Source organism: Rhizobium sp. T1470, from assembly GCF_042140505.1.
In the GTDB taxonomy this organism is placed as follows: Bacteria; Pseudomonadota; Alphaproteobacteria; order Rhizobiales; family Rhizobiaceae; genus Rhizobium; species Rhizobium favelukesii.
In genome coordinates, this window is the sequence record NZ_CP148091.1 from 953,214 (window position 1) to 1,010,884 (window position 57,671).

General features: G+C 60.1%; 53 protein-coding genes and 5 pseudogenes (2 of these 58 cut by a window edge). 44 read left to right on the top strand and 14 right to left on the bottom strand.

From position 1 onward, the window contains the following. The 8 genes from cheR to visR form a co-directional block, all read left to right on the top strand. On the top strand, positions 1-748 hold the 3' portion of the coding sequence (cheR, locus tag WGT02_RS04805) for a protein-glutamate O-methyltransferase CheR (RefSeq protein ID WP_208248845.1). The gene continues 164 nt to the left of window position 1, outside the view; the window shows 748 of its 912 coding nt (coding positions 165-912); its start codon lies off the left edge, out of view; its stop codon occupies positions 746-748. After that, the gene (cheB, locus tag WGT02_RS04810; RefSeq protein ID WP_208248843.1) at positions 745-1,788 is read left to right on the top strand and encodes a chemotaxis response regulator protein-glutamate methylesterase; all 1,044 of its coding nucleotides are present in this window, start codon (positions 745-747) and stop codon (positions 1,786-1,788) included. The genes cheR and cheB overlap by 4 nt, the downstream gene beginning before the upstream one ends. Further along, the gene (locus WGT02_RS04815) at positions 1,788-2,177 is read left to right on the top strand and encodes a response regulator (RefSeq protein ID WP_007530058.1); all 390 of its coding nucleotides are present in this window, start codon (positions 1,788-1,790) and stop codon (positions 2,175-2,177) included. The genes cheB and WGT02_RS04815 overlap by 1 nt, the downstream gene beginning before the upstream one ends. Further along, positions 2,174-2,728: a chemoreceptor glutamine deamidase CheD gene (gene cheD / locus WGT02_RS04820; RefSeq protein WP_024313038.1), complete on the top strand. Its 555-nt coding sequence runs from the start codon at positions 2,174-2,176 to the stop codon at positions 2,726-2,728. Before WGT02_RS04815 ends, cheD begins: the two co-directional genes overlap by 4 nt. A 17-nt stretch (positions 2,729-2,745) precedes the next feature. Further along, positions 2,746-3,138 (top strand): hypothetical protein, encoded by a 393-nt coding sequence (locus WGT02_RS04825; RefSeq protein ID WP_208248841.1) that lies wholly within the window; start codon positions 2,746-2,748, stop codon positions 3,136-3,138. A gap of 108 nt (positions 3,139-3,246) precedes the next feature. Next, positions 3,247-4,938 carry a flagellar basal-body MS-ring/collar protein FliF gene (gene fliF / locus WGT02_RS04830; RefSeq protein WP_024313036.1) on the top strand — a complete coding sequence of 564 codons (1,692 nt, stop codon included), beginning with the start codon at positions 3,247-3,249 and terminating at the stop codon, positions 4,936-4,938. 373 nt (positions 4,939-5,311) lie between these two features. Beyond that, positions 5,312-6,058, top strand: coding sequence for a transcriptional regulator VisN (visN, locus tag WGT02_RS04835; RefSeq protein WP_024313035.1), 747 nt, complete (start codon positions 5,312-5,314; stop codon positions 6,056-6,058). A gap of 12 nt (positions 6,059-6,070) precedes the next feature. Then, entirely contained in the window at positions 6,071-6,817 is a 747-nt protein-coding gene (gene visR / locus WGT02_RS04840; RefSeq protein ID WP_208248839.1) for a transcriptional regulator VisR, read from the top strand. 20 nt (positions 6,818-6,837) lie between these two features. On the opposite strand, the gene WGT02_RS04845 is transcribed toward visR, so the two are convergent. The 6 genes from WGT02_RS04845 to motA all read right to left on the bottom strand — a co-directional run bounded on the left by WGT02_RS04845 (position 6,838) and on the right by motA (position 12,027). Next, positions 6,838-7,278, bottom strand: a complete 441-nt coding sequence (locus WGT02_RS04845; RefSeq protein ID WP_024313033.1) for a hypothetical protein — start codon at positions 7,276-7,278, stop codon at positions 6,838-6,840. A gap of 4 nt (positions 7,279-7,282) precedes the next feature. Next, a complete protein-coding gene (flhB, locus tag WGT02_RS04850) occupies positions 7,283-8,362 on the bottom strand; it encodes a flagellar biosynthesis protein FlhB (protein WP_208248836.1) in 1,080 nt (359 codons plus the stop codon). Between the two features lie 128 nt (positions 8,363-8,490). After that, the gene (fliG, locus tag WGT02_RS04855; RefSeq protein ID WP_208248833.1) at positions 8,491-9,531 is read right to left on the bottom strand and encodes a flagellar motor switch protein FliG; all 1,041 of its coding nucleotides are present in this window, start codon (positions 9,529-9,531) and stop codon (positions 8,491-8,493) included. A 29-nt stretch (positions 9,532-9,560) separates the two neighbouring features. Further along, positions 9,561-10,145, bottom strand: coding sequence for a flagellar motor switch protein FliN (fliN, locus tag WGT02_RS04860; RefSeq protein WP_024313030.1), 585 nt, complete (start codon positions 10,143-10,145; stop codon positions 9,561-9,563). A 64-nt stretch (positions 10,146-10,209) separates the two neighbouring features. Then, positions 10,210-11,148: a FliM/FliN family flagellar motor switch protein gene (locus WGT02_RS04865; RefSeq protein ID WP_208248830.1), complete on the bottom strand. Its 939-nt coding sequence runs from the start codon at positions 11,146-11,148 to the stop codon at positions 10,210-10,212. 6 nt (positions 11,149-11,154) lie between these two features. Beyond that, positions 11,155-12,027: a flagellar motor stator protein MotA gene (motA, locus tag WGT02_RS04870; RefSeq protein WP_024313028.1), complete on the bottom strand. Its 873-nt coding sequence runs from the start codon at positions 12,025-12,027 to the stop codon at positions 11,155-11,157. Positions 12,028-12,277: 250 nt separating this feature from the next. Between motA and flgF the strand changes: the two genes are divergently transcribed. From flgF to folD, 24 genes and pseudogenes are all read left to right on the top strand, one after another. Further along, entirely contained in the window at positions 12,278-13,012 is a 735-nt protein-coding gene (gene flgF, locus WGT02_RS04875; protein WP_072370996.1) for a flagellar basal-body rod protein FlgF, read from the top strand. A 14-nt stretch (positions 13,013-13,026) separates the two neighbouring features. Then, a pseudogene (locus tag WGT02_RS04880) lies at positions 13,027-14,059 on the top strand (hypothetical protein). Between the two features lie 11 nt (positions 14,060-14,070). Beyond that, positions 14,071-14,622: a hypothetical protein gene (locus WGT02_RS04885; RefSeq protein WP_024313025.1), complete on the top strand. Its 552-nt coding sequence runs from the start codon at positions 14,071-14,073 to the stop codon at positions 14,620-14,622. Between the two features lie 173 nt (positions 14,623-14,795). Further along, on the top strand, positions 14,796-15,188 hold the full coding sequence (gene flgB / locus WGT02_RS04890; protein WP_024313024.1) for a flagellar basal body rod protein FlgB: 393 nt from the start codon (positions 14,796-14,798) through the stop codon (positions 15,186-15,188). A gap of 4 nt (positions 15,189-15,192) precedes the next feature. Then, positions 15,193-15,609, top strand: coding sequence for a flagellar basal body rod protein FlgC (gene flgC / locus WGT02_RS04895; protein WP_037114251.1), 417 nt, complete (start codon positions 15,193-15,195; stop codon positions 15,607-15,609). A gap of 2 nt (positions 15,610-15,611) precedes the next feature. Beyond that, the gene (locus WGT02_RS04900; RefSeq protein ID WP_047516605.1) at positions 15,612-15,938 is read left to right on the top strand and encodes a flagellar hook-basal body complex protein FliE; all 327 of its coding nucleotides are present in this window, start codon (positions 15,612-15,614) and stop codon (positions 15,936-15,938) included. 19 nt (positions 15,939-15,957) lie between these two features. After that, positions 15,958-16,662, top strand: a pseudogene (gene flgG / locus WGT02_RS04905) (flagellar basal-body rod protein FlgG); the annotation flags it as partial. Positions 16,663-16,775: 113 nt separating this feature from the next. After that, positions 16,776-18,296 (top strand): IS21 family transposase, encoded by a 1,521-nt coding sequence (gene istA, locus WGT02_RS04910; protein ID WP_208180357.1) that lies wholly within the window; start codon positions 16,776-16,778, stop codon positions 18,294-18,296. Then, positions 18,286-19,080, top strand: coding sequence for an IS21-like element helper ATPase IstB (gene istB / locus WGT02_RS04915; RefSeq protein ID WP_208245060.1), 795 nt, complete (start codon positions 18,286-18,288; stop codon positions 19,078-19,080). Before istA ends, istB begins: the two co-directional genes overlap by 11 nt. Before the next feature lie 74 nt (positions 19,081-19,154). Further along, positions 19,155-20,375 (top strand): annotated as a pseudogene (gene flgK, locus WGT02_RS04920) (flagellar hook-associated protein FlgK); the annotation flags it as partial. Positions 20,376-20,420: 45 nt separating this feature from the next. Continuing rightward, complete coding sequence (locus WGT02_RS04925; RefSeq protein ID WP_037069076.1) at positions 20,421-21,500, top strand: flagellar hook-associated family protein; 1,080 nt, start codon at positions 20,421-20,423, stop codon at positions 21,498-21,500. 36 nt (positions 21,501-21,536) lie between these two features. Then, positions 21,537-21,884: a flagellar biosynthesis regulator FlaF gene (gene flaF, locus WGT02_RS04930; RefSeq protein WP_024312999.1), complete on the top strand. Its 348-nt coding sequence runs from the start codon at positions 21,537-21,539 to the stop codon at positions 21,882-21,884. Continuing rightward, complete coding sequence (gene flbT / locus WGT02_RS04935) at positions 21,881-22,330, top strand: flagellar biosynthesis repressor FlbT (RefSeq protein ID WP_024312998.1); 450 nt, start codon at positions 21,881-21,883, stop codon at positions 22,328-22,330. The genes flaF and flbT overlap by 4 nt, the downstream gene beginning before the upstream one ends. Continuing rightward, entirely contained in the window at positions 22,321-22,749 is a 429-nt protein-coding gene (gene flgD / locus WGT02_RS04940; protein WP_024312997.1) for a flagellar hook assembly protein FlgD, read from the top strand. The genes flbT and flgD overlap by 10 nt, the downstream gene beginning before the upstream one ends. Before the next feature lie 64 nt (positions 22,750-22,813). Beyond that, a complete protein-coding gene (fliQ, locus tag WGT02_RS04945; protein WP_016552783.1) occupies positions 22,814-23,080 on the top strand; it encodes a flagellar biosynthesis protein FliQ in 267 nt (88 codons plus the stop codon). An 88-nt stretch (positions 23,081-23,168) separates the two neighbouring features. Beyond that, positions 23,169-25,256: a flagellar biosynthesis protein FlhA gene (flhA, locus tag WGT02_RS04950; protein ID WP_024312996.1), complete on the top strand. Its 2,088-nt coding sequence runs from the start codon at positions 23,169-23,171 to the stop codon at positions 25,254-25,256. Next, positions 25,253-26,005, top strand: a complete 753-nt coding sequence (fliR, locus tag WGT02_RS04955) for a flagellar biosynthetic protein FliR (RefSeq protein ID WP_208248821.1) — start codon at positions 25,253-25,255, stop codon at positions 26,003-26,005. Before flhA ends, fliR begins: the two co-directional genes overlap by 4 nt. A 4-nt stretch (positions 26,006-26,009) precedes the next feature. Then, positions 26,010-26,423, top strand: a complete 414-nt coding sequence (locus WGT02_RS04960; RefSeq protein ID WP_007796668.1) for a hypothetical protein — start codon at positions 26,010-26,012, stop codon at positions 26,421-26,423. A gap of 31 nt (positions 26,424-26,454) precedes the next feature. Beyond that, positions 26,455-27,021: a rod-binding protein gene (locus tag WGT02_RS04965; RefSeq protein WP_024312994.1), complete on the top strand. Its 567-nt coding sequence runs from the start codon at positions 26,455-26,457 to the stop codon at positions 27,019-27,021. Positions 27,022-27,038: 17 nt separating this feature from the next. Then, entirely contained in the window at positions 27,039-27,404 is a 366-nt protein-coding gene (locus WGT02_RS04970; RefSeq protein WP_007796675.1) for a hypothetical protein, read from the top strand. Further along, positions 27,404-27,937 (top strand): hypothetical protein, encoded by a 534-nt coding sequence (locus WGT02_RS04975; RefSeq protein WP_024312993.1) that lies wholly within the window; start codon positions 27,404-27,406, stop codon positions 27,935-27,937. The genes WGT02_RS04970 and WGT02_RS04975 overlap by 1 nt, the downstream gene beginning before the upstream one ends. A gap of 298 nt (positions 27,938-28,235) precedes the next feature. Further along, positions 28,236-29,027: a WecB/TagA/CpsF family glycosyltransferase gene (locus tag WGT02_RS04980; protein ID WP_208250506.1), complete on the top strand. Its 792-nt coding sequence runs from the start codon at positions 28,236-28,238 to the stop codon at positions 29,025-29,027. A gap of 125 nt (positions 29,028-29,152) precedes the next feature. Then, a complete protein-coding gene (locus WGT02_RS04985; RefSeq protein WP_208248818.1) occupies positions 29,153-30,868 on the top strand; it encodes a succinoglycan biosynthesis protein in 1,716 nt (571 codons plus the stop codon). A gap of 118 nt (positions 30,869-30,986) precedes the next feature. Further along, the gene (gene folD / locus WGT02_RS04990; RefSeq protein WP_024312991.1) at positions 30,987-31,886 is read left to right on the top strand and encodes a bifunctional methylenetetrahydrofolate dehydrogenase/methenyltetrahydrofolate cyclohydrolase FolD; all 900 of its coding nucleotides are present in this window, start codon (positions 30,987-30,989) and stop codon (positions 31,884-31,886) included. Here folD and WGT02_RS04995 read toward each other — a convergent pair. Then, a complete protein-coding gene (locus WGT02_RS04995) occupies positions 31,865-32,911 on the bottom strand; it encodes a LacI family DNA-binding transcriptional regulator (protein ID WP_024312990.1) in 1,047 nt (348 codons plus the stop codon). The genes folD and WGT02_RS04995 overlap by 22 nt on opposite strands. Before the next feature lie 283 nt (positions 32,912-33,194). Between WGT02_RS04995 and WGT02_RS05000 the strand changes: the two genes are divergently transcribed. The 6 genes and pseudogenes from WGT02_RS05000 (at position 33,195) to WGT02_RS05025 (ending at position 40,310) form a co-directional block, all read left to right on the top strand. Next, a complete protein-coding gene (locus tag WGT02_RS05000; protein WP_208248815.1) occupies positions 33,195-34,556 on the top strand; it encodes an ABC transporter substrate-binding protein in 1,362 nt (453 codons plus the stop codon). A gap of 167 nt (positions 34,557-34,723) precedes the next feature. Then, positions 34,724-35,737, top strand: a complete 1,014-nt coding sequence (locus WGT02_RS05005) for a carbohydrate ABC transporter permease (protein ID WP_024312988.1) — start codon at positions 34,724-34,726, stop codon at positions 35,735-35,737. Position 35,738: 1 nt separating this feature from the next. Beyond that, positions 35,739-36,902, top strand: coding sequence for a carbohydrate ABC transporter permease (locus tag WGT02_RS05010; protein ID WP_024312987.1), 1,164 nt, complete (start codon positions 35,739-35,741; stop codon positions 36,900-36,902). A gap of 26 nt (positions 36,903-36,928) precedes the next feature. Next, positions 36,929-38,579: pseudogene (locus tag WGT02_RS05015) on the top strand (alpha-glucosidase family protein). 20 nt (positions 38,580-38,599) lie between these two features. Beyond that, positions 38,600-39,691 (top strand): ABC transporter ATP-binding protein, encoded by a 1,092-nt coding sequence (locus tag WGT02_RS05020; protein WP_024312985.1) that lies wholly within the window; start codon positions 38,600-38,602, stop codon positions 39,689-39,691. A gap of 265 nt (positions 39,692-39,956) precedes the next feature. Further along, complete coding sequence (locus WGT02_RS05025; protein WP_037070195.1) at positions 39,957-40,310, top strand: hypothetical protein; 354 nt, start codon at positions 39,957-39,959, stop codon at positions 40,308-40,310. Between the two features lie 80 nt (positions 40,311-40,390). Here WGT02_RS05025 and edd read toward each other — a convergent pair whose 3' ends face one another. The 5 genes from edd to WGT02_RS05050 form a co-directional block, all read right to left on the bottom strand. Next, positions 40,391-42,211, bottom strand: a complete 1,821-nt coding sequence (gene edd, locus WGT02_RS05030) for a phosphogluconate dehydratase (RefSeq protein ID WP_208248813.1) — start codon at positions 42,209-42,211, stop codon at positions 40,391-40,393. 59 nt (positions 42,212-42,270) lie between these two features. Beyond that, the gene (gene pgl, locus WGT02_RS05035; protein WP_024312982.1) at positions 42,271-42,969 is read right to left on the bottom strand and encodes a 6-phosphogluconolactonase; all 699 of its coding nucleotides are present in this window, start codon (positions 42,967-42,969) and stop codon (positions 42,271-42,273) included. 11 nt (positions 42,970-42,980) lie between these two features. After that, the gene (zwf, locus tag WGT02_RS05040) at positions 42,981-44,456 is read right to left on the bottom strand and encodes a glucose-6-phosphate dehydrogenase (protein ID WP_208248811.1); all 1,476 of its coding nucleotides are present in this window, start codon (positions 44,454-44,456) and stop codon (positions 42,981-42,983) included. Positions 44,457-44,589: 133 nt separating this feature from the next. Further along, positions 44,590-45,888, bottom strand: a complete 1,299-nt coding sequence (locus tag WGT02_RS05045) for an FAD-binding oxidoreductase (protein WP_208248808.1) — start codon at positions 45,886-45,888, stop codon at positions 44,590-44,592. A 13-nt stretch (positions 45,889-45,901) separates the two neighbouring features. Further along, complete coding sequence (locus WGT02_RS05050) at positions 45,902-47,326, bottom strand: glutamine synthetase family protein (RefSeq protein WP_375679153.1); 1,425 nt, start codon at positions 47,324-47,326, stop codon at positions 45,902-45,904. 125 nt (positions 47,327-47,451) lie between these two features. Here WGT02_RS05050 and WGT02_RS05055 point away from each other — a divergent pair, with 125 nt between their 5' ends. From WGT02_RS05055 to WGT02_RS05075, 5 genes and pseudogenes are all read left to right on the top strand, one after another. Then, positions 47,452-48,633: an NAD(P)/FAD-dependent oxidoreductase gene (locus WGT02_RS05055; RefSeq protein WP_210363318.1), complete on the top strand. Its 1,182-nt coding sequence runs from the start codon at positions 47,452-47,454 to the stop codon at positions 48,631-48,633. Between the two features lie 149 nt (positions 48,634-48,782). Next, positions 48,783-48,926: a hypothetical protein gene (locus WGT02_RS05060; protein WP_167371538.1), complete on the top strand. Its 144-nt coding sequence runs from the start codon at positions 48,783-48,785 to the stop codon at positions 48,924-48,926. A 298-nt stretch (positions 48,927-49,224) separates the two neighbouring features. Continuing rightward, complete coding sequence (locus tag WGT02_RS05065; RefSeq protein WP_024312977.1) at positions 49,225-51,753, top strand: HAMP domain-containing methyl-accepting chemotaxis protein; 2,529 nt, start codon at positions 49,225-49,227, stop codon at positions 51,751-51,753. Positions 51,754-51,940: 187 nt separating this feature from the next. Beyond that, positions 51,941-53,813: pseudogene (locus WGT02_RS05070) on the top strand (methyl-accepting chemotaxis protein). A 294-nt stretch (positions 53,814-54,107) separates the two neighbouring features. Then, on the top strand, positions 54,108-54,977 hold the full coding sequence (locus tag WGT02_RS05075; protein WP_208248802.1) for a LysR family transcriptional regulator: 870 nt from the start codon (positions 54,108-54,110) through the stop codon (positions 54,975-54,977). A 19-nt stretch (positions 54,978-54,996) separates the two neighbouring features. Here WGT02_RS05075 and WGT02_RS05080 read toward each other — a convergent pair whose 3' ends face one another. After that, complete coding sequence (locus WGT02_RS05080) at positions 54,997-55,233, bottom strand: hypothetical protein (protein WP_007530190.1); 237 nt, start codon at positions 55,231-55,233, stop codon at positions 54,997-54,999. Between the two features lie 22 nt (positions 55,234-55,255). Further along, positions 55,256-56,545, bottom strand: coding sequence for an isocitrate lyase (aceA, locus tag WGT02_RS05085; protein ID WP_208248799.1), 1,290 nt, complete (start codon positions 56,543-56,545; stop codon positions 55,256-55,258). A gap of 191 nt (positions 56,546-56,736) precedes the next feature. Between aceA and WGT02_RS05090 the strand changes: the two genes are divergently transcribed. Beyond that, on the top strand, positions 56,737-57,671 hold the 5' portion of the coding sequence (locus WGT02_RS05090; protein ID WP_208248797.1) for a short-chain fatty acyl-CoA regulator family protein. Its footprint extends 478 nt past the window's final position; 935 of the gene's 1,413 nt are visible here — the first part of the coding sequence; it begins with the start codon at positions 56,737-56,739; its stop codon lies beyond the right edge, outside the window.

The window sequence follows — 57,671 nt, forward strand, 5'->3', positions numbered from 1 at the left end:
GCGTCTTTCGAAGCACATCCGCAACCTCGGCCTCTCCGGATTTCGGGAATATTGCGCGCTCGTTTCTTCACCGGCAGGCGCCGCGCCGCGCCGCGAGATGCTGTCGCATCTGACGACGAACTTCACCCGCTTCTTTCGCGAGAACCATCACTTCGAGCATCTGCGTGAGCATGTGCTGCCGGAGCTGCTGGTTCGCGCCAAGATGGGCGGCCGGGTCCGTATCTGGTCTGCTGCCTCCTCGGACGGTCAGGAGCCATATTCGATCGCGCTGACCGTTCTGTCGATGATGCCCAACGTCGCCGACTACGACTTTAAGATCCTGGCGACCGACATCGACCCGAAGATCCTGGCGATCGCCCGAGCGGGCGCCTATGAGGAAGGCGCGCTGGAGACGGTATCGCCCGCCATGCGCAAGCAGTGGTTCAGCGAAGTCGAGGTTCAAGGACGGCGGAAGTTCCAGGTCGATGATCGCGTCAAGCGTCTGATCACTTACAATGAACTGAACCTGATGGCCCAGTGGCCGTTCAAGGGCAAGTTCGACGTCATCTTCTGCCGAAATGTGGTGATCTACTTTGATGAGCCGACGCAAATGAAGATCTGGGCGCGCTTTGCCGAACTGCTGCCGGAAGGCGGTCATCTCTATATCGGCCATTCCGAGCGCGTCTCCGGCGACGCCAAGCATGTCTTCGACAATATCGGCATCACGACCTACCGCTACACGACCAAGGGCGTGGGGAGGAAGGCATGAGCGCGGCAGCCCGAGTTCTCGTCGTCGATGACTCCGCCACCATGCGCGGCCTCATCACAGCTGTGCTGAGCGCCGATCCGGAGGTCAGCGTCATCGGTCAGGCAGGCGATGCGCTTGAGGCGCGCGAGGCCATCAAAAAGCTCAACCCCGATGTCGTGACGCTCGATATCGAGATGCCCAACATGAATGGCCTCGACTTCCTCGAGAAGATCATGCGGCTGCGTCCGATGCCTGTCATCATGGTTTCGACGCTGACCCATCGCGGCGCCGATGCCTCGCTGGCGGCGCTTGAAATCGGCGCATTCGACTGCGTCGGCAAGCCGCTTCCCGGTGATGCGCGCCCCTTCGGCGATCTTGCCGAGAAGGTAAAGGCCGCTGCCCGTTCGCAGCGGCGCCAGTACACCCAGCCTGCACCGGCTACCCCGCCACCTGCAGTTGCCGACTTCCGCGTCGGCCGCAAGATCGTCGCGATCGGTTCGTCGACCGGCGGCGTCGAGGCGTTGATTGCGGTGCTTCAGAAATTCCCGGCAAACTGCCCGCCGACTGTTATCACGCAGCATATGCCGCCGACGTTCACCAGGAGCTTTGCCGAACGCCTCAACCGGCTCTGTGCGCCGGTCGTGCAGGAAGCAACCGACGGCGCGCGTCTGGAGATCGGCAAGATCTACCTTGCGCCAGGTGGCGAACGCCATCTGCAGGTTGCCAACGCCCATGCGCCTTGCTGCCGTCTCATCGAACGTGATCCCGTGAACGGCCACAGGCCGTCCGTCGATGTGCTGTTCGATTCGGTGGCCGAACTGGCTGGCCGCAATGCGGTCGGCGTGATTTTGACCGGCATGGGCCGCGACGGCGCCGCCGGTCTATTGAAGATGCGCCATGCCGGCGCGCGCACCCTCGGTCAGAACGAAAAGACAAGCGTGGTCTATGGCATGCCGAGAGTTGCTTACGAACTCGGTGCCGTCGAGCAACAGTTGCCGCTGAATGGCATCGGCGAAGAAATCTTGAAAATGACAGCCGCCCGAAAGGAAGGAACCGACTAATGTCAATAGCAGAGAAAATCAAAGTTTTGATCGTCGACGATCAGGTCACCAGTCGACTGCTGCTCAGCGACGCGCTGACCCAGCTCGGCTTCAAGCAGATCACCGCTGCCGGCGACGGCGAGCAGGGCTTGAAGATCATGACCCAGCAGCCGCACCATCTTGTCATCTCCGACTTCAACATGCCGAAGATGGACGGCCTCGGCTTCCTTCAGGCCGTGCGTGCCAACCCGGCGACGAAGAAGGCGGCTTTCATCATCCTGACGGCCCAGGGAGACCGTGCGCTGGTCACGAAGGCGGCGCAGCTCGGGGCCAACAACGTTCTCGCCAAGCCCTTCACGATCGAGAAGATGAAGGCGGCTATCGAAGCCGTATTTGGAGCATTGAAATGAATCTCGACGTTGCAGCCCGCCGCGTCAATATCATCCAGGGCGAATGGAAGGTCCTGAATGATCCGAATGCGGTACTGACGACCATCCTTGGATCGTGTGTGGCTGCATGCCTGCGAGATCCCGTGGCAGGCGTTGGAGGAATGAATCATTTCCTCCTGCCGGGAACAGGAAACACGCCGATGACGGGCGGAGATGCCACGCGTTACGGCGTCCACTTGATGGAACTGCTGATCAACGGTCTCCTGAAGCAGGGCGCGCGCCGCGACCGTCTGGAGGCGAAGATCTTCGGTGGGGCGAAGACGATCTCGACATTCTCGAATGTCGGCGAACAGAACGCCGCCTTTGCTGTGCAGTTCCTGAAGGATGAAGGCATTCCCGTCGTCAGCTCAAGCACCGGTGGTGAGCACGGGCGCAAGCTCGAATACTGGCCAGTCTCAGGACGCGCTCGACAGTATCCGCTCACCGGTGCGGAAACGCAGAGAACGGTTGCGCTTGAGCAGCGTCCGGTCGCTCCGCAGAAACCTGTCGAAACCAGCATCGAATTCTTCTGAGGGCGAGGACGTTATTAATGACTGTGAATGCAATGACAGAGCAGCCGTCGCCCGCCGAGGCCCTGCCCGATGTCCTGATGCGCATCGTCTCGGAACTGCATGACGTCGCCTATCTGATCGAGCGGATCGAGCCACAGCTCCTCGAAGTCGGGGGCGGTGCCGAACTGCTGAACTCGCCGGAAAGCATGAAAGTCATGCAGGGAATTGATCTTGCCGTGCAGAAGACGCGCGGACTTGCCGAGTTCATCGACACCATCACCGGCGAAATCCCGCCGGACTGGGCAGTCGATGTCGCGACGGCATTGAGCCTTGTCAAGCTCAGCGAAATGCAGCGGGCGCTAGGCGGCGCCATGCATCATGGCAACGTTCAGCCTCTGGCGAAGGCGGCCGGAGACTTCGACTTCTTCTGATCCGGGTTTCACTCGCACGTCCCACGAAACGTTCGCACAAGTTTCGGCATCTATCGTCGAAATGAGGCAATAAGCCTGCTTTGTCTGTGACGGTCGTGCGAGAACAGAATGAATCTGTTAAATCAATTAGTTCAAATTTTTAAGAACTTCAGTTCGCTAGGACGGAATCGCCTGCTGGCGCTGACTGGCGTGGGTGTCGTTTCAGTCGTGCTGATCCTGGGGGCAGCCTTTTTGGTCAACAAGCCGGCTCAGGAAACACTTTACGTCGGGCTTGATACGCCGGATCTGAACCAGATCAGCATGGCGCTCGCCGAGGCGAATATCGGATTTCAGGTCGGAAGCGACGGCACCAGCATCACGGTTCCTGCCGGCATGACCGGCAAGGCGCGGCTCCTGCTCGCCGAGCGGGGCCTCCCGAACAGCGCCAACGCAGGCTATGAACTCTTCGACAACGTGGGTTCGCTCGGCCTCACCTCGTTCATGCAGGAAGTCACGCGGGTTCGCGCGCTTGAAGGCGAAATCGGGCGCACGATCCAATCGATTTCGGGCATCACCGCTGCACGCGTCCACATCGTCATGCCCGAGGTCGGCAACTTCCGCAAAGCCGAACAGAAGCCCACTGCCTCTGTCATGATCCGCGCCAGTGCCGCGGCCGGCCGCAATGCGGCGACATCGATCCGCCACCTTGTTGCATCGGCCGTTCCCGGCCTCGATGTCGGCGATGTCACAATCCTCGATTCCGCGGGTCAGTTGCTCGCTTCCGGCGACGAGGCCAGCAATAGTTCGTTGAACCGTTCGCTGAACATCGTTCAGAATGTCCAGGGCGAAGTTGAATCCAACATCGACAAGGCGCTCGCCCCCTTCCTCGGCATGGACAACTTCCGCTCCAGCGTCACGGCCGAATTAAACACCGACAGCCAGCAGATCCAGGAAACAACCTACGATCCGGAATCGAAGGTCGAGCGCTCGATCCGGACGACCAAGGAAGCCTCTCAGTCGCAGCAGAAACAGTCCGACAACGCCACGACCGTTGAGCAGAACATTCCGCAGGCAGCGCCCGACTCCGGCGGCGCCACCGGTCCGGAATCGCAAGACAAGTCTGACAAGAAAGAAGAGCAGACCAACTACGAAATCAACAGCAAGACGACTGCAACGACGCGCAACAGCTACAAGATCGACAAGCTCTCTATCGCCGTTGTCGTCAACAAGGGCCGCATTGCTCAGATGGTCGGCGAACCGGCCGATCAGGCGAAGGTCGATGCCTATCTCGCCGAGATGCAGAAGATCGTCGCATCGGCAGCCGGCATCAGCACCAACCGCGGCGACGTCGTGACCGTCACGGCCATGGACTTCCTGGAGAACCAGCTTCTGGAGGAGACGGGTAGCAGCGTCCGTGTGATGGATATGCTGAGCCGCAACCTTGCAGGCATCATCAACTCGCTCGCCTTCGTCGCAGTCGCCTTCCTGGTGATCTGGATGGGCGTCCGCCCGATGATCCGCAGTGTGACGGGCAATGGCGCGGCGGCTATCGGCGACACGTCGCCAGAAAGCGCCGGTCTCGAACTTCCCGACTTCGCCCCGGCGGCAGGCGCGGGCGCAGGTGGCGCGCTCATGGATGGCTTCGGCTCCGACTTCGGCTTCGACAGCACCGAGGACCTGCTCAGCCTTGGTGACGACGACGGCAACTTCAACCGCCGCGTCAAGGAAGGCCCGGAACGCAAACTGGCGCGCATGGTCGAGATCAACGAGGAGCGCGCCGCGAAAATCCTCAGAAAATGGGCGGTCGATAACGCAGCATAGTAAACGGCCGGGCAACCGGCCTTTACTTTGCCCATTTGCTGCATGGCGATCCGGTCGGATTTTGCTGTTGCTCGGGCGCGCGCATGAAGATTTCTGAGGATAGACGTGACACAGGGCCGATCTGGCCACGCGTTTTACGCGAATCGTATTGTCAGAGTTCCCCGAATCACTTTACTTTAAGAACTCCTTAACAAGCGGAATTTGCGTGCGAATCAGCGCACGAAATGCAGAGCATGTAAATCCCAAGAACTCGGAGATGGTGGATTTTGCCACCTATCGTAATCTTGGGTGATTCGCGGAGAGGTCGTAGTTTGTTCAGGAGCGTGCGGATCAAGCTTCTGTCTTAGTGGTTCACAGCCGCAGGGTTTTGCCAATGGACATGCATATATTGCAGGCTCTCAAGAGCGATGCGCACAAGGCAAACTTCGTTGGCATCGCAGCGATAAACCTTTCCTCGCGTGACGAGTTGATCGCGCAGCTCTGCGAGATTTCGAACACGGGACGGTTGCAGCCGGGGCTCCGCGCGTTGACGGATTATGTCGGCGCTTCGCATTATCTGTTGGCGCGAGCGGACCTGGTGCAGGAGGCGGGCCTCGATTTCGTGGTCTCCTCGGACTGGCCGTTCGATCTCGTCACCAATCTGGCGCATGCCTTCGTCGGCGGCTTCGCCCGTGCGACGGAACTCGAAAAGTGCATGCAGCTATTCAAGCCGCATTTCGCCCTCCTGCCGGATACGGCGGACGCCCCTGATGGCGCCAGCCGCCAATTCTGTTCGCTGATGTTCAATATCGGCCGCTCCCGTCTCGTGCTGATGTTCCTGTTTGATGATGGGTTCATCCTGTCGCAGGAGCGCTTGCGGGATGTGGGGCTTCTGGCCGCCTATTTCGCCAGCTTCCTGCAATGCGGTGCTACCAAGACTGACCGGGACTTCGAATTGACCGATCGGGAACTGGAGTGCCTTTTCTGGATCGCCGAGGGAAAGACGAGCGACGAGATTGCGATGATTCTCGGCATCTCCCGCAACACCATCAACAACTACATCACCAGTGTCATGCGAAAGACGGCTACGAAGACTCGTTCTGAAGCCATCGCATTCGCGGTGAGGAACAATCTCGTCTAAGGGGACGGCGTTATGGGGCAGCCATCCGGTAGGTCGATAGGCAATTCGGAAACGATGCGCGGCGTGCGAACCAACAAGGTGGCGAGCCGGTCTGACCTGTTCCCGCGCCTGATCGGCATGCAGAAGCTCGCCTATGCCCAGAATTTCGCGGTCTACCGTGTCAGCGCCGCCGGCGTCCCGGCAAAGCAGCGCCTGGTTTGCGAACTGGAGAATTGGGGTTCTGTCAACAGTGGCTTCAGCCGGGCATTCATCGACGCCCATGGCGAAGCGCTGCTTGATCATATCGAGAAGTCGCTTCTGCCCGTTGTGTGGGCTGGGGGCCTCGATCGCGCCCCTCCGCGGCCTGCAAGCATCGCTCCCTTCATGGCGCGCCTGACGGGCGGTGTGGTTCCGTTCTCCGGAATGGCGTTTCCGGTGCGCCTAGGCGCCATTGGCAACGGCTTCGTTGTCTTCACCGGCGACGATCTTGAACCGGCGAGCGACATGATCGTTGAGCTGCACGCGAGGTCCTGCCAGATCATGATCGACCTGCTCTCGCTCGACGAGCGCCGTGTGGCGGCCGCCGAAGCACTCAGCGAACGCGAGATTGCCTGCCTGCAGCTTGCCGGCGACGGACGCATCAGCGAAGAGATTGCAGAAAAGCTTGGCCTCTCCGTGCATACCGTCAACGCCTATCTCGGCTCGGCAACGGTCAAGCTGGATTCGGTCAACCGAATCCAGGCGATCGCGAAGGCCATTCGCCTCGGATACATAAGCTGACGAGAAGGCGCGCGGGCGCTTTAGCCCGCCAATGCCTGCAATGGCTCGACGTTATAGCGTGCGTCGCGCAGGCTCTGCTCGAGGACAGCGGTGTTTTCGTCCGGGTCCGTCGACGGACTTTGGAAGGCGATGTGGTTGATCTCGATACCGGCATGCTCCTCGGCAAGCGTGAGCTGCGCATAGATCGTGACGCCGCGCGGCTTGATTTCGAGATCGATCACCACTTCGGGCTTGCCGCCCCACTCGAGCGTATAGCTGCCGCCATGGCCGAAATTGACCGTGCCGGGATGGAAGAAAAGTTCGGCGGCTGACGATACCAGGTCGGAAAGATTGCCGTAGTACTCGAAGCGCAGAAGAGAGATGAGGTCCGAAGCGTCCAGAAGCCGCAATTCCGTGGCCACAGGGCTGATTGCTTCGGCCAGGATTTTTTCACGCTGGGTAGAGTAGGGGCATTTTTTCATTCGGCTATCTTACCCGTTTGTTCTTGGCTTGCGTCGCGTAAACCCGATGGATGAGTTCCGCGACTGCCTTGTAGAATACAGACGGTATGACACTATCGACCGAGACTTGCGCAAACATGGAGCGCGCGAGAGGCGGGTCTTCGAAAACCGGAATGCCGTTCTTTTCCGCGATCTCTCTGATTTTCAACGCAATTAGATCCTGACCCTTGGCGACGACGACAGGTGCGTCATTTTCCTCTCGCACATAGCGCAGGGCGACGGCAAAGTGCGTCGGGTTGGCGATCACAAGCGTGGCGCGATCGACGTTGGCGATCATGCGGCGGCGGGCACGGTCGCGCATCACCGAGCGCTGGCGGCTCTTGACGAATGGATCGCCCTGCGACTGCTTGTTTTCTTCCTTGATCTCGTGTCGCGTCATCTTCAGTTCGGTGAACCAGTGATAGCGCGTCCAGAAGACGTCGGCGATCGCCACGACCCCGGTGGCAATCAGGACGACGATAGTGATCTTCTGCATCGACGTCATCATGCGCGTGAAGATCGTCTGCGGATCGGAGAACATTGCGTCGATCGCGTTGAAGTATTCGCTTTTCAGCACAAAGAACATGACGACGCCGACGATCACGATCTTCGTTAGCGACTTGCCGAACTCAACGAGGCCGGGCAGGCTGAACAGCCGCGACCATCCCTTGGCGATCGAAATACGCGAGACCTGCGGCCGTATGCGCTCGAGCACCGGCGTCGGCAGGTTCTGCGAGATGGACGCGGCGACGCCAAACACCATGAACAGGATGAAGGCAGGTGCGAGCAATGCTGCCGAAACCCAGCCCAGGTGAACGAATAGCGAAAGCGCATCCGGCCCGGTTTCGAGCTTCCATTGGTCGGGCTGTTCGAAAATGTCCTTCAGCGCCTCGCCGACCTTGCTGAGCCCGTCCGGCAGGAAGAAGATGATGTAGACGTAGGTGGCAAGTACGGTGGCAAAAAGCGGCACCTCGCGCGAAAACGGCACGTTGCCTTTCTCGGCAGCGTCGCTTTTCTTTTTCGCTGTCGGGTCTTCTGTCTTGCTATCCTTGTCGTCGTCGGCCAAGGCCGAGGCCCTCCATCAAAAGAAACGGCCGCGCCAGGGCGCGGCCTTTCCGGAAGGGTATCTCCCTTTCGCCGCCGCGATCAACCACGGCGGTCGCGAGGGCGCGCTTCGTGCACAACAACAGCGGTTTAGGCCGCTGCGGAGCCTTCGCCCTCGGTCTCCTTGAGCTGGATTTGTCCGGAATTTGCCAGGCGAATCGCTTCCTGGGCAATAGCGCGCCGCGCGATGGCGATTTCGCGCGGATTGATGCCGGCCGTTCCGCTCTGCAGATCCGATTCGATCATGCGGCGCTGGCGCGGGCTGATCGAGGCGAGCACCGCCTCGCGCATTTCGGCCGCCGAGCCGCGCAACGCCATGGTGAGGATGTCGGACGAGATGTCGTTCAGCAGCATCACGCGGCTGCGCTGCGGCATGAGCATGAGGTCGTCGAAGAGGAAGATCTTCGGACGGACCTTGTTGACCGATTCGCGGCTGATCGATTCGAGCGAGGTGAGCAGGGTATCGACCTGCGGCTTGTCCATCTCATTCATCAGCTCGGCAACCTTCGTCGAGCCGATCGAATTCTTCTCTGCGTCGATCTCGGTCAACAGGGTCATCACCTGCTTCTCGATGATCTGCGCGGCCTTGGGGCTGACGGACTTGAGGTTGACGGTACGGTTCATGATGTCTGCGCGGCGACCGTCCGGAATCTGCATCAGGACCTTGGCGCCGAACGAGGAGGGCATCATGGAGAGAATATAGGCAACCGTCTGCGGATGTTCGCGCAGGAGGAACTTGCCGATGAAAGCCGGGTCGCCTTCGCCGAGACGGTCCCAGATCGACGTCTCGTAGGCCTGGAAGGTGGTGCGACGGCCGAGGAGGCTGTCGACTTCGTCGGGGGTCAGGCCCTCTTCGAGGATGCTCTCGATTGCCTTGGCGTTGTCCATGAGACCCGCACCCTCGGTGAACAGGTCCTCGAATTCGGCCACAAGCCCAAGCAGTTCATCAGGCGGGATCGCACGCAGCGTTTGCGCCGATCCGATGATCGTCTGCAGCTCGGCCTGCGTGAAGTACTTCAAGAGCCTGCCGGCGACCCCTTTCCCCATAGCGAGGAGAACGGCCGCCGCCTTTTCAGCCTGGGTCAACGGTTTCTCGGCAAGAGCGCCGCCGAAATCGTCAAAGTCCGTCATGGTCTAACCTCTCCGTCCCTGCACCGGGATCAGGCTTTTTTCGTACTCAAAACTTCTATCAGCTTGACGCCGAAACGCGTGTCGTCGTTTTCCAGAACGGTGATCTCGCCGCGAGCAATCTTGCGGCCGTTCACCATGATTTCGACCGGCTCACCGATCTTCTTGTCGAGCGCGATGGTTGCGCCTTCGTTCAGGTTCATCAGGCCGGCGACCTGCATGCGGCTGCTGCCGAGCATGATCTGGACGTCGATCGGGATGTCCATGATCAGGTCGAGGTTCGACTGCATGGCGCTGCCGAGCGGCGCCGGTTCGGAACCGACCGCACCAAAGGAGGCGTCACCGAAATCGGAAGAGCCGCCAAAGTCGGAGGTTGTGCCGAAATCGCTGCCATCGAACGCAGGCTCCTCGGCCGCGTCATCGAAATCGCCGCCAAAGGTGGATAGATCGGTGCTGCCGCTGAAGGCGTCACTCTCGTCGGCGAAGTCCGGCAGGCCGCCTTCCGCGTCGGTCTTCAGGACGCCGCGCAGGTCATCGATGGCCTGATCAAGCTCGGCCTCGTTGCCCGGGAGCTCCATTGAAAGGTCGCTGTTCTTGGGTGTCTTCTTCGTCGCCATGAAATCACTATTCCAGTTGAAACTTGCCTCAAGCTGCCGTGCGGCAGCCCGGTTGGAAAATGGGCTAATTCATCAAGTGGCGGATGAGATCGTCATCCGAGTTAATCGTATCCTTCACCCGGACGGTATAATTCTCGCCCGAACGTCCAAACTCGCAGATGTACAATTCTTTGCTGTTGGCGCTCACTTCGACGCGGACGTCGCCGCGATCGTAGAAGGGGATGACATCGCCAGCCGCAAGCTTCGAAATGGTCCGCAGCGTCAAGTCTTGCAGACGGATCTTGGCGTTGAGCGTTACCTGCGAGCGGCGCACCTGCTCGCTGAGTTGATCGCTCCATTCAGACGATTTTGCTGACAGCCCCTTGGCCTTCGGAGCCGTCACGCTCGTCTTCAGCAGAGCAGCTTGGGGAACGATCAGCGAGACATCCGAGGTAATGCCGGAAAGCGTGATCGACATGTTGATCGCGGCCGCAAACTCGTCGGGCTTGTCTTCGGCCGGCTTGGCACGCGTTTCGAACGCGTAGGGAAATTCCAGGGCCGGCTCGAAGCCGCCAGGCGCGTTCACCGCCGAGCGAAGAACATTGGCGATCTTGTCGAAGACCATGACCGCAAGCTCGAGCTCGATCACGGACAGCAGGCGGTCGGCCGGCTGCTCGACCATCTCGGCGGACGCACCCAGCAGATGCTCCATGAGCGTGATGACGAAGCTGTTACCGAAGGCGAGCGTAATGTTCTGCGACCAGTTGCGGAGCGTCGCGTCGACAAGCGTCGTGTTGCCGCCAAGATCGGCGACGAGGTCGTTCTTGTGTCCGCGGTCACAGCCGAGATAGGCCACTTCGACGTCGAGGTTGGTCTCGCTTTTGATGATGTCGGGCAGGAAGGCCGTATAGACATCGCCGAATGCGCTGCAGATCTTCTCGATGGTGGCCTTGTCGCCGAGTCTACCGGTCAGCTTGGCAAGAAGGGCTTCGTCCATAAGGGGTTTCTTGAGGGTAGCGTTCATGACCGTTTACGCCGCCTTGTTCTCGCCGCCGGGGTTCATCATTTCCTGCTCGACTGCGTCGATCGAAGGACGCTCATAGGCCGAGATCGTCTTGCGACCGTACTCGAGGGCAACTTGCGGCACGGAGCCGTTCATGTAGGCAAGCAACGTCTGCTTGACGATGACATAGAGGCGATGCTGCTTGTTGCGGACGATCTTGATCTGGGAAACGATCGGCGAACACACGCAATAGGACAGGAGAATGCCGAGGAAGGTGCCGACGAGCGCCGAGCCGATCAGGTGGCCGAGAACTTCAGGCGAATCGTTGATGTGTGCCATCGCCTTGATGACGCCGAGAACGGCCGCGACGATACCGATTGCGGGGAAGGCGTCGCCCATGATCTGGATGGCGTGATAGGGCTTCATCTTGTCGTGCAGGATCGTGTTGATCTCTTCGTCCATCAACGCCTCGATCTCATGCGAACGAGCATTGCCGATGATGATCAGGCGGACGTAATCACAGATGAATGCCGTCAGTTCCTTGTTCTTGAGGATCGTCGGAGCGGATTGGAAGATCGAGGATTCGGCCGGATTGTCGATATGTGCCTCGATCTCGTTGCGCGACTTTGTACGAAGGTCGCGCATCAGGGAATAGAGTACACCAAGCGTATCGAGATAATTCCGTTCCTTCGGGACCGTGTGCTTGAAGGCTTCCCCAAGCGCCTTGCCGGAATCCTTCACGACCTTCATCGGGTTGCCCATGACGAAGCTGCCCAGGCCGGCACCGCCGATGATGACGAGCTCGAAAGGCTGCCAAAGCGCCTCCACATGGCCGCCCATCGCCATGAAGCTGCCGATGATGCAGCCGCAGGTAATCACAAATCCGATAATGATATTCATCGTCAGTCCAAACCTGATCGTTATTTTCAACCCAAGGGATAGGGCTGCTGGCTTGCGTGAGGCTGATGATTGCCCCTGCAAATCAAGCTTTTCCATGCCAGCTTCGCGCAAGCATTTGCTGTCAGCTTGTCGGTGACGAATGGGCATCCGTGCCTGTTTCTGAGATGCCGCCTCAGCGAGATCCGTAGTCCAACCGACTGCAAACACCCGGATTTCGTACCGTTCATCGCCAATGTAGGAGCCTATCGGGATGCAATCCGGTCTTTATGTTTCGTTGTCGTCGCAGATAGCACTCGAACGTCGCCTCACCACCATCGCCGACAATATGGCGAACGTGAACACGACTGGCTTCCGCGCAACGGAGGTGAAGTTCGACGAGATGCTCGGTGAGACCGGCAACAAGATCAACGCCAAGGTCGCCTATGTTTCACAGGGCAACGACTATCTGTCGGGTGACAGCGGCGAGCTCGAGCACACCGGGAACATGCTCGACTTCGCGATCAAGGGCGATGCCTGGTTCTCGGTGGATACGCCGGCCGGCAAGGTTCTGACCAAGGATGGCCGCTTCACGATGAAGGAAAACGGCGAGCTGGTTTCGGTCCGCGGTTATCCGGTTCTCGATGCCGGCGGCGCGCCGATCACGCTCAGCAAGGCCGCGGGCGAACCGAAAGTCGGCGCTGACGGATTGATCTATCAAGACGGCAAGCAGGTTGGTTCGTTGGGTCTCTTCGAGGCGGATATCAGCAAGGGCTATCTGCGCTATGAGAACAGCGGCATCATGACGACCGAGCAGCCGCGTGCTGTCACCGATCGCTTCAATGTCGGCGTCCAGCAGGGCTACCTCGAAAATTCCAACGTCAACGCCATGCGCGAAATCACGCAGCTGATCGAAGTCAATCGCGCCTTCGAGAGCATGACGTCGCTCTCGAAGGACAGCGAGGCCTCGTTCAGCGAAGCGATCAAGACGCTCGGCGGCAGCCGCTAGCCGAGGTCTGACACATGGGCAACACGCCGCTCACCGAAACCGATCTCTCGCCGAAGCTCGCGCACCTCGCCGGGCTCGTCTCGCGCTATTCTAACCCCGAGTTCCTGGTCGCCCCTGGCGGCCATGTGCAGACGATCGCCGCCGGCCACTACACCGTGACCGGCCTCTCGCGCCATGTGCGGCTCGGCGAATTCGTGGCGCACAAGTCGTCGACCGGCATCCACCTCGGCGAGGTCGTCCGCGTCGAGCCTGAATTGACCTACGTTTGCCCGATCGAGCCGGGCGAGCCGATCGGCATCCATGATACGGTCAGATACGCTTGGGGCCAACATGAGGAACGCGATCGCCGTTGTTGCGACGAGTGATGAGAGCCCGATGCTGCGCAAGATGGCTCCGCTGACTGCCGTCACCATCGCCGAGCATTTCCGCGACCAGGGCGACAACGTCCTACTGATCGTCGATAGCGTCACCCGATTTGCCCATGCCATCCGCGAAGTCGCGACCGCATCCGGTGAGCCGCCGATCGCGCGCGGCTATCCCGCTTCCGTTTTCATCGAGCTGCCGCGGCTGCTGGAGCGTGCGGGTCCGGGCCCCGAAGGCACGGGGACGATCACCGCGATCATCTCGATCCTGGTCGATGGCGACAACCACAACGACCCGATCGCCGATTCGACGCGCGGCATTCTGGACGGTCACATCGTCCTGCAGCGTAGTCTCGCGGAGGAGGGACGCTACCCACCGATCGATCCGCTCGCCTCGATCTCGCGCCTGGCGCGCAAGGCCTGGACCCCGGATCAGGAAAAGCTTGTGTCGCGCCTCAAGACGCTCATCCACCGCTTCGAGGAGACACGCGACCTTCGCCTGATTGGCGGTTACCGACCGGGCGCCGACCCTGATCTTGATATGGCGGTCAAGCAGGTACCGATTATTTACGATGTTTTGAAACAGTCGCCGGGCGACGTCGGACCGCAGGATGCCTTTGCCGATCTGGCTGGCGCCCTGAAGGCCGCGGCCGGCATCGGCGGCCAGCCGAATATCCGCAGGTAGAAAGGCGCGAAGTGACCGATTTCGACGACGATGAGAAGATCGCCCCGCTGAAGCCTCTGCGGCGCAAAACCGTCTTTCTCGACCGCGTTCTGACGATCGCCGGCCTTATCCTGGCGGGAGCGTCCGCGTTCTTTCCGTGGTACGTTTTCTTCAACGAAGACAAGTTCGGCATCAATGTTGCACAGGGTGACCGGACGCGCGACCTTCCGGACTGGCCGGCGCGGAACGTCTTCAGCGTCTCGCCCCTTGCGATGGCCAACAAGAACCAACACGAAAAGAAGCCCGAGATCCCGGTCGATCCGCTGACGACGGCGACGGTTACCAATATCGGCAGGGAAGACGACAAGGGCGCGCCGGCTGAAGACCAGCCGTTTCCCGGAAAATCGGGTTTTCGCCTCCTTCACGTCGCAAATGGCCGCGCCCTGATCGAAGACACATCAGGAATGTACGTCGTGCGTGTCGGATCCATCCTGCCGGACGAAAGCCGGCTGGCGACACTGGAGGAGCGCGATGGCAAATGGGTCATCATCACCTCCAAGGGCGATGTCTACCAGCACAATTGAACGCGGGCCGGCCGCGCAGCGAATCAGTCGAAGGCTCCGCCGGATACGGTCGGAGCCTTCTCTGCATTCTGGAGGCAGGACCCGACGACGTCCGGATTTCCGCGCCGCATTCTCCGTAAGTCTGACGCAAGATTACCGCCGTAGGTTCGCCTCAGTAAAAACGGAGAGTTCCCATGCAACCGATTCAACTTTTCGACTTGGCCTCGCGGCAGGCCGAATGGCTGACGATCCGTCAGGAGGTTGTGGCCGGCAACATCGCGAACGCGAACACGCCGAAATACCGCGCCAAGGACATCACGCCCTTCCAGGCCGCCCTCGACAAGTCGGACATTAACATGGCGCGTACCAATGCTGCGCACCTGACCGGCAACGATCTGGGCACGAAGAGTGAGATCGACGTCAAGGATGCGGCTCTCGATCAGGAGATCGGCGTCCAGGAATCCGGCAACACGGTCGGCCTTGCCGAAGAACTTTCCAAGTCCGGTGAAATCAAGCGTCAATACGATTTGAACACCTCGCTGGTGAGCTCGTTCAACCGGATGATGCTGATGACGGTGAAGAGCTAAGATCATGGATCCTCTGTCAGCAGCACTCAAAATCGCGGGATCGGGGCTCGAGGCGCAATCGACGCGCCTGCGCATCGTGTCCGAAAACATTGCCAACGCCCGCTCGACCGGCGACACACCCGGCGCCGATCCCTACCGCCGCAAGACGGTCACCTTCGGGGAAGCCGTGGATCGCGCCAACGGCGTCACCACGGTCAACGTCAAGAAGCTCGGGGAGGATGAATCGAAGTTCATCACCGAATACGACCCCAGCAATCCGGCTGCGGATGAAAAGGGCGTGGTCAAGCTTCCGAACGTCAACATGCTGGTCGAGATGGCCGACATGCGGGAAGCCAACCGCTCCTACGACGCCAACCTGCAGACCATCAAGCAATCCCGCGACCTGATCTCGGCAACGATCGATCTCTTGAAGAGCCAATAATAATGATCAACAACGTCAATAGTGTCAGCTCCCTGTCGATGACCCGCGGCCTCGCCGCCATCGATCAAGACAACTCCACGGCCTCCTCCGCTGCAGAAAGCGCGGCAAATGACGGTGGCTTCGGTGCGGTTCTCAGCAACGTTGCCACCGGCGCCCTGAATACCCTGAAGAATGCGGAAGGCATGTCCTTTGCCGGCATCAAGGGCACAGCCACGACGCGTGAAGTCGTCGATGCCGTCATGCAGGCGCAGCAGACCCTTCAGACCGCAATCGCCATTCGCGACAAGGTCGTTACAGCCTTTCTCGACGTCACCCGGATGCAGATGTAATTGATTTAAGGACAAAGCCATGAGAGCGCTTGCCATTGCTGCAACGGGTATGGACGCCCAGCAGACCAATCTTGAAGTCATCGCCAACAACATCGCGAACATCAACACGACGGGCTACAAGCGCGCTCGTGCTGAATTCACGGATCTGCTGTATCAAACCGAGCGGGCAAAGGGCGTCTCCAACCGCGCGAACCAGTCGATCGTACCGGAAGGTGCAAACATCGGTCTCGGCGTTCAGACGTCGGCAGTCCGCAATCTGCACATTCAAGGCGAGCTCGCGCAAACCGGCAACGACCTCGACGTGGCACTTATCGGCCGCGGCTTCTTCCAGATCCAGGCGCCTGACGGCACGACGCTCTACACCCGCGCCGGCGCCTTCAACAAAAACGAGACCGGCCAGATCGTCACCGTGGACGGCTATCTGGTGGCGCCGAACATCACGATCCCGCAGGGTTCGACGCAGGTGACAATCAGCCGTTCGGGCGAAGTTTCGGCGAAGCTGCCGGGCAACACCGATCCGACCGTGCTCGGCCAGCTACAGATCGCCGACTTCGTCAACGAAGCCGGTCTTCAGCCCCTCGGCGACAACCTGTTTCAGCAGACGCCCGCTTCGGGCGATGCCGTCGTCGGCACCCCCGACGAAGAGGGCTTCGGCTACATGAAGCAGGGTTACCTCGAATCGTCGAACGTCGATCCGGTGAAGGAAATCACCGAGCTGATATCTGTTGGTTTCCACGCAGAACTGAGCCGGTTAGGCGCATAATTTCCATTGAGAATTGAGCCATGTGAACCTTCCCCCCCAACGCGGTGAGCGACGGGGGCCACGGAGTGATCCACATGGGACTTTTAAACATCATCCGTCGGATGGCGCTGCGCGAGAAGCAGTCGATCCGCGAGATCAGCCGGCGCACTGGGCTGTCACGCAACACGATCGCGAAGTATTTGAGCGCTGGTACGATCGAGCCGACGTTCACGGTACCGGAACGTCCGAGCAAGCTCGATCCTTTTGCCGACAAACTTGCTGGCTGGCTGAAGACCGAGGCCGGGAGGTCGCGCAAGCAGCGCCGAACGCTGAAGCAGCTTCATGCGGATCTGGTGGTTCTCGGCTTTACCGGCTCCTATGGTCGGGTCGCCGCGTTCGCCCGCGACTGGCGGGCTGAGCAGCTGACAGCGGGCCGCGGCATATTCGTTCCGCTGTCTTTCCGCCCAGGCGAGGCATTCCAGTTCGATTGGAGTGAGGACTATGCCGTGATCGGCGGCGAGCGCACGAAGCTTCAGGTCGCACATATCAAGTTGTCGCACAGTCGGGCCTTTCTGGTCAGGGCCTACCTGCTGCAAACGCACGAGATGCTCTTCGACGCCCACTGGCACGGCTTCCGTGTGTTCGGCGGCGTACCTGGTCGCGGCATCTACGATAACATGAAGACGGCGGTCGATCGTGTCGGTCGCGGCAAAGAGCGGCAGGTCAACATCCGTTTCCTCGCGATGACGAACCACTACGTCTTTGCGCCAGAGTTCTGCAATCCCTCTGCCGGCTGGGAGAAGGGGCAGGTCGAGAAGAACGTCCAGGATGCTCGCCCACGACTGTGGCAACAGATGCCTGACTTCCCGGATTTGGCGGTATTGAATGCTTGGCTGGAACAGCATTGCCAGGACCTGTGGCGGGAGACGGCGCATGGCACCTTGCCCGGCACAATCGCAGATGTTTGGGCTGATGAGCGGGCAGCATTAATGGCACTGCCACCCGCATTTGACGGCTTCGTTGAGCAGAGCAAGCGCGTCTCACCGACATGCCTGATCACCTTCGAGCGCAATCGTTACAGTGTGCCAGCATCGTTTGCGAACCGGCCTGTCAGCCTGCGCATTTATCCCGAGAGACTGGTCGTTGCGGCCGAGGGCAATATCCTATGCGAGCATGAGCGGGTCATTGAGCGGAGCCACGATAAGCCGCCACGAACGATTTACGACTGGCGACATTACCTTGCCGTCATCCAGCGCAAACCCGGTGCCTTGCGCAATGGTGCGCCCTTCCTGGAATTGCCGCTGGCCTTCAGACAGTTGCAAGATCAGATGCTTCGCCGCCCCGGCGGTGATCGTGAGATGGCCGACATCCTCGCTCTGGTGCTTCATCACGACGAACAGGTCGTCGTCAGGGCCGTGGAACTGGCTCTGGATCAAGGCGTGGCGACCAAAACGCATGTGTTGAACCTGCTGCATCGGCTGATTGATGGCAAGACGACCGACGGTCCCGACATCGATACGCCACAGGCACTGACCCTGCTGCGCGAACCCAAGGCCAATGTAGAACGCTACGATGGCTTGCGGGTCCGGATCGTAGGAGGTCGTCATGCGTCATGACCCCGCAAGTGCTGCCGTCGTCATCATGCTGCGTAGCCTGAAGATGTATGGCATGGCCCAGGCCGTCACGGACCTGATCGAGCAAGGTGCTCCCGCCTTCGATGCGGCCGTGCCAATCTTGTCCCAGTTGCTGAAAGCCGAGATGGCCGAGCGTGAGGTCCGCTCGATTGCCTATCACATGAAGGCTGCTCGCTTCCCAGCCTACAAAGACATCTCCGGATACGACTTCGCCGCCAGCGAGATCAACGAGGCCACCGTGCGCCAACTGCACCGATGCGAGTTCATGGATGGGGCGCAGAACGTTGTCCTTATCGGTGGCCCTGGCACTGGAAAAACGCATGTCGCGACCGCTCTTGGAATCCAAGCCATCGAGCATCATCGCCGAAAGGTCCGCTTCTTCTCGACCATCGAACTGGTCAATGCTCTCGAGCAGGAGAAGGCTAAAGGCAAGGCGGGCCAGATCGCGGAGACCTTGGTCCGCCTCGATCTGCTCATCCTGGACGAGTTGGGATACCTGCCGTTCAGCGCCTCAGGCGGAGCACTACTCTTCCACCTGTTAAGCAAGCTCTACGAGCGGACCAGCGTCGTGATTACCACCAACCTCAGCTTCAGCGAGTGGGCAACCGTCTTCGGCGACGCCAAGATGACGACCGCTCTGCTCGATCGTTTGACCCACCGTTGCCATATCCTGGAAACCGGTAACGACAGCTTCCGCTTCAAAGCCAGCTCGGCTGCCGCAGCACAGAAGAAAGGAGAAAAAGCCAATCCCTTGACCAAATCCTGATCAGAAAACCATACTTAGAGGTGGCTCACTTCTTGGTGGAAAAACCGGCTCAGTTCCGCGTGGAAACCAACAGCGGCCTGACCGACCTGAAATCGATCATGGGTGGCAACGACTACGAAACGTCGCCGGCAAATTATCTCTCGACGTTTCGCGAAAAGCTGCAGGCCTTTCGCACGTCGCCGAGCAGCACGATTGCCGCGCAGAGCGCGGTCACGGCCGCGCAGGACGTCGCCAATTCACTGAACGATGCAACGAAATCCGTGCAGGCCGTCCGTCAGGGTGCGGACAAGGAGATCGCAACCCAGGTTTCGACACTGAACACCCTGCTTGCGCAGTTCAAGACGGCGAACGATGCCGTCAAGAGCGCTACCGCGACCGGCGGCAATCCAGCCGATGCACTGGATGAGCGCGACAAGCTGCTGAAGCAGATCTCCTCGATCGTCGGCGTCAACGCAGTCGATCGCGACAACGGCGATATGGCGCTCTACACCACAGACGGCACCGTTGTTTTCGACACGATTCCCCGCACAGTCACCTTCGTCGCGCAGGACACCTACACTACCCAGACCAAAGGCAATGCGATCTACATCGATGGCGTAGCACTTGCGAGCGGCAAGGGCTCGACGAGCACGGCCCAGGGAAGCCTGCAGGCGCTCCTGCAGGTTCGCGACGACATCGCGCCCACATTCCAGTCGCAGCTCGACGAGATCGCGAAGTCGCTCGTCACCATGTTCTCGGAAACCGGCGGCGCGCCCGCCACGACGCAGCCAGGCCTTTTCGTCTGGAAGACCGCGGTGGGAACGCCGGGCGGCACGCCGACCGCAGCAGGCGTCATCGACGGCATCGCCGGCACCATCACTGTAAACGCCGCCGTCATCACCAGCCAGGGCGGCGACCCGATGAAGTTGCGCGATGGGTCAATCTCCGGCCTCACCAACCTCAATCCGACCGGCAAAAGCGGCTTCTCCGACAATCTCGACGCGCTCTACACGGCGATGGGCACGGCTCAGACCTTTTCAGCGACCGCTGGTCTTTCGTCCAACGTCAACATCATGGATTACGCCTCGAATTCGATCGGCTGGCTCGAGCAGTATCGAAGCGATGCGACGACGGCGTCCGAGAATACCTCGGCAGCACTCTCGCGTTCGACGGAAGCCTATTCCAACGAGACCGGCGTGAACCTCGACGAGGAACTGACGCTGCTCCTCGACATAGAGCAGTCCTACAAGGCGGCCACGAAGATCCTCAACGCTGTTGACGAAATGTTGAAGTCATTGCTGGATATAGCGAGTTAAGCCATGAAAAGTTCATTAATTTCTAGTTCAGCCATTCAGAACGCGATGCGATTGACGATCCGCCAGTCGCAGAAGCAATTGGTCAGCGCTTCTCTCGAAGCAACGACGGGCGTTTACGCCGACATCGGCGCCTCCCTGGGTTCTGGCGCAGCCAAGAGTGTGAACTTCACGTCCGAGGTCAGCCGCATCAAGGCTCTCAAGGGCAGCAATTCCGTCGTATCGGCACGTCTCGAAGCGTCGCAGCTCGGCCTCAACAGCATGAAGAAGGCCGGCGATGCGCTGGTCTCCAAGTTGACAGCGCTTCAGGGCAGTCAGGACAAGACCAGCATCACGGTGGCGATGCAGTCTGCCGGCGACGCGCTGTCGCAGCTCATGGATACGGGCAATTCCATGCTCAACGGCGAGTACCTGTTCTCCGGTATCAACACCGATGTGCAACCGCTCACCAACCAGCAGAATGCCGCGACGACCGCCATTCAGACGAACCTCACGGCCTATGCAAGCGGCCTCGGCAAACCAGTGAGTTCTCTGACCGGCGCCGAGATGGGTAAGTTCATTACTGACTTCGTTGAGCCGATGTTCTCGCAGGACACGTTCAACGGCACCTCCACGCCGATCGCGTTCCCGCCACCTGGCGCCCCGACCCCGCTTGCGCCTGCGGCCTATGTGACGCCGCCGGCCTGGAGCGACTGGTCGGCTGCATCGAACCAGAACATGACGAGCCGTATCAGTAACTCGGAAGTCGTAACATCGTCGACCAACGCCAACTCGGACGGCATGCGCTACTTCGCGCTCGCTTCGATCACCGTTTCGGCGCTGGCCAGCCAGAATGTCAGCGCTGACGCATTGAGCACGGTTACCTCCAAGGCGATCGGCTATGCGGCGCAGGCAACGACCGGCATCGTGACGCAGGCAAGCCAGCTCGGTCTTTCGCAGGAGCGCGTCGAGAAGGCCAACGATGCCCTCGATGCACAATCAAGCATCATTCAGAACAAGCTCGTCGATCTCCAGGGCGTCGATACCTCGGAAGCATCGACACTCGTCAACACGCTCCAGACGCAGCTGGAGACGGCCTACACCATCGTATCGAAAATCCAGCAGTTGAGTCTCGTGAACTACCTTTGATGATCAAGGGTACGAAAGACAAAGAAGGATGCATGAATGTATCAGTTCTCTTACTCCGAGGTCATGGAGGACTCGGTGGCCGATGCGAAGGAGCGGGAACGTCAAGTTCTCGACCGGTCCATCGAGCTGCTGTCGATTGCGCGGGACAAAGAGAAATACAGCCGGGAAGCCATTGATGCATTGTTCTACACCCGGCGTGTTTGGGTGAGTTTCATCGAGGATCTCAAGCATCCGGACAACCAGCTTGAGATCCAGCTGCGGGCCAACCTCATCTCCATCGCGATCTGGATCTTGAAGGAGTGCGATCGGATCAGGCGCCGGCAGTCGACGAACTACCAAGGCATTATCGACGTTACCACCATCATCAGGGATGGACTAAAATGAAAAGCACACTTCGTATCTCGCTAAAAGCCGGGGAAAAGATCTTCATCAACGGTGCGGTCTTGCGCGTCGATCGCAAGGTCGCGCTGGAATTCCTGAACGATGTAACGTTCCTTCTCGAAAACCACGTTCTCCAGCCGGAAGAGGCGACGACGCCTCTGCGCCAGCTCTATTTCATTGCGCAGATGATCCTCATCAATCCTGAGGGCAAGGAGCAATCGACGGCGATGTTCCGCAAGTCGGTCACCATGCTGCTGACCTGCTTCAAGAACGAGGAAGTTCTGGCCGAGCTGAAGCGCATCGATGGTCTCGTTTCGACCGGACGTGCATTCGACGCCCTGAAGGCGATCCGCGGTCTGTATGCGATCGAAGACAGCATACTCAACAACCACGAAATGCCGCCGACGATGGTCGAGCAGATTCGTAAGGAGATCGCACCATGGCGGTAAGTGGCGTTTCGAGCACGTCGAGCACCTCGTCCTCGTCGAGCACATCAACCGCGCAGCAGAAGGCAACGCTCAACTACGACAACTTCCTGCAGCTGCTCATCGCGCAGATGAAGAACCAGGATCCGACAGATCCGGTGGATGCTAGCGAGCAGATGTCGCAGCTGGCGAGCTTCTCGCAGGTCGAACAGACGATCCAGACGAACAGCAAGCTGGACACGCTGCTTGCCAGCTCCAGCCTGACGCAGGCCGGCAGCTATATCGGCAAGTACATGACCAGCGCTGACGGTTCCGTCAAAGGCACGGTCGCTTCGGTCAAGGTCTATTCCGACGGAATTGTCGCGACGACGACCGACGGGAAGAGTATCCTTGTGCAGGCGGGAATCACCCTGGCGGACAAGGCGCCAACGACGTCGAGCTAAGTGTAATTATGAGGCGGTTCGGCCATATCGGGCGGACCGCAAGGCGATATGAGGTTGCCTGACAATGAATGAAGCTGATGCTCTTGACCTTTTCCAGGCCGCGATCTGGACCGTTCTCGTTTCTGCAGGCCCGGCGGTTGCGGCAGCCATGGTGGTCGGTCTGATCATTGCGTTGTTCCAGGCGCTGACGCAGGTTCAGGAAGCAACCCTCACCTTCGTTCCGAAAATCGTGGCGGTCCTCGTCACTATCGGCATCTCGGCTCCGTTTGTCGGATCGCAGATTTCGATTTTCACCAATCTGGTGTTTTCGCGCATTCAGTCGGGTTTCTGAGCCACCTTCGCGCAAGCTTCGCCATTTAATTCTCGTTCCGAATTGGTGGGCATCATGCCCGCACCTCTCATGAAGAGACGGAATCGAAATGGCGCAACCTCCCGCACTCCCCCTCCCGAAAGCTGGACTTAGCGTACGCGATATCGGTTTTGCCATGGGCATCATCCTTATCATCTGCGTCCTCTTTCTGCCGATCCCGCCGTTCTTGATCGACATGGGTTTGGCCTTCTCGATCGCTTTCTCGGTGCTGATCCTGATGGTGGCGCTGTGGATCCAGAAGCCGCTCGATTTCTCATCATTCCCGACCATTCTTCTGATCGCGACCATGACGCGCTTGGCGCTGAACATCGCGACGACGCGCGTCATCCTTTCGCACGGTAACGAGGGTCATGATGCAGCCGGCGGCGTCATCGCAGGCTTTGCCAGCCTCGTCATGTCCGGCGACTTCGTGATCGGTCTGATCGTCTTTCTGATCCTGATCACCATCAACTTCATCGTCATCACCAAGGGCGCGACACGTATCGCGGAAGTCGGCGCGCGCTTCACTCTCGATGCGATCCCCGGCAAGCAGATGTCGATCGACGCCGACCTTTCGGCCGGCATCATCGACGAGAAGGAAGCCCAGCGTCGCCGTAAGGAACTGGAAGAGGAAAGCTCCTTCTTCGGTGCCATGGATGGCGCGTCCAAGTTCGTTCGTGGCGATGCGATTGCCGGTCTTCTGATTACCTGCATCAACATTTTTGGCGGCATCATCATCGGTTATTTCCGTCACGGTATGCCGATCGGCGAAGCCGCCGACGTCTTCGTCAAGCTCTCCGTCGGCGACGGCCTCGTCTCGCAGATGCCGGCCCTCATCGTTTCGCTCGCAGCCGGCCTTCTCGTGTCGCGCGGCGGCACCGTCGGTTCCACTGAACAGGCAGTCGTCAACCAGCTCAGCGGCTATCCGCGCGCCCTTTCGGTATCCGCGGTTCTGATGGCAATCCTCGGGCTCATGCCGGGCCTGCCGTTTTTCCCTTTCATGTTTCTGTCCGGTCTTCTGGCCTTCGGCGCCTGGTTCATTCCTCGTCAGGTCGAGGCCGAGAACAAGGCGCGGCGCGAGCAGGAAGAGAAGAAGGTCGTCCAGAACAAGGAGCTCGAAAAGGACTCCGTCAAGTCGGTGCTGCGCACCTCGGAAATCGAACTCGCGCTCGGCAAGATGGTGTCGACGCGTCTGCTTGGTGCTCACCAGGAGCTCGCTTTCCGCGTCGGCAAGATGCGCAAGAAATTCGCGACGCAGTACGGCTTCGTTGTTCCGGAAATCAAGGTCACCGACGATATCGGCATCGCCGAGAAGTCCTATCAGATCCGCATCCACGGTACGACGGTTGCTTCCAACCTGCTGCGCGTGGGCGAGGTTCTGGTCGTCACCGGCTCTGGCCGTAAGCCAAGCATTCCGGGCGACGAGATTCGCGAACCAGCGTTCGGCATGCCGGCGGTTTCCATTCTTGAAGCCTTTGCCGAAGACTTGAAGCGCGAAGGTTTCCAGCCGATCGACAATGTCTCGGTCGTGCTGACGCATATGAGCGAAGTCATCCGCAACAATCTGCCGGCGCTTCTGTCCTATAAGGACGTGAAGGTGCTGATCGACAGGCTCGATCCCGAATACAAGAAGCTGGCCGACGAGATCTGCTCGTCGCACATGTCCTATTCTGGCCTGCAGGCTGTGTTGAAGCTGCTTCTCGCCGAGCGCGTGTCGATCCGCAACCTGCACCTCATCCTGGAAGCCGTCGCCGAACTTGCGCCGCATGTCCGCAAGACCGAGCAGATTGTCGAGCACGTCCGCGTGCGCATGGCACAGCAGCTATGCGGCGATCTCGCCGACAATGGTGTGCTTCGCGTACTGCGGCTCGGCAGCAAGTGGGATCTGGCTTTCCATCAGGCGCTGAAGCGTGACAACAAGGGCGAGATCGTCGAATTCGACATCGACCCGCGCATGCTGGAGGAGTTCAGCGAGCAGGCGACGAAGGTTGTCCGTGAATTCATGGATCGCGGCCTGCCATTCGCCCTTGTCACCTCGCCGGAAACACGCTCCTATGTGCGTATGATCATCGAACGATTGTTCGCAACGCTCCCGGTTCTATCGCATGTCGAGCTGGCCAAGGGCATCGAGATAAAGATTCTGGGCTCGATTTCATGATAACTGACCCGCAAGGGACCGTCCTGGCGCTGTTCCTGATCTTCTGCAGGATCGGCGGCTGCGTCCTGGCGATGCCTGGCTTTTCGTCGGCCCGTGTGCCTGCGCAATTGCGGGTTTTCATCGCCGCCGCCCTGTCGCTTGCGATCCTGCCTGTGCTTTGGGATACTGTCTATCCGATCGTCCACACATCGAACGCCACCTATATCGGTTATATTTTCAGCGAATCGCTGATTGGCGTCATGTACGGCATGCTCGCCCGTGTCTACACGCTCGGCCTGCAGTTCGCGGCCAGCGTCATTGCGATGATGATCGGATACACCCAACCGAGCGCGGGCGATATTTTCGAAGATACCCCCGAAACCAGCCTTTCTGGCTTCATCACCCTTGCCGGCATGATGATCCTGTTCATGATGGACTTTCATCACATCGTGTTCCGGGCATTGATCGATTCTTACACGTCGATGCCTTTCGGCGGCATCATGCAGCTGCGCAGTACGCTCATCTCGTTCACCGACACGCTGTCATCGACGTTCATGATCATGCTGCGGCTCTCTAGCCCGTTCCTGATCTACGGCCTGATATTCAACATCGCCATCGGCTTCATCAACAAGCTGGCGCCGCAGATCCCGGTGTATTTCATATCGACGCCCTACCTGCTTCTCGGCGGGCTCTTCCTTTTCTACTTCTCCGTGGCGGCGCTGGTCAGCCAGTTCGGCCAATCCTTCGCCAGCGTTTTCATCGGCAGGTAGTGGTATGGCGGACAAGACACGCTCCCAGAAACTGAAACGCCTCGTAGCGGTTCAACGGCATCTGGAGCAGATGGCCGAGTTCGATCTTGCCGAAACGAGCCGTCAGCGCGCGGAAGTCAACGACCAGATGGACAGCGTCATTCTGGCGCTCGGCTCCATGGACCCCGTCCATCATGCCTTTTCGCAGGGCTATGCGGATCGATTCAACCGGCTTGGGATCAAGGACAAGCAGCTGACCGGCATGCAGCAGATTCACGAAATGCGCGTCGTTCAGGAGCGCGCCAAGGGCGATCGGCTGGAAGACGGCATGCGCGAAGCGCTTGAGTCCGAGCGTCGGGAAGCCGACGACAATGCAGTCTATGATCTCATCGATCAAAAGTTCGGTACGCCAGCCTCCAGCAAGCTTCAAAAATCATAATCGTCACAATCTTAATCAAGAGGATTGTGACTTGGCTATTTCACCTCCGAGTGATCTGGTCCTGGATGTTGTCAAAGCTGCGGACCCGCTCGAGGTTCAGGCAGCCCAGGAAAAACTGAAGGCAAACCAGGCGGCTTTTGCCGCAAACAGTCTCGCCGAAGCCGGCAACGGCTTCACGTCGGCCGTCGATATTCTCGATCGCGCAGTGGGCAAGACCGGTTTGAGCGACAGCAAGAACCGCAGCACCAAGACGGAAGAGGTGCCGGAAACCTACCGCAAGTTCGAGGCGATGGTCCTGCAGAACTTCATCAAGAACATGCTGCCAAGCGAAAGCGAAGAAGTCTACGGCAAGGGTGCCACCGGTGATATCTGGAAGGGCATGATGGCTGAACAGCTCGGCAACGAGATTTCGAAGGGTGACGGCATCGGCATTGCCAAGCAGCTTTATCAGGATGCGCTGAAGAAGCAGGAAGGCAAGGTCGCCAACGCTTCCACCGATCAGGACGATCGCAATATGGCGATGAGCATGATCGACGAGTTCCAGCGCAAGACCTTCGGTACAACAACTGCGGACAACAAGTCCGCCAATGACGCCTGAGAGAATCGAGGACAAAAATGGAAATAATCTCGAACGACTACCGTATCAAATCGGTTCTTGGACGCCTTGAAATGATCATCGACAACGAGAATACGCGTATCGGCAACGATCCGCAGTTCGATCTCAAAGTGTCGAATGCACACAAGAGCCGCTGCCTTTATGAGCTGTCGATGCTCTTCCGCGACACCGATCCGAAGGAGCTGGCCGCCACGCATCTCGATCAGCTGCACGGGTTGAAGAAGAAGCTCGTGCTGAACGCACGACGCGTCGAGGCGCATCTGGAAGCGGTCCGTACCGTTGCTGATCTCCTGAAGAATGCAGTCCAGGATGCGGATGCCGACGGCACCTATTCCCAAGAGCAATTCGTAGCACGTGACGCTTGATGATTAAGCTCGTTCTGACAGGTGTCTGGGTTTGCGCGATCACGCTGGCATCGGTCTATTTCTCGGTGCACATGGCAACGGCTCCTGCGCCGGCTCCCGATGATTCCAAGCAAAGCCAGCTCGAGCTTGTAAAGGGCGAGACGATCACCGTGCCGATCATTGCCGACGGCGCCGTCACCGGCTACTTCCTCGGAAAGGTGTCTTTCATGATGAACAGGGACACGGTGAAAAACCTGTCCTTGCCGCTGACGGAAATGACGACCGACGAGCTCTTTACCTTGCTCGTCGGCAACAAGATGGTCGACATCTCCAACATGAAATCCTTCGATGCGAATGCTTTCCGGGAGATGATCAAGAAGGACATCAACCAGCATCTCGGTGGAGACTATATCGATCAGGTGATGCTGGAGCAGCTCGACTACCTCTCGAAGGAAGAAGTCAAGGCGAATGCATCCGGACAGCAGAAGAAAACGGTCAAACCCGTGAAGGTCGTAGCCCCGGCACCGGTGTCGGACAAGGCTGCAACAGAGTAGACCTAGTCATTGGCCCGAAGCGGCGCCTCTGGCGCCGTCGTGCGTTTATCCCGGGTTGCGAGGGTTAACAATTCCTTCGCTTGAAGCGAGGAATTCAAGCGATTTTCCTAAGAGATAGTTGAAGTCGCGTTGCTACAAGTGCTGGTGATGGGCTGACTGTGCACCGGCATTCCGGTTCTTGGAATTCTTTCATGCGCTCCCAGGCGAACGCCATTGGTCGATGCTGAATCGTCTGGTGCGGCTATGTGATCTGTTTCGGGATGCAAGCAGCATGAAACACTATCGTCAGGAAGCCGGCATGAACCTGATCGCGAATTTCGCGGTCCTGTCGTCGCGTCGCGCAATCTTCGATCTACCGGTCTGCGATCTTGGCTGGGATGACGCGCTGGTGTTCATCAATGAACTCCTGTCGATACCGGTCGGGCAGACATCGATCTCATTTGTCAATGCGCGCAATATGCTGGTGACGTTGCGCGATAGCGACTACCGCGCTGTTCTCGCGCAAAATCTGCTGCTCCCCGAGGGTCCGGGTCTCGATATTGCATCGAAGGTGGCGCACGGATCGCCGTTCCCCGCCAGCCTGAAGGCCGCCGATTTCGTACCGGCGCTGCTGACATTCATGGAGATCCCGCGGCGTATCGGCCTCATCGGTAGCACGCCTGAGGCGGTCAGGAAGGCCGCTGCGAAGTTCCGGTGGCACGCTCCGTGGCATGAATTCGTCATCATTTCGGACAGCTTCGCCGAGACGGAAGACCGAGCGGCGATCGTCAAGGAGATCGACCGGCAATGGCTCGACATACTCATCGTCGGAACGGACACGCCATCCCAGGAAAAATGGATCCATAAAAACATCCGGGCGGATCACGCCCGGCTTGTGCTTGCTGTCGGCGACCTATTCGGTGTCGTGGCGGGGACCGACCATCGCACACCAAAGCTCGTACGGATGATGGGAATTGCACGCGCCTACCGCTGGATGCGGAAGCCGAAGCGCGCAGGCGTGCGGTATGGCTTCGCCTTTGCAGTTTTCCTGTACTCTGTGGTCCAGTACGGTGGGACGCGTCGCAAACGGATACTGAACCGATCCAGGTGAGGCGCAGCTCCGCAGCACGCTGCGAGTTGGCGCCAGTTAACCATTTCTTTGCCATGAACATTTAATGTTGGTTAACCATCCGCAGTCGCGGGCGGCTCGACCGTTCATACGCATGAGATGTGGCGATGTACGACAGCAATCCGAGAAGCCAAGCCTTCCGCTCCCCGACGGCAATCGCCAGGCCATCCGAAGCCGCGGCGACGATGCCGGCGCCGGAAGCAAAATTGCTCGGCGTGATCGAGCGCGCGCTTGAGCAACAGCGGGCCAGCCGCGATGCTGTGCCTGAAGCGCGGCCGCTTGTCGGCCGCATCGAAACGATCCTGGGCAAGCGGCTCGAAGCTGCAAACGACGTCAAGGCAGCTGCAGCCGACCCGCTGCCGGCCGCGCCGGAAGTCACGGGTTCCACGAAAGCGGCCGCAAGCCTCAATCAGGCGACACCCGCCGTCGGCAAAGGCGCGCCGAAATCCAGGCGTTTGAAACCTCTTGCCATGGTTGGTCTCATCTGTGCGCTGGGTGCAGCGAGCGGTACTCTGATTTCCGCTCAACCGACGCGCTATAGCGCGAAAGGGATACTCGCGGTCCAAGGTGCCGGCGAAAGTCGCACTGCAGTCACGAGCGCGACCGAAAGGACGCTTTCCTCTTCCCGTACGATGGCAGCAACGGTTGCGGCATTGAAACTCGACCGCGATCCGGAGTTCTCCGGCGTCTCCTCGGATGCATTAGCGGTGGCTATCGACCTGCTATCGACCGATGGCGCGGCTGCCGACCCTGTTTCGCGCGCAGAGACATCGCTCGTTTCCGCGATCCGCACCGCGACAAATCCTCACGCCGGCACGATCGATTTCAAGGTGACAACGGGCAGCGCGGAAAAATCCGCGCGCATCGCCGGCTACCTTGCGTCCGTCGTGACGGGCTCAGGGGCGGCAACTGGGCCGGCCGAAGGCGGATCGCTGAAAAACGCGGACGATGCGGCGCAGCTCGAGCTTAAATCTTTCACGCAGAAGAGCGGCGAAGGCAACGTCAAGGTTGCGGCTGGTCTGCAGCAACAGATCGGAAGCATTGATGCAGAGCTGAAGGCCGCCGAGCAGCGCATCGTTGCAGCGCAAGAGAAGGCGGGCCGGCTGAAGGTGGCCAAGGTCGCTGATGTCCTTGCCGGCACGCTGGATGCGGACCTCATGTCGCCGACACTCATCGACCGTCGAGACAGATATGTGGCCGCACACCTGTCTCTGTCACAGCTGTCGGCCAATCTCGGCCCTCGCCATCCGCGGCTGCAGGCGCAGCAGGCGGAGGTTGACGGCTTGCGAGACGCGATTGGCGAGGATCTCGCTCGGCTACTGCGCGATGCGAATGACGAGATGAAGTCAGTCACCGTCGACAAACGGCAGCTGAGTGATCGCCGCAATGCGCTGATCGCGCAGAGCAAGGATACGGGTGTCGATCTGGCGAAGCTGACCGAGCTGCGCGACAAGGCAAGTGCGGCGCGCTTGCGCCTCGAGGATGCGATCACCACCGGAGCCGTTCCGCCAGGTATTGGCAGCGTGCAGCTGCAGAAGAGCGTGCAGATCGCGGCTGTGCCGGCGGACCAGCGCTGGCTTGCGCCGCTGCTCGGCGCTCTTGCAGGGCTCGCATTCGGCCTGGCTGTCGTCTCTGCCAGGGTGCGCTCCACGCTTGCGGCGTCCGCAAGAAAGGAGCCATCGCTACGCACTCCGGCACCGGAGCCAAATGTCGGTACGCCATCACCGGCCGAACCCGCCAAAGGGCCGCAGGAAGTCGACATCATTCGCGCGGAACTCGCCACCATGCGCGATAGGCTGCGCACCCGGTCGATAGCGTCCTGACCTCGCTGCGACACGATTGTTCTTGCATTTGCCATTTTAGGCAGGATAGGGCGTGGACAGGCAAATCGCGCTGAGCGCCATCCGCTACAATGAGCGAAAGCAAGGGCAGGAGACAGTCTTGACGACAGTGATTGATGGCAAACAGGTCGCCGCTTCCGTAATCGAAACGGTGAAGGCAGCGACATCGGCGCTGGACAAGCAAAGCGGCGTCAAGACGGGCCTTGCCGTCGTGATCGTCGGCGACGACCCGGCCAGCCATGCCTATGTCAACTCCAAGGGCAAGATGGCGAAGGAATGCGGATTCAAATCCGTTCAGCACACGCTGCCGGCCGAGACCACGCAGGAGGAACTGGCGGCACTCGTCGCTACGCTGAACAGCGATCCGTCGATTCACGGCATTCTCGTCCAATTGCCGCTGCCGAAGCATCTAAAGTCAGAATTGATCATCCAATCGATCTTGCCCGAAAAGGATGTCGACGGTCTGCACGTCGTCAATGCCGGCAAGCTTGCGACTGGTGACCTCGAAACGGGCCTCGTGTCCTGCACCCCGGCGGGCGCGATGGTCTTCGTGCGACGCACGCATGGCGAAGATCTTTCCGGCCTGAATGCGGTGGTCATCGGCCGCTCAAACCTGTTCGGCAAGCCGATGGCGCAACTGCTGCTCAATGCAAACGCCACGGTGACCATCGCGCATTCACGCACTAAGGATCTGCCGGCCGTCTGCCGCAATGCGGATATTCTGGTGGCCGCCGTCGGCCGCCCGGAGATGGTCAGGAGTGATTGGGTGAAGCCGGGCGCCACCGTCATCGATGTTGGGATCAATCGCATTCCTGCCCCGGAAAAGGGCGAAGGCAAAACGCGCCTTGTTGGCGACGTCGCCTTTGAAGATGCCGCCAAGGTTGCCGCCGTTATCACGCCGGTTCCCGGTGGCGTGGGCCCGATGACCATCGCGATGCTGATGGCCAACACCGTCATCGCCGCCCATCGCGCGGCCGGTCAGACACCGCCGACGTTCTGAGCCTGCCGCGGAACGGGGCCTGTCGAGGCCCTGACAATCAGTTCGGTTTTCCAGAGTTCCTGCTCTGGGAATGGCCCGTCCTGCTTCACCGTTCCGATGAGCCGTTGGGCGATGCGCACGCCTGCGGCGCGCAGCGATGACCGCGTTGTCGTCAACGGCACAGAGAAGTTCTCGGGCTTGAGATGGGGCAAAACGTCGTCGTGCGCGATCAGCGAGATATCCTCGCCGAGCTTGAGCCCCGCCTGATTGACGGCGCGGATGGCGCCGAGCGCCAGCACCGTACTGGAACAGAGGATCGCCGTCGGCGGCTCCGGCATCTGTAGAAATCGTTCCATCGCGGACTGGCCAAGTTCGTCCGTCATCGATGTGTGGCTCATGCAGTCTTCCGGAAGCGACAGTCCCCGCTCGGAAAGCGCAGCGACAAGTCCGTTCTTGCGACGGATCGCAAAGTCGAGATGTCCCGGCCCGTTGAGCAGGGCAAAGCGCGTATGCCCGAGCTGAAGCAGCAGCCGCGCCGCGTCGTAGAAGGCCGCCTCGTTGTCGATGTCGAGATAGGGGTAGTCGGGCTCGGAACCGAAGGAGCGGCCATGCACGAGGAATGGCATGGAAAGCGACTTCAGCATCGGCAGCCGTGGGTCGTGGCCGCGCATATAGGCCACGAACAGCGCATCGACATTGCCGCTGATCGCAAGCCGCCGCAGTGCGCCGACCTCGTCGTTCGGATCGGCGGGCATGATGACGAAATGAAAGTCGTGGCGTACGGCTTCCTCGCCAAGACCCGTCAGGAACTCACCGAAGTGCACATCGGAATAGTGATCGGGAGCTGTCGGCATCACGAGGCCGATCGACCCGGCCTTGCCGGTCGCAAGCCGTTGTGCCGCCTTGTTCGGGCGGTAGCCTGTCTCCTTCACGGCTTGCAGGACCCGCTCGCGCGTCGCCTCATTGACTTCGGGATAGCCGTTCAATGCACGGCTTACCGTTGTCTGCGACAGGCCAAGCAATTCCGATAGCTGTTTCAGGTTCACGTGCTATTCTTCCTCCGCTCGCACTGGTCGCCAGCTCCCAATGGCATCCAAAGCGCTTTCAATTATGTAGCAGTTGTGCTGCTTGACTCAAGAAAAATCGCTCCATATTCCCAAGGTATGGCGTCGAAACCTTGATGTAAAAGGCCGCATCTTTTGCGCCTTTCGCGAAATAGCTTGACTCTTTTCCGCCGGAAGTGACATGAGTGCTTTTGTCAAAGCGCTTTGGAACGGCGTCAAAATGGTTTCAAAAGTGCGGTTGGGATTGTGATGGGAGGTTGATCACATGAGAAAGACGTTTTTGATGAGCGTCGCTGCGGCGGCGCTTCTTGCCGGTGCCGCGTCTGCTGCCGATCTGAAGTTTGCTCCGGGACAGGATGCGAAGTTCAACTGGAAGAGCTACGACGATTTCAAAGCTGCGCACGCCGATCTCAAGGGCGAGCAGATGACGATCTTCGGGCCCTGGCGCGGCGAAGACGAAGCCTTCTTCCGCAGCATTCTGGCCTACTTCACCGAAGCAACCGGTGTAGACGCCAAATACTCGTCTTCGGAAAACTACGAACAGCAGATCGTCATCGACACACAAGCCGGTTCGCCGCCGAATATCGCGGTCCTGCCGCAGCCGGGCCTTCTGGCCGATCTCGCCAGCAAGGGCTTCCTGACGCCGCTCGGCGATGAGAATGCCCAGTGGATCAAGGACAACTACGGCGCCGGCGATAGCTGGGTCGGTTACGGCACCTACAAGGGCAAGGACGGCAAGGAAGCCTTCTATGCGTTCCCTTATAAGGCCGACGTGAAATCGCTCGTCTGGTACGTGCCCGAGAATTTCAAGGAAGCGGGCTACAAGGTCCCGACGTCCATGGAGGAGCTGCATGCTCTGACGGAGCAGATCGTCAAGGATGGCGGCGTGCCGTGGTGCATCGGCCTTGGTTCCGGTGGCGCAACTGGCTGGCCGGCAACGGACTGGATCGAAGACATCATGCTGCGTCAGCAGAAGCCTGACGTCTACGACAAGTGGACCACCAACGAAGTCAAGTTCACCGATCCGGCCGTCGTTGCTGCGATCGAGGAATTCGGCTCGTTCGCCAAGAACGAGAAGTATGTCAGTGGTGGCGTTGCCGCCGTGGCAGCAACGGACTTCCGGGATAGCCCGAAGGGTCTCTTCGGCGTGCCGCCGAAGTGCTATCTGCACCATCAGGCGTCGTTCATCCCGTCGTTCTTCCCGGAGGGGACGAAACTCGGTCAGGATGCCGACTTCTTCTATATGCCGACCTACGCGGCGCATGCCGACCTCGGCAAGCCGGTTCTGGGCGCTGGCACGCTTGTTACCGTCACCAAGGACTCCAAGGCGGCCCGTGCCTTCGTCGAGTTCCTGAAGACTCCGATCGCGCACGAAGTCTGGATGGCACAGTCGAGCTTCCTGACGCCGTACAAGGGCGTCAACACGGCAGCCTATGCCAACGACCAGATGAAGAGGGAAGGCGAGATCTTGACGACCGCGACGACCTTCCGCTTCGACGGTTCCGACCTGATGCCGGGCAAGATCGGCGCGGGTGCATTCTGGACCGGCATGGTCGATTTCGTTGGCGGCAAGTCGGCCGAAGACACCGCCAAGGAAATCCAGAGCTCCTGGGATGGCATCAAGTAATCTCACCTGACATCCGTGCCGCCGGCTGCGGCGGCATGGCTGAAATGCATGGCCGGATACTGGGAGTGTCCGGCCATCGTTGCCTGTCGCGTTGAAAGCGGTGGGCGATGTGACGACGATCAGCGCACAAACCCGTCAGGATGGACAGGGTAGCAGGGGAGGGACGAATGCTGTCGCAGATAGTTTCCGCTTTGGGGGTCGTGGTCGTGGCAGTCTTCGCCTGCTCGGCCTATTTCTATTTCTCGAACAAGATCCTGGATTGGTCGCTGCCAGTGAAGGATGGCGACATCCATTCCGCGGCGCGCAACCTGAACCGCCGGGCGATGATCCGGCCGTGGCTGTTCATCGGGCCAGCGCTTTTCCTTCTTGTCGTCTACCTTGTTTATCCTGTGATCGCCACTCTGATCCTGTCCTTCTACGACCGCTCCGGCGAGCAATTCGTCGGCTTCGCGAACTATCGGTGGGCTCTCACAGACCGCGAATTCCGCCAGTCGATCTTCAACAACATCCTGTGGCTGGCCGTCGTGCCGGCGGCCTGCACCTTCTTCGGCCTCGTCATCGCCGTGATGACCGACCGCATCTGGTGGGGCAACATCGCCAAGAGCATCGTCTTCATGCCGATGGCGATCTCCTTCGTCGGCGCATCCGTCATTTGGAAGTTCATCTACGAATATCGTGGCGGCAACGATGTGCAGATCGGCCTGCTGAATGCGATCGTCCAGCTGTTCGGCGGGACGCCGCAGGTGTGGATCTCGGTGCCCTTGTGGAACAATTTCTTCCTGATGGTCATCCTCATCTGGATCCAGACCGGCTTTGCGATGGTGATTCTGTCGGCGGCGCTGCGCGGCATTCCTGAGGAAACCATCGAGGCCGCCGTCATCGATGGCGCCAACGGCTGGCAGATCTTCTGGCGCATCATGGTGCCGCAGGTCTGGGGCTCGATCGCGGTTGTCTGGACGACGATCACCATTCTCGTGCTCAAGGTGTTCGACATCGTGCTGACCATGACCAACGGCCAGTGGAATTCGATGGTGCTTGCCAACCTGATGTTCAACTGGCTCTTCCGGGGGGGCGGCGATTCCGGCCGAAGCGCGGTCATCGCGCTGATCATCATGCTGGCCGTGACGCCGATCATGGTCTGGAACGTCCGCCGTGCCAATCGCGAGCTGGGAGGCCACTGAGATGACCTTGTCAGGAAGTTTCTTCAAGATCGGCCCGGCCCGCCTCTTCGTTCACTTCGCGGTGCTCGTCATTGTCATCATCTGGCTGATACCGACGCTCGGGATCTTCGTCAGTGCTCTGCGAGACAAGGATCAGCTCGTTTCTTCCGGCTGGTGGACGGCCTTCGCCGGCTCCTCCCGAACAGTGGCGGCTCGCCTTGGGCAGCCGGACCAGCAGAAGCAGGACGGGACAGTTTACGTCATCGCCGGCAATGTTCTGGAGGGGCAGCAGGGCCGCTCCATCAGGGCGTTCGGCACGCGTGTCCAGCAACCGGCCGCATACAAGGCCGGCGAAACAGCCGACCTTGGCGACGGTCTCTCACTCACCGTCAACGATGACGGCAGTTATCGCTACACGAAGACTGCCGCCTTTGGTCCGGATGACGGTGGCCGGCGCGTCTACATTTCGGTCGCGACGCCGCCGGAATTCACCTTGCAGAACTATAAGAACGTTCTCACCAGCGAGGGGATCGGCCAGTCCTTCATCAACTCGCTGACCGTCACCATCCCGGCGACGATCATCCCGATCCTCATCGCGGCCTTTGCGGCCTACGCGCTGAGCTGGATGGAGTTCCCGGGCCGGGCCCTGCTGATCGCGCTTGTCGTCGGCCTCATCGTCGTGCCGCTGCAGATGTCGCTCATCCCGCTTCTGCGGCTTTACAACGGCATTGGGTCGCTGCTCGACGCGCCGTCGAAAACCTATCCCGGCATCTGGTTTGCGCACACTGCCTTCGGCATGCCGCTCGCCATTTATCTGCTGCGGGCCTATATCGCCGGCCTCCCGAAGGAGATCATCGAATCGGCGCGCGTCGACGGCGCCAGCGACTTCGAAATCTTCACCCGTATTGTACTGCCCTTGTCCTTCCCTGCGCTCGCATCCTTCGCGATCTTCCAGTTTCTGTGGGTGTGGAACGACCTGCTTGTCGCCATGGTCTTCCTTGGCACCGACAGGGATCATCTCGTGCTCACCGGCGCGTTGAACGCGCTGCTCGGCTCGCGGGGGGGCAATTGGGAAATCCTGACGGCCTCGGCCTTCGTCACCATTGTCGTACCGCTGCTCGTGTTCTTTGGCTTGCAGCGCTACCTAGTGCGTGGTCTGCTTGCGGGCTCGGTCAAGGGCGGTTAGCAACCCAAGAGCATCCAACAGGAAACATGAGCATGGCATCCCAATCCATTTTGACGGCCGACAAGGACTGGTGGCGTGGCGCGGTGATCTATCAGATCTACCCACGCTCCTACCAGGACTCCAATGGTGACGGCATCGGCGACCTGAAGGGCATCACCGCCCGCCTGCCGCATGTCGCCGCCCTCGGCGCCGACGCGATCTGGATCTCGCCCTTCTTCACCTCGCCGATGCGCGATTTCGGCTATGACGTTTCCGACTACGAGAACGTCGATCAGATCTTCGGCACGCTGGTGGATTTCGACACGCTGATCGCTGAGGCCCATCGCCTCGGCATTCGCGTGATGATCGATCTTGTCATCTCGCACAGCTCCACCAGCATCCCTGGTTCGTCGAAAGCCGCACCAGTAAGACGAACGCCAAGGCGGATTGGTATGTTTGGGCCGATGCCAAGCCGGATGGCACGCCGCCGAACAACTGGCTGTCGATCTTCGGCGGTTCCGCATGGGCGTGGACCCGACGCGCATGCAGTATTACATGCACAACTTCCTGACGTCGCAGCCGGATATGAACCTGCACAATCCCGAGGTTCAGGACCGGCTGCTGGATGTCGTCCGCTTCTGGTTGAAGCGCGGCGTCGATGGCTTCCGTCTCGATACGATCAACTTCTACTTCCACGACAAGGAACTGCGCGACAATCCGGCGCTTGTTCCCGAACGCCGCAACGCGTCGACGGCTCCGGCGGTCAATCCCTATAACTTCCAGGAACACGTCTACGACAAGAACCGGCCGGAGAATCTGGCGTTCCTGAAGCGATTCCGCGCCGTGCTCGAAGAGTTTCCGGCAATTGCTGCCGTCGGCGAAGTGGGCGATAGCCAGCGTGGGCTGGAGATCGTCGGCGAATACACCTCCGGCAACGACAAGATGCATATGTGCTATGCCTTCGAGTTCCTGGCGCCGGATCCCTTGTCTCCCGAACGTGTCGAGGAGGTCATGGAAGACTTCGCGGCGGCCGCGCCGGATGGCTGGGCCTGCTGGGCCTTCTCCAACCATGATGTCATGCGCCATGTCAGCCGCTGGGGATCACTGGTCGCCGATCACGACGCTTTTGCCAAGCAGTATGCATCACTGCTGATGACGCTGCGCGGTTCGGTCTGCCTCTATCAGGGCGAGGAACTCGGCCTGACCGAAGCCGATCTTGCCTATCAGGACCTGCAGGATCCCTACGGCATCCAGTTCTGGCCGGAATTCAAGGGCCGTGATGGTTGCCGCACGCCGATGGTATGGGACAGTCAGGTCGCCCAGGGCGGCTTCTCGACCGTCACGCCATGGCTGCCGGTTCCGGTCGAGCACATCCTGCGCGCTGTCAGCGTCCAGCAGGGCGACGAGACCTCTGTGCTCGAGCACTATCGTCGCTTCCTTGCCTTCCGCAAGCAGTACCCGGCCTTCGCCAAGGGCGAGATCGAGTTCATGGAGCCGCAGGACGACGTGCTGCTCTTCGTGCGCGAGTATGGCAACGAAAAGCTGCTCTGCGTCTTCAACATGAGCGCTGCCGAAGGCGCGGTCGTTTTGCCTGCCGGTGATTGGCAGGCGTTGACGGGCCACGGTTTCGTCAGCAATAACTACGGTGAGAAGATCGATATTCCGGCGTGGGGAGCATACTTCGCTCGTCTCGCCTGACGATTCAGGAGGAGGAACTAATGACTGGACTGACGCTCAAGGATATTCGCAAATCCTACGGTTCCGTGGATGTTCTCCACGGGATCGATCTGGAGATCAAGGAGGGCGAGTTCGTTGTGTTCGTCGGTCCTTCGGGCTGCGGCAAATCCACTCTGTTGCGCATGATTGCCGGCTTGGAGAACATTACCGGCGGCGACATGTATATCGACGGCCAGCTGGTCAACGATGTCCCGCCTTCCAAGCGCGGCATCGCCATGGTGTTCCAGTCCTATGCGCTCTATCCGCATATGACCGTCTACGACAACATGGCGTTCGGCATGAAGATCGCCGGTGAAAGCAAGCAGGAGATCGATCGCCGCGTTCGTGCCGCGGCCGAAAGCCTGCAGCTCACCAGGTATCTCGATCGCCTGCCGAAGGCGCTCTCCGGCGGGCAGCGTCAGCGCGTCGCAATCGGCCGCGCCATCTGCCGCAACCCCAAGGTTTTCCTCTTCGACGAGCCGCTGTCGAACCTCGACGCAGCGCTTCGTGTCGCGACCCGCATCGAGATCGCCCGCCTCAACGAGCAGATGGCGGACACGACGATGATCTATGTCACGCATGACCAGGTGGAGGCGATGACGCTTGCTGACCGCATCGTCGTCCTCTCCGCCGGCAATATCGAGCAGGTGGGCGCGCCGCTGGAACTCTATGAGCGTCCGGCAAACCTCTTCGTTGCCAAGTTCATCGGCTCTCCGGCCATGAATGTCATTCCGTCTACCATCACCGAGGCTGGCAATACGACGACGGTGACCCTGACAGGCGGCAAATCGGTGACATTAGACCTTCCGACGGCCGCCTCCGAGAAGGGCAAGACCGCAAGCTTCGGCGTTCGTCCTGAAGATCTGCGCATTGCCGGTGCCGGCGATGACTACCTCTTCGAGGGCGAAGTTTCGATTGTTGAGGCGCTCGGCGAAGTCACGCTTCTCTACATCGAGGGCCTCGTTCCGGGCGAACCGATCATCGTCAAGCTGCCAGGCATTTACGACGTCAAGAAGGGCCAGAAGATGCACTTCTCGGCCGACCGTTCCAAGCTGCATCTCTTTGATGCGGACGGTCGCACGTACCGTAAATAAAATCGCTTTGCGGCGAACAACAAAAAAGGCCCGGACAGCGTATCATGTTGCCCGGGCTTGTTTTGTGCATTTGATCGCAAGCGGAATTCTTCTCGAAAATCCGCTGTGTCTTTTTGAGTGTATCGCGGTCGAAATCGAGACCATTCTCACCTTCTGTTAAGCATCGCCCGCTAGTATTTCCTCATTGAGTATCGAGGGGAATACGGCGGTGGCGCCATCCAGTCCAATGCCTTCCGGGCACTTTCTGAACAAAGAGGAATCCTTCATGTACGACCGCGAAGTGCGGTTCAAGATGGAGGATACGATGAACGCCGCACGCATCGAGTATACCGAGAAGGGCGTCATGAACATGGCGTCCCGGCGATGCGACATCATTCGCATTTCGAAGAGCACCGCGGTCCTTGCACTGCTCACGCAATACGCCCTTCCGAAGCAGTTCTATCTCGATATCCCGGATGCCCGCATCACCAAGGTCGGCTGTATGCTGATGCGGGTGAATGCCAACAACACGATCGAAGTCCGCTTTCTGCGGATGCTGAATGACAAGGAGCTCAACAAGATCTTTGTCTACAGCACTCACCCGGCGCACCGCGATCGCGTGCTCGACATTCGCGCCTGATTTCTCGACGCATCGAACGACAAAGCCCGCGAGTCATCTCCTCGCGGGCTTTGCTGTTTTTTAGCGCCACTCGTTGCGGCTCAGTGGAACAGCACGCTTGCACCGCGATCCGAAGGGCCAACGGCGCGGCGGAAGGGAGCAAACAGCTCGCGGCCCATGCCGAACTCGTTCTCGGAAAGATCGGCGACCACGGACTCGCGCTCGGCCATGTCGGCGGCATCGACCAGAACTTCCAGGGTGCCCGCGATCGCATCGAGGCGGATGATGTCGCCATCCTTGATCCGCGCGATCGGGCCGCCATCGACAGCCTCCGGCGTGACGTGGATTGCTGCCGGCACCTTTCCTGAGGCGCCCGACATGCGGCCGTCGGTCAGCAGCGCGACGCGGAAGCCGCGGTCCTGCAGCACGCCGAGCGGCGGCGTCAGCTTGTGCAGTTCGGGCATGCCGTTCGCCTTCGGACCCTGGAAGCGCACGACGGCGACGAAGTCCTTGTTGAGCTTGCCTTCCTTGAAGGCGTCCTGCAGTTCCTGCTGGCTATGGAAGACGACGGCCGGTGCTTCAATGACGTGCCGGTCCTGCTTGACCGCCGAGATCTTGATGACCGCCTTGCCGAGATTGCCGCGGAGCATCTTCAGGCCGCCATTGGCCTGGAACGGCGCCTCGATGCTGGCGAGCACCTTGGGGTCGACGCTCTTTTCCGGCGCCGGTTCGCGCACGATCGTGCCGTCGTCGCCGAGGCGGGGATCGATGGCGTAGGCCTGTAGGCCATGGCCGAAGACGGTGCGCACGTCGTCGTGCAGCATGCCGTGCTTGAGCAGTTCCTTGATGAGGAAGCCCATGCCGCCGGCCGCGTGGAAGTGGTTCACATCAGCAAGGCCGTTCGGATAGACCCGCGCCAGCAGCGGTACCACTTCGGAAAGCTCCGCGATATCCTGCCAGGTCAGCTGGATGCCCGCTGCGCGCGCCATGGCGACAAGATGCAGCGTGTGGTTCGTAGAGCCACCGGTGGCATGAAGGCCGACCACGCCGTTGACGATCGAGCGTTCGTCGATCATCTCGCCAGCTGGTGTGAATTCGTTGCCCTGTGCGGTGATCGCCAGCGCCCGCTTGGCCGCCTCGCGCGTAAAGGCTTCGCGCAGCGGCGTGCCCGGATTGATGAAGGAGGAGCCGGGCATATGGAAGCCCATGATCTCCATCAGCATCTGGTTCGAATTGGCAGTGCCGTAGAACGTGCAGGTGCCTGGGCCGTGGTACGACTTCGATTCCGCCTGCAGCAGTTCGGCGCGTCCGACCTTGCCTTCGGCATAGAGCTGTCGCACGCGCGACTTCTCGTCGTTCGGAAGCCCGGTCGTCATCGGGCCGGCAGGCACGAAGACGGCCGGCAGATGGCCGAAGGAGAGGGCCGCAATGACGAGACCCGGTACGATCTTGTCGCAGACCCCGAGGAAGAGCGCAGCATCGAACATATTATGGGAGAGGCCGACGCCGGCAGCCATGGCGATCAGGTCGCGGGAAAACAGCGAGAGCTCCATGCCCGGCTGTCCCTGGGTGACGCCGTCGCACATGGCAGGAACACCGCCGGCCACCTGCGCGATGCCGCCGGCTTCCGCCGCTGCCTTGCGAATGATCGCCGGATAGTGCTCGAACGGCTGGTGCGCGGAGAGCATATCATTGTAGGAGGTGATGATACCGAGATTGGGTACGCGGTCGCCCGCTAGTGCGTCCTTCTCGGCGGGGGAACAGACCGCGAAGCCGTGTGCGAGATTGGCGCAACCAAGGATCGAGCGGCTTACGCCCTTGGATGTCGCGTTGCGCAGGCGCTCCAGATAGAGTCCGCGCGTCGGTTTCGATCGTTCGACAATGCGGGCGGTGATCGCAGAAATGCGTGCATTAGCGGACATGGGAGGTATCCTGCCTTGGTTGCTCTTCAATGTTCGTTCGCGGCTTGCTGCCCGAAGGCCTATGGAGCCCAGTAGACTTCGACCGAGCTCGTTGCTCGCCGCAGAATGGCGCGGATCGGCATGTCTGCCTCTTCGCCGGCGCCCTCGGCCTTCGTCAGGACGCCGTTCTTGCTCTCGCCTTCGATATGAAGCACGAGCAGCCTTGCATCCTGAAGGCTGGAGAAGGTGAAGGTGAGCCGCGGCTCGCCCGCGCCGTCCGCCTCCATGGTAATGATACCACGCGGCGTCGTAGCGTCGAGTGCGACGTTCAGATTGCTGCCACCCGGGAAGAACGAGGCCGTGTGGCCGTCACCCCCCATCCCGAGGATCGCAACGTCAAAGGGATTGCTGATCGAAGCGGTCGCCACCGTCGCAAGCTTCGCCGCGTCCTCGACCGACGCGGCCGCCTGATAGAGCGGCAGGAAGCGCGCGGCCTTCGCCTTGTTCTGCAGCAGGTTTTCGACCACCAGCAGATGGTTCGAGCGCGGATTGTCCGCAGGCACGAAACGTTCGTCGACCAACGTGATGGTCACTTTGGTCCAGTCGAGATCACGCGCCGAAAGCTCCTGGAAGAAGAGCTTCGGCGTCGAGCCACCGGAAACGGCAAACGTCGCCGCCCCGCGTGCGTCGATGGCCGCGGAAAGCGACGCAGCGACTTTGTCTGCTAGGTTGCGAGCCAGTTCTGCGCCGTTGGCAAAAGCATGCATCGTCGCTGCCATCGTCTTTGATCCTACAGGTTGTCGTGCCAGGTGCGGCCGTCACGCTCGATGAGCGCGATCGATTGGCTGGGCCCCCAGGTGCCGGCGGTATAGCCCTGAACCTTCTGCCCGGTCGTTTCCCAACCCTTGAGGATCGGGTCCACCCACTGCCATGCGGCCTCCACTTCGTCGCGGCGCATGAACAGCGTCTGGTTGGAACGGATGACGTCCATCAGCAAGCGCTCATAGGCATCCGGGTTCCGCACCGAGAAGGACTCGGCAAAGCTCATGTCGAGCGAGACGTTGCGAAGACGCATGCCGCCCGGACCTGGATCCTTGATCATCAGTGACTGCTTGACGCCTTCGTCCGGCTGCAGGCGAATGATGAGCTGGTTCTGGTTGATACGGCCGGCGGATTGGTCGAAGACCGAGTGCGGGATCGGCTTGAAGGTGATGACGATCTCCGACATGCGACCGGAAAGACGCTTGCCGGTGCGGATGTAGAAGGGAACGCCGGCCCAGCGCCAGTTGCCGATCTCGGCCTTGATGGCAACGAAAGTTTCGGTGTTCGAAACGCCGCCTTCGAGCTCTTCCAGGTAGCCCTTGACTGGACCACTGCCGGAAGCGCCCGCGCGATACTGGCCGCGAACGGTGCTGGTCTCGACGTTCGATGCGTTGATCGGCTTCAATGCGCGCAACACCTTCAGCTTCTCGTCGCGGACGGCTTCGGAGTCCATCGAGGAAGGAACTTCCATCGCGACGAGGCAGACGAGTTGCATGATGTGGTTCTGCACCATGTCGCGCAGTGCGCCTGCTGTGTCGTAGTAGCCAGCGCGTCCCTCGAGGCCGACGGACTCCGCAACCGTGATCTGCACGTGGTCGATATGGTTGGCGTTCCACAGCGGCTCGTAGAGCGCGTTGGCAAAGCGCAGCGCCATCAGGTTCTGCACCGTTTCCTTGCCGAGGTAGTGGTCGATACGGAAGATCTGTTCTTCCTTGAACACCTTGCCGATGGTGTCGTTCAGCTGCAGGGCGGAAGCGAGATCGCGGCCGATCGGCTTCTCGACAACGATGCGCGCCGACTTGGTGATCAGCTTGTGGTCATGGATCTTCTGCGAGATGTCGCCGAAGATGCCCGGCGCGACAGCGAGGTAGAAGGCGCGCACGCGATCCTTGCCCTCATCCAGAAGCTTCTTCAGTTGATCCCAGCCGGCGTCCGAACGCGCATCGACAGGCACATAGTACAGGCGCTGCAGGAATTTCGCGACCTCGGCCTCGTCGTATTCACCCTTCTTGAGATGCTCCTTCAGGGCGTCCTGGGCGAACTTGCGGTATTCCTCGTTCGTAAGCGGGCTGCGCGAAGCGCCGATGATACGGGTTGGCTCGGAGAATTGCCCCTCGATCTGGCGATGGTAAAGGGCCGGCAGCAACTTGCGTTCTGCAAGGTCGCCGCTGCCGCCGAAAACGACATAATCAAAGGGTTCAACGGGGATGATTTGGCTGCTCATGAGGATGTCTCTCAATCAGACGGGTTATTGGCTCTTTAATCTAATCGATTTAAAAAAGCCAGTGTGCGACGCAATGAATCTCTCGGAAAGAGGTTTTAGTTCGAATTGCCGCGCGATGAAATCCGCAATCTGACTAAAACTTGTCGCGCAGCGCAAACCACGAGAGCGCCAGGAAAAGCAGCGGAGCACGCATGGCCGCACCTCCCGGAAATGCCGGAATATCCAGCGACTTGAAGAGCTCTAAATCCGCCGATCGTCCAAGCAGCGCTTCAGCATAGAGCTTTCCGCAATAATTGGACAGCATCACGCCATGCCCGGAATAGCCGCCGATGGACGTCACTCCAGGCATGACCTCGCGCACGAAGGGCTGCCGCGGCATAGTGATGCCGACCGAGCCCCCCCAGGCGTGCGTGATCTCGATATCCCGCAGCGCGGGGTAGATCTCCGCAATCTGTCGGCGGATGTGCTGCGTCATGTCGCGCGGGTTGTCGGCCGTATAGGCTTCCCGGCCGCCGAAGAGCAGCCGCCCGTCCTTGGACTTGCGGAAGTAGCGCACGACGAAGCGTGAGTCGGCCACGGCTTCGCCTCCCGACAGCACCTCCCGATAGCGGTCGAGCGGAGCGGTGGCGCCGATGAAGGAGCGAATGGGCATCACGTGGCTTGCCGTCACCGGCTCGAGATTGCCGATGTAGCCGTCGCAGGCGATCAGCGCCCTGTCGGCGGTGATCGTGCCTCTCGGCGTCTCGATCACCACCTTGCCGCTGCTCTGACGAATCGCTGTCGCCGTCGTCATCTCGAAAACGTGCGCGCCGGCATTGGCCGCAACGCGGGCAAGGCCGATCAGCAGTTTCAGTGGGTGGATATGGCCCGTGCCGGTGTCGCGAACGCCGCAATAGTAGCGCGTCGAGCCAAGCCGTTCCTGGGTTTCGGCTTTGTCCATGAAGCGCACATGCGGGTAGTTATAGCGCATAGCCGCGATCTCGGCATTTTCGTAGTAGTCCGGCTTGTAGCTCTCCTTGTGCGCCACGTTCATCTGCCCCGGCATGTAGTCCATGTCGATCTGATGGTCGGTGGCAAAATCCATGAGATGTTGTTTGGCGGCTTCGGCGAGATCGAACAGCGCGCGCGAACGCTCGTAGCCGATCTTTTCCTCAAGCTCTTCCGGCCACCAGCGCTGTCCGGTGCCGAGCTGGCCGCCATTGCGCCCGGAAGCGCCGTCGCCAAACCGGCACGCCTCGATGAGAACCACCGAGACGCCAGACTTGGCAAGGCTGTAGGCCGCCTGCAGCCCGGTATAGCCGCCGCCGATGATGGCGACGTCACAGCTCTTCGAGCCGTCCATTTCGGGGTAAGTCGGCCGCTCGCCGATCGTTGTTTGATACCACGAAATGCCGGGCGCAATGGGGCTCTGCCATCTCTCTTGCGATGTCACGACGGAGCCCTCCTTACACGTTCAGCAGAAGGAATTCGCGCTCCCAGGGACTGATCACCTGCATGAAGGTCTCGAACTCTCCGCGCTTCACGCCGGCATAGATGCCGAGGAACTCCTTGCCGAACACTTCCTCGAAAGCTTCCTCGTCTTCCATCAGCGCGACCGCTTCCAGAAGACCGCGCGGCAGATCGATCGAGCCTTCGTTCGCCGTATCTTCCGTCGGCGCGGTCGGCTCGATGCCCTTCATGATGCCGAGCAGGCCCGAGGCGAGCGACGCGGCGAGCGCGAGATAAGGATTGGCGTCCGAACTCGGCAGGCGGTTTTCGACACGCCTTGCCTGCGGATCAGATACCGGCACGCGGAAAGCCGTCGTCCGGTTGTCGTAGCCCCAGGCATTGTTGACGGGCGCGGACATATCGGGCGTCAGCCGGCGATAGGAGTTCACGTAAGGTGCCAGCATCACCATGGAACTCGGCACGTATTTCTGCAGGCCGCCGATGAAGTGGAAAAATTCGCGCGACGCAGAACCGTCGGGGTTGGAGAAGATGTTCTTGCCGGTTTCCTGGTTCACGACCGATTGGTGGATGTGCATGGCCGAACCGGGCTGCCCCTGCATCGGCTTGGCCATGAAGGTCGCGTAGATGCCGTGCTTCATCGCGGCTTCGCGGATCGTGCGCTTGAACAGGAAGACCTGGTCGGCAAGCTCTATAGGGTTGCCGTGGCGCAGATTGATTTCCATCTGCGCCGGTCCTTCCTCGTGGATCAGCGTATCGATCTCGAGGCCCTGCTTTTCCGAGAAGTGGTAGATGTCGTCGATCAGTTCGTCGAACTCGTTGATGCCGGCGATCGAATAGCCCTGACCGCCGAGGATCGCGCGGCCGGAGCGGCCCTTCGGCGGATGCAGCGGGTCGTTCTTGGCAACGAGATAAAACTCGATCTCAGGCGCGACGATCGGCTTCCAGCCGCGGTCGCCATAGAGCTTCAGTACGCGCTTAAGAACGTTGCGAGGCGTGTAGGGAACCTCTTTACCATCCGAACTAACGATGTCGCAGATCACCTGCGCCGTCGGATCGGTTTCCCAGGGAACCACCGAAAGCGTCGAGAGATCCGGAACCAGCTTCAGGTCGCTGTCGCGCGGCTCGTAGCGGAAGCTTTCCGTCTCATCCGGATACTCGCCGGAGATGGTGTGACGGTAGATCGCCGAGGGCAGGGCAAGCGAGGTGTTCGAGGTGAATTTGGAGCTCGGCATCATCTTGCCGCGCGGTACGCCGGCAAGGTCCGGGGTGATGCATTCGATGTCTTCGATGCCGCGTGCCCGCAAGAACTGCGCTGCTTCCTTCCAGTTTGTCACGCCACGCAGGTGTCCGGGGTCCGAGGGGGTCTTCTTCGAGGCAGGTACGTTTCTGGCAGGCTTCAGCGTCGTCTTTTTTGGGGACATGACACACCGGTTTGTGTTGATCGTGAAGGCATCATAGCTGGAGTTTGGCAATTGGCGAGGGGGAGGGCACGTTGACTTTCGCCTCTTGATCGAAAAGAAGACGGCTTTCGACAAGGGAAGTGGTTTTGCAGCGAAACAGCGATGTGATCGTCATCGGCGCAGGCGCCGCCGGCATGATGTGCGCCATTGGCGCCGCCCAGCGCGGCCGCACGGTCATTGTTCTGGACCATGCGAAATCGCCGGGCGAAAAGATCCGCATCTCCGGCGGCGGCCGCTGCAACTTCACCAACATAAACACCGGTCCGAAGAGCTTCCTCTCCGCCAACCCGCATTTCTGCAAATCGGCCCTGGCGCGGTTTACGCCGTCGGATCTCATCGCCATGGTCGATCGCCACCGGATCGCGTGGCACGAGAAGACGCTTGGTCAATTGTTCTGCGACGACAGCGCCAAGGACATCATCCGCATGCTGCTCGACGAGATGCAAGCCGCAGGCGCCGCCCTGCATCTGCGCACGGAGATCGGCGACGTTGAGAAAAGCGGCGAAGGCTTCCGCATCTCGACGTCGGAGGGCGCTTACGAATGCCGCTCGCTGGTCATGGCAACCGGCGGCAAGTCGATTCCGAAGATGGGAGCGACCGGCTTTGCCTATCGCGTCGCCGAGCAGTTCGGCCTGCCCATGGTGGAGACGCGGCCCGGCCTCGTACCGCTCACACTGGATCAGGCCACGCTCGAAAGCCTTTCCGAACTGTCGGGCATTTCGGCGCCTGCCGAAATCCGCCACGGCAAGACCGCATTCCGCGAAGCCCTGCTTTTCACGCACCGCGGTCTCAGCGGCCCGGCGATCCTCCAGATCTCCTCCTATTGGCGTGAGGGCGATGACATTGCCGTCGATATCGAGCCTGATGTCGATCTGTTGGAACACCTGAAGGCCGCGAAAAAGGCGAATGGCAGGCAATCCGCGCAGACCGCACTGGCCGAGATTCTGCCGAAGCGGCTGGCGCAATACCTGACCGAGCGGGAAGGCATCGCGGGTCACATGGCCGATCTTTCCGACAAGGTTTTGCTGCGCCTGGTCGACGCCGTGCAGAACTGGAAGATCAAGCCGTCGGGCTCGGAGGGTTATCGGACCGCCGAAGTGACGCTCGGCGGCGTCGATACGGCCGCACTCGATTCCCGCACCATGGCGGCGAAGGGCGTCCCGGGTCTCTATTTCATCGGCGAATGCGTCGATGTGACCGGCTGGCTCGGCGGCTATAATTTCCAGTGGGCGTGGGCTTCCGGCTTCGTTGCCGGTGAATCTTTGTAGGCACGAAACAACCCGCTCGATTCAAGAGTTCTTAAGGAGGGTGCGCCATCCTGCCTCAATGACGGATGGAAAAGCACTTACTAAATAGAGCTTTACCAACAAGTCGTTTTGTTGGATTGTTATGCCAGAGATGAAGTGAGGTTCTGCAGATGAACAAGAACACTCGACGCGCCCGCGCCATTGCAATCGCTCAAGCCAAGCCCGACAACAAGCTCGTCGCCGTACGCTATTTCGCCATCTCTGCCAGTGCACTGGCCGCCGTCGTCGCTCTCCTCCTCGCACGTTGGTTCTGACATTCGCGATCCATAGGTCAGTATGAGGCGCATTTGCGCGCTGGCCATCTCGCGGATAAATCGATTTGAACGCGGCTGTCCGTCTTTTTCGCTTATCCGAAAATTAAGACATCCTCTGCAAAACTCACTCGATGATTTTTGGGCGCTTCCGCGTTGGCGTGAGGCGAGCTGGCAATGACTGCCGCCCGGACCTCGTGTCCGGGATTCCAATAGTTCCAATAAAGCAGCTCGATGCACTCGGTCGACGCCCCGCCAGGCGGCCGGCGGGAGGAGTGGTGTATGGAAGGCCGGAACCGCCATGTTGATTGATAAGATTCTTTCCCGTTTCAAGATCAAGACCAAGGTCCTGATCTTCGTATTGCCCTTCGTCGTGAGCATCTCTGCCGTCGGCCTGACCGGCCTATATGCTTCCGGCTTGCTGCAGGGGCGTATGGAAATCTCCAACAGCGTCCTGCAGTCGCTGAGCGGGTTCAAGGATCTCTACGGCTCCATGGACGACTTCCTGCAGATCACCAGCCAGGAAGCACGTGACAAGCTTTACGGGGACATCAAGACACAGCAAAGCACGCTGAACGCCACGCTCAAGCAGATCGGTGACAATGGCGGCCGCGACAACCTTGTGGCCGCGACAGACGGCACTTCGGGGATCGCCGACACCGTGGGCAAACTCTGGACCCTGCATGAGCAGGAGCTCGCTCTCCGCAAGTCGATCGACGACGCGCAGAAGGTGATGATCACAAGCCGCTTCAACGTGAACTACGATGCCCAGCAGCTTGAAGAAAACATCCGCAAGGACGAAGGCAACGCCACGGCAACGCTGCGCGCCGCCGATCGCCTGCTGAAGGGTGGCGATACCCTTGCTACCGTTATGAGCGACTTCAACAAGGCCCAGTTGCCGGCCGACAAGCTGAAGGTCGTCACCGCCGCCATTCCTGCGATCACGAAGGCACAGCGGCTGATCGAGATTTCTGTGCCGCAGAACCAGAAGAGCATGACGCAGTCGCTGTCGCAGACGATCAGCGACGTGAAGGCGCAGGCAACTGCCGCCGACGCCGGCACCGATGAAGCGATCGCCAATCTCGGGCGGCTTGTCTCCCGCTTCCGTCAGATGTCGACCTATACGCAGCTGACAGCAACGCAGATGATGCGCGAGGCGACCACCACGTTCGTCGCGCTTGATAGCCGCATCGCCCAGACGAACTCAGTTCTCGAGGATACGCGTCGTTTGGAGAGCGCAATCTATTCACTGCAGCTCGTCTTGGGTGAATTCGCTGCCAAGCCGGGCAAGGAAAACCGCGTCCGCCTGCATCAGGAGATCGCGACGCTCGGCACCAACCTGAACACGCTGCTCGCCAGCGCGAAGGGTATGAACTTCGCGGAAGATATCGTCGCGGCGATGTCTCCAGCTCTTGCCTCGATGGACAAGGATGCCCAGAGCCTCGTCGACACGATTAACCAGCGCGTTGCCGATTACGCTTCCGCCCGCCAGCAGCTCGATGCCGTCTGGGGTCAGCTGACGACCTTTGCCGAACTGCAGAAGCAGAGCGCGGGCGCCGAGCGCACGCAGGCGAACGGCATTTCGGTACTGACGACCGGCCTTGGCATTCTGGTCTCGATCATCGGTGGTATCGCCCTGGTTCTGACGCTGCAGCGTCCGATCGGTCAGATCACCGCCGCGATGCGCCGCATTGCCGACGGCGCGCTCGATACCAACATCTCGGGCGATCAGCGCCATGATGAAATCGGCGACATGGCTCGCGCACTCGGCATCTTCAAGGAGAATGCAATCTCCAAAATTCGCATCGAGGAACAGAGCGATGAAGAGCGCGCCGCGGCCGAGCAAGAGCGCCATCGCAACGATGCCGAGAAGCGGGAGATGGATCGCCAGATCGAGTTTGCGGTCAACGCGCTTGCCTCCGGTCTCGAGCGGATGTCGCAGGGTGACATTTCGACAACGATCGATTCGCCGTTCATCGGGCGTCTCGAGCAGCTCCGCCAGGACTTCAACGGTTCGATGATGCGTCTCCAGGCAACCATGAGCCAGATCCGCGACAACGTCGAGATGATCCAGGGTAACGGCAACCAGATGGCTCAGTCCGCCGACGATCTCTCCAAGCGTACCGAGCAGCAGGCTGCGTCGCTTGAGGAGACCGCCGCTGCGGTTGAACAGATCACGGTGACGGTCCGCTCCTCCGCAGAGCGTGCCAAGGACGCCGATCAGATCGTTCGACAAGCCAAGCGCAGTGCCGACGACTCGGCAGTCGTCGTCAGCAACGCCATCGACGCGATGGGCCGTATCGAAGATGCATCCCGCCAAATCGAGCAGATCATCGGCGTCATCGACGAGATCGCATTCCAAACCAATCTGCTGGCATTGAACGCCGGCATCGAAGCGGCGCGCGCCGGTGAAGCCGGCAAGGGCTTTGCTGTCGTCGCCATGGAGGTGCGCGAACTTGCGCAGCGCTCCGCCGCCGCCGCACAGGAGATCAAGGGCCTCATCAACAAGTCGACGACAGAGGTCAGCTCCGGCTCGCAGTTCGTACAGGAAACCGGCACGGTGCTCGCAAAGATCAGCGCCCAGATCGTCACGATCAGCCAGCACGTCGAGACGATCGCGCGTGCAAGCCACGACCAATCGAGCGCGCTGCAGGAGGTCAATGCGACCGTCAACCAGATGGATCAGATGACGCAGCAGAATGCCGCGATGGTCGAAGAGACCACAGCCGCGAGCCGCGAGCTTGCAACAGAAGCGGATCTGCTCCGGCGACTGATCCAGCAGTTCAAGATCGACGGCGACACGCAAGGCACGATCTTTCGCGCCGCATAAGACGATCAAAAGTTATCGCCGAGCAAGGCTCCGGATCGTTCGGGGTCTTTTTTTTCCGCGTTCCGCGCCTTGGCGGCGGCGGCCGGCGTGGGGCGCCATTTCAAATTTTTGACGATTGTCAACATTTTGAAGATTTTCTTTAAATTTTTCGAATTAGCCTGCGAGGCTCATGTCTCGGGGGATATCTATGCTGCGCCTGTTCTCGGCTTCCATCGTTCGCCAGATCGTTGCCATCACGCTCGTACTACTCGTCTTCAGCACCGCGGCGATCGTCTGCGTCACCTACTACAATCTGAGCGCCTATGTGATGACAAGCGCCGTGTCCGACGCCAAGGATGCGAGCCGGACAATGGCCGTCCTCTACGGCGCCAGCGATCCGGCGGTGAAGATCGAGGTCAGCAACAACGCGCTTGCCGGCGTAACGGAAGAGAAGCTTCCCTCGCTTGGCGATCATGTTCTGGTCGATCGCACCGCGCAGTCGATTGCCGGGGTTGCCACCGTATTTGAACGCCAGGGCAGCGACTACGTCCGCGTTTCGACGAACGTGAAGAAGGAAAACGGTGACCGTGCCGTTGGCACGAAGCTCGCGGCGGATCATCCGGCGCAGGCGGCATTGGCGAAGGGACACGCCTACTACGGCCCGGCCGAGCTGTTCGGTCGCAAATTCATGACCGGTTATTTCCCGGTCAAGAATACGGCCGGTTCGAGCGTTGGCATCCTCTTCATCGGCATCCCGATGGAGGTCTACTACAACAGCCTGCAGCAGCTGCTGATGCTGGTGGCCGGCGCTGGCGCGGCGGTATTGCTGCTCGTCGGCGTGATCGCTTACTTTTCCATCCGGGCGTCCGTCAGGCCGCTGGAAGCGCTAACCGCTACCATCCATACGATCTCTGCCGGAAATCTCGACGGGCCGATCCCCTGCGTGGAGAAGCAGAACGAGTTCGGCGCGATCGGACGCGCTCTTGCGCTCTTCCGCGACAATGCTCGCGCCCACCAGGCATTGGAAACGCAGGCTGCCGAACAGCGGCAGTTCAGCGATGACGAGCGTGCCCGCAACGATGCCGAGAAGCGCGCGCTAGACGGTCAGATCGACTTCGCCGTCAATCAGCTCGCCGCCGGCCTGGGGCGTCTGGCGCAGGGCGACGTCTCTCAGACGATCCAGACGCCGTTCGTCGGTCGTCTGGAGCAGCTTCGTGTCGATTTCAATGCGTCGCTCGTTCGCCTGCAGGAAACGCTAGCGCGCATTCGTGACAACACCGCTTCGATTCAGAGCAATTCCGGCGCCATGCTGGCTTCCGCCGATGAGCTTTCAAAGCGCACGGAAGCACAGGCTGCCAATCTCGAAGAAACGGCGGCCGCCGTTGAGGAAATCACCGTAACAGTCAAATCCTCTGCGGTGCGCGCGCGCGAGGCGAACGACGCCGTATCCGTGACGAAGAAGAACGCCGATAGCTCCGGCGTCGTGGTCAGCGACGCGGTCGCGGCGATGGACCGCATCGAGGAGGCCTCGAGGCAGATCGAACAAATCATCGAAGTCATCGATGAGATCGCGTTTCAGACGAACCTTCTGGCGTTGAACGCCGGTATCGAGGCGGCGCGCGCCGGTGAGGCAGGCAAGGGCTTCGCCGTCGTTGCGCAGGAGGTGCGCGAGCTTGCGCAGCGTTGCGCAGGAGGTGCGCGAGCTTGCGCAGCGCTCCGCAGACGCCGCGCGCGAAATCAAGAGCTTGATCGAGAAGTCGACGCGGGAGGTCGTGACCGGGTCCAGCCTCGTGCAGAAGACCGGCTCGGTGCTCGCCGCGATCAGCCAGGAGATTATCGCGATCAGCAGTCACGTCGAAACGATCGCGACGGCAAGCCAGGACCAATCGGCCGCTCTGCAGGAGGTCAATGGGGCCGTCAATGCGATGGACCAGATGACGCAGCAGAACGCCGCGATGGTCGAGGAAACGACCGAGGCGAGCCGCCAGCTCGCCACCGAAGCCGATGCGTTGATGGCGCTGGTTCAGCAGTTCCGCTTCGAAGCCACTCCCGATTATGACCGGGCGAGACACGCGGCCTGATCGCTGCGCGCGGATGGGCAAGGCTTCGCTGTTCGCGAGCGAAGCGTTTTGGCGCTTAGCCGGGGAGCCGTGAGGAGGGTCGCAAAGCGGACCAAGCGGGAGCTGCCGACGTTCTCGTAGAATTCCTTTTCGGCTCTTGGCGTATACTTGTCGCGGCGGTGGTTCAGCAGATCCGCAATCTGTGCAATGGCGATTAGAGTAATCATGGCGATGTCCTTCTCTTTCGGGCATCGCTTTAGTTATTCCTCAAAATATGCTTTATAAACGCGAATTATCCCACTATGTTTTTCGCCAATGAAAAACACTCAGTGGGACTCTTTTCAGCTTTTTCTTCAGGTCTCCCGGTTTGGTGGGCTGACCGGTGCCAGCGCATCGAGCGGGCTGAGCCCTGCTACGATCGGCCGTCGCATGCTCGATCTGGAGCATGAGATCGGCAAGGCTCTCTTTGTCCGCAGTCAGACGGGCTACAGCCTCACGGTCGACGGCCAGGTGCTTCTGGATTATCTGCAGGATATGGAGGCGGCGGCGCGCAAGGTCGACGGCTGGCGGCAGGCCGGAAGTGTCGGCGCAACGGTGAGGATCGCCGCCGGCACTTGGGTCGCGTGGCTTCTGACAGAGAATTTCGCTGCGATCCGCAAGCCCGGCGATGCCTTCGCCGTCTCCTTAACCATCGGCGAAGCGCGCGCCAATCTCAATTACCGGGAAAGCGACATCGGTATCCGCGCCTTCGAACCGGAAGAAGGTAATCTTGCCGCCCGCCTGCTCGGCGAGGTGGCCTATGCGGTCTATACCAGACGCAATGTCGACTCGACCGAGGATCGATGGGTGGCGGTCGCCGAAGAAGATGCGATTTCGAACTATCTCCGCTGGCCGCATCGCAACGCGGCCGGCTCGATCGTTGCGACCGTGAACCGGCCGCGCTCGCTGCCGGAGCTGGTGAGGGCATCTGCCGGCAAGGCGGTGTTACCGTGCTTCGTCGGCGACCTCGATCCCGACCTGCAGCGCCTCGGCGGCGAGCTGCCGGAATTGCGCCACCGGCAGTGGATCGTCATGAACAACGAAGATCGGCACCGGCCGGAAATCCGGACCGTTGCCGATCGCATGACGAAATTGCTGAAGAGCTTTGTCGATCTCTTCGCGGGCAAGCGCTCCAGCCGAAGCTGAGAGCGCCGCCCGATCTCGCTCAGTTGCGCCCGGCGACGATGACGGGGATCAAAAGGTCTCCCCAGTTCCCATCGCCGCCATGGTGTCTTGCCGAGCGGACAAGCTCGACCGATACGCCGGCATCGACCGCCTTCATGACCGACTGGTTCAGCCGGTGCAGGTCGTTGGCCAGCATGCGGATCGTCGTCTGCTGGTCCGGCGTCATGCAGGTGGACTGTTCTTCAGCGCGTTCCTTGACGCGTGCAAGCGTAGGCATGGCATTCTCCTCCTTGGTGCAATCATTCTGCTGCTGGTTTGAACTGTGCGTGTTCGGTGGATTCCTTCATCGCCGTGGTCGACGAACGTCCGCCGGTGATGGCCATCGAAACGGCATCGAAGTAACCGGTGCCGACCTCGCGCTGATGCTTGGTCGCAGTGTAGCCGTTGATCTCGGCCGCGAACTCGGCCTCCTGCAGTTCGGAATAGGCCGCCATCTGTCGCTCCTTGTAGCCTCGGGCGAGCTCGTACATGCCGAAGTTCAACTGGTGGAATCCGGCAAGCGTGATGAACTGGAACTTGTAGCCCATCGCACCGAGTTCGCACTGGAACTTGGCGATCGTCGCGTCGTCCAGGTTCTTCTTCCAGTTGAACGACGGCGAGCAATTGTATGCGAGCAGCTTGCCGGGATACACCTTGTGCACGCCTTCGGCAAAGCGGCGGGCCTGCTCCAGATCTGGCTTCGAGGTTTCGCACCAGATGAGGTCGCAGTGCGGCGCGTAGGCGACGGCGCGAGCGATGCAGGGTTCGAGCCCGTTGCGAACCTGATAGAAGCCTTCGACCGTGCGGCCGGCATCATAATCGACAAAGGGTTGGTCGCGTTCGTCGATATCAGATGTCAGCAGCTTGGCGGCCTCGGCGTCCGTGCGGGCGATGACGAGCGTTGGGACCCCCATCACATCTGCGGCGAGACGAGCCGCATCGAGATTGCGGATATGTGCCGCGGTCGGGATCAGGACCTTGCCGCCGAGGTGGCCGCACTTCTTCTCCGACGCCAGCTGATCCTCGAAGTGAACCCCAGCCACACCCGCTTCGATATAGGCCTTCATGATCTCGAAGGCGTTCAACGGGCCGCCAAAGCCTGCCTCCGCATCAGCGACGATCGGCGCAAACCAGGTCTCGACCGACAGGCCGTTCTGCTCGGACGTCTCGATCTGATCGGCGCGCTGCAGGGTCCGGTTGATTCGCTTGGCGAGTTCCGGGCCGGCGTTTGCCGGGTAGAGTGATTGATCCGGATACATGGCCGAGGCGGTATTGCTATCCGCGGCGACCTGCCAGCCCGAGAGGTAGATTGCCTTCAATCCGGCACGGACCATCTGCATCGCCTGATTGCCCGAGAGCGCGCCGAGCGCGTTGACGAAATCATCCTGATGTAGAAGCTGCCACAGCCGCTTGGCGGCCATTTCCGCAAGCGTGTGACGCAGTTCCACGGAGCCACGCAGCCGCCGGACGTCGTCGACCGAGTAAGGCCGCTCGATCCCGTTGAAGCGCCCTGTTGGAACGTCTCGGTGCAGCTTGTCAAATTCTGTCATGTCGTGCTCCTTGCAGATTGTTTGGTCAGTTTGGATGATTGACAGAATTTACAAAACGCGGAAAAAAACCAGAGATATCTATGGAAAGTCGATCAGAAACGAGTTACGATGCAAACCGTTGACAAAGCTATTCTGTAAATTTGTAAATTATTGTAAATTCCCGTTCGCAGAGTTTTGTAAAGGGTTGTCACATGGCGGAGCGCAAGATTTTTGCGGGACCGAAGGTCCGGCGCATTCGCAACGGCCTCGGCTTGACGCAATCTGCGATGGCCGAGGAGCTTGGCATCTCTCCTTCCTATCTCAATCTTATCGAGCGCAATCAGCGGCCGCTGACGGTGCAACTGCTCCTGAAGCTGTCGTCGGTCTACAAGGTTGATCTGGAGGAGCTGAGGGACGAGAGCGGCGGCAGCCTCAATCAGCTAAGGGAGATTTTTGCGGATCCACTCCTGGCCGGCGAACTTCCCGGCGATCAGGAACTCGTGGAGGTCGCAGAAGCGGCGCCCAACGCGGCAAGCGGCATCGTCAAACTTTACCGCGCCTATCGCGAGCAGGCGGCCCGCTTGTCGGATCTGACGTCGCTGACGGCAGGTGCGGGACATATGCCGCTCGCCGGTGCGCGGCTTCCGGCCGACGAGGTCCGCGATGTCCTGGAGCGGCGCTCGGCGTATTTCCCCGAGCTTGAAGATGCGGCCGAGGCCTTCTCGGCACGCTTTGCCGAGACGCGCGATCTCCCGACCGCGTTCAAGGAGTGGCTGCAGGCGGAGCGCGGCATCAGCGTGCGCGTCCTTCCGGTGCACGTGATGCCGGGTCTGCGGCGCCGCTTCGATCGGCACTCGATGCGGCTCTTCGTTTCCGAACGCCTGTCGCCGACCGATCAGGCGCATGAGATCGCCATCGAGGTTGCAACGCTCGCCTTGCGCGATGCGATCCTCGCGGAACTGGATGGGCTGGCGCTGTCGACGCCGGAGGCAAAGCGGATAGCGCGCTTCGAACTCTGTCGTCATGGCGCGTTGGCGCTTGCCATGCCATACGCGCCCTTTCTCGCTGCAGCCCAGGGCAGCCGATATGATGTCGATACCCTTCGCTCCCGCTTCGGCGTTTCCTATGCGCAGGCGGCAACCCGGCT

Bases quoted from the DNA above. Each gene is read 5' to 3' on its own strand.
- cheD (WP_024313038.1), top strand. From the start codon at position 2,174: ATGAATCTCGACGTTGCAGCCCGCCGCGTCAATATCATCCAGGGCGAA.
- WGT02_RS05000 (WP_208248815.1), top strand. From the start codon at position 33,195: ATGAGAAAGACGTTTTTGATGAGCGTCGCTGCGGCGGCGCTTCTTGCC.
- fliN (WP_024313030.1), bottom strand. From the start codon at position 10,145: ATGGCGACGAAGAAGACACCCAAGAACAGCGACCTTTCAATGGAGCTC.
- WGT02_RS05080 (WP_007530190.1), bottom strand. From the start codon at position 55,233: ATGCCTACGCTTGCACGCGTCAAGGAACGCGCTGAAGAACAGTCCACC.
- aceA (WP_208248799.1), bottom strand. From the start codon at position 56,545: ATGACAGAATTTGACAAGCTGCACCGAGACGTTCCAACAGGGCGCTTC.
- visN (WP_024313035.1), top strand. From the start codon at position 5,312: ATGGACATGCATATATTGCAGGCTCTCAAGAGCGATGCGCACAAGGCA.
- edd (WP_208248813.1), bottom strand. From the start codon at position 42,211: ATGTCCGCTAATGCACGCATTTCTGCGATCACCGCCCGCATTGTCGAA.
- fliR (WP_208248821.1), top strand. From the start codon at position 25,253: ATGATAACTGACCCGCAAGGGACCGTCCTGGCGCTGTTCCTGATCTTC.
- flgD (WP_024312997.1), top strand. From the start codon at position 22,321: ATGGCGGTAAGTGGCGTTTCGAGCACGTCGAGCACCTCGTCCTCGTCG.
- WGT02_RS04845 (WP_024313033.1), bottom strand. From the start codon at position 7,278: ATGAAAAAATGCCCCTACTCTACCCAGCGTGAAAAAATCCTGGCCGAA.
- WGT02_RS05050 (WP_375679153.1), bottom strand. From the start codon at position 47,326: ATGTCCCCAAAAAAGACGACGCTGAAGCCTGCCAGAAACGTACCTGCC.
- WGT02_RS05010 (WP_024312987.1), top strand. From the start codon at position 35,739: ATGACCTTGTCAGGAAGTTTCTTCAAGATCGGCCCGGCCCGCCTCTTC.
- flaF (WP_024312999.1), top strand. From the start codon at position 21,537: ATGTATCAGTTCTCTTACTCCGAGGTCATGGAGGACTCGGTGGCCGAT.
- WGT02_RS05075 (WP_208248802.1), top strand. From the start codon at position 54,108: ATGAAAAACACTCAGTGGGACTCTTTTCAGCTTTTTCTTCAGGTCTCC.
- motA (WP_024313028.1), bottom strand. From the start codon at position 12,027: ATGAATATCATTATCGGATTTGTGATTACCTGCGGCTGCATCATCGGC.
- flhA (WP_024312996.1), top strand. From the start codon at position 23,169: ATGGCGCAACCTCCCGCACTCCCCCTCCCGAAAGCTGGACTTAGCGTA.
- WGT02_RS04925 (WP_037069076.1), top strand. From the start codon at position 20,421: ATGCGATTGACGATCCGCCAGTCGCAGAAGCAATTGGTCAGCGCTTCT.
- WGT02_RS04970 (WP_007796675.1), top strand. From the start codon at position 27,039: ATGGAAATAATCTCGAACGACTACCGTATCAAATCGGTTCTTGGACGC.
- cheB (WP_208248843.1), top strand. From the start codon at position 745: ATGAGCGCGGCAGCCCGAGTTCTCGTCGTCGATGACTCCGCCACCATG.
- visR (WP_208248839.1), top strand. From the start codon at position 6,071: ATGGGGCAGCCATCCGGTAGGTCGATAGGCAATTCGGAAACGATGCGC.
- flgB (WP_024313024.1), top strand. From the start codon at position 14,796: ATGCAACCGATTCAACTTTTCGACTTGGCCTCGCGGCAGGCCGAATGG.
- zwf (WP_208248811.1), bottom strand. From the start codon at position 44,456: ATGAGCAGCCAAATCATCCCCGTTGAACCCTTTGATTATGTCGTTTTC.
- fliQ (WP_016552783.1), top strand. From the start codon at position 22,814: ATGAATGAAGCTGATGCTCTTGACCTTTTCCAGGCCGCGATCTGGACC.
- WGT02_RS04900 (WP_047516605.1), top strand. From the start codon at position 15,612: ATGATCAACAACGTCAATAGTGTCAGCTCCCTGTCGATGACCCGCGGC.
- WGT02_RS04975 (WP_024312993.1), top strand. From the start codon at position 27,404: ATGATTAAGCTCGTTCTGACAGGTGTCTGGGTTTGCGCGATCACGCTG.
- flgC (WP_037114251.1), top strand. From the start codon at position 15,193: ATGGATCCTCTGTCAGCAGCACTCAAAATCGCGGGATCGGGGCTCGAG.
- fliG (WP_208248833.1), bottom strand. From the start codon at position 9,531: ATGACGGACTTTGACGATTTCGGCGGCGCTCTTGCCGAGAAACCGTTG.
- fliF (WP_024313036.1), top strand. From the start codon at position 3,247: ATGAATCTGTTAAATCAATTAGTTCAAATTTTTAAGAACTTCAGTTCG.
- WGT02_RS05060 (WP_167371538.1), top strand. From the start codon at position 48,783: ATGAACAAGAACACTCGACGCGCCCGCGCCATTGCAATCGCTCAAGCC.
- WGT02_RS04960 (WP_007796668.1), top strand. From the start codon at position 26,010: ATGGCGGACAAGACACGCTCCCAGAAACTGAAACGCCTCGTAGCGGTT.
- flgF (WP_072370996.1), top strand. From the start codon at position 12,278: ATGCAATCCGGTCTTTATGTTTCGTTGTCGTCGCAGATAGCACTCGAA.
- WGT02_RS04825 (WP_208248841.1), top strand. From the start codon at position 2,746: ATGACTGTGAATGCAATGACAGAGCAGCCGTCGCCCGCCGAGGCCCTG.
- WGT02_RS05005 (WP_024312988.1), top strand. From the start codon at position 34,724: ATGCTGTCGCAGATAGTTTCCGCTTTGGGGGTCGTGGTCGTGGCAGTC.
- pgl (WP_024312982.1), bottom strand. From the start codon at position 42,969: ATGGCAGCGACGATGCATGCTTTTGCCAACGGCGCAGAACTGGCTCGC.
- istA (WP_208180357.1), top strand. From the start codon at position 16,776: ATGGGACTTTTAAACATCATCCGTCGGATGGCGCTGCGCGAGAAGCAG.
- flbT (WP_024312998.1), top strand. From the start codon at position 21,881: ATGAAAAGCACACTTCGTATCTCGCTAAAAGCCGGGGAAAAGATCTTC.
- istB (WP_208245060.1), top strand. From the start codon at position 18,286: ATGCGTCATGACCCCGCAAGTGCTGCCGTCGTCATCATGCTGCGTAGC.
- WGT02_RS05065 (WP_024312977.1), top strand. From the start codon at position 49,225: ATGTTGATTGATAAGATTCTTTCCCGTTTCAAGATCAAGACCAAGGTC.
- WGT02_RS05025 (WP_037070195.1), top strand. From the start codon at position 39,957: ATGTACGACCGCGAAGTGCGGTTCAAGATGGAGGATACGATGAACGCC.
- WGT02_RS05020 (WP_024312985.1), top strand. From the start codon at position 38,600: ATGACTGGACTGACGCTCAAGGATATTCGCAAATCCTACGGTTCCGTG.
- WGT02_RS04980 (WP_208250506.1), top strand. From the start codon at position 28,236: ATGAACCTGATCGCGAATTTCGCGGTCCTGTCGTCGCGTCGCGCAATC.
- WGT02_RS04985 (WP_208248818.1), top strand. From the start codon at position 29,153: ATGTACGACAGCAATCCGAGAAGCCAAGCCTTCCGCTCCCCGACGGCA.
- WGT02_RS04865 (WP_208248830.1), bottom strand. From the start codon at position 11,148: ATGAACGCTACCCTCAAGAAACCCCTTATGGACGAAGCCCTTCTTGCC.
- WGT02_RS04815 (WP_007530058.1), top strand. From the start codon at position 1,788: ATGTCAATAGCAGAGAAAATCAAAGTTTTGATCGTCGACGATCAGGTC.